Origin of the sequence: Microbacterium trichothecenolyticum, from assembly GCF_000956465.1 — a bacterium.
GTDB lineage: Bacteria > Actinomycetota > Actinomycetes > Actinomycetales > Microbacteriaceae > Microbacterium > Microbacterium trichothecenolyticum.
On the sequence record NZ_JYJA01000028.1, the window covers coordinates 1 to 57,671 of the forward strand.

A 57,671-nucleotide genomic window follows, 5' to 3' on the forward strand; every position below is an offset into this window, starting at 1 on the left:
CGAAGGGCTCGACCTCGACCTCCTCGCATACGTGGAGCGACGCGACGCCGGAGCCGGCGCCCTCGCCGACCCGTATCGCGAGCACATCGGGCGCCGGGGCCGCGGGGCGGTCGGCGGGCGCACCGTAGGCGGGTTGCGCGGGCGCACCATACGCCGGCTGCGCGGGCGCACCGTAGGCAGGCTGTGCCGGGGCACCGTACGCCGGCTGCGCCGGCGCTCCGTACGCAGGCTGGGCCGGCGCGCCGTACGCAGGCTGGGCCGGCGCTCCGTACGCAGGCTGGGCCGGCGCGCCGTACCCGGGCGGCACGCCGTAGCCCGGCTGGGCGGGTGCTCCGTACCCGGGCGGCACGCCGTAGCCCGGCTGCGGACCGTACCCCGCCGGCGGACCGTAGCCCGGCTGCGCCGGCGTCGTGGAGAACACCGCGCCGGCCGGCGTTGGGTACGCCGGGGTCGCATATCCGGCCGGGTACGGCGTGTAGCCGGGCACCGGGTATGCCCCGGGAACGCCCCGCGGCGCGATCTCGCGCCCGATGTGCTCGCGATACGGGTCGGCGAGGGCGCCGGCTCCGGCGTCGCGTCGCTCCACGTATGCGAGGAGGTCGAGGTCGAGCCCTTCGCGGCGCATGCGGCAGTCGATGTAGATGAGAGCGGTCGCGGTGGACTGCACGACGACGGCGACCGACTGCAGGAGCAGCGTGAGCACCTGCGTGAGGAGCGTCGCGGCGATGAAGCCGATGATGGCGGTCGGCTCGGGATCGCCCGTCGGCGCGATGATCGTCGTCAGCCCCATCGAGAGGAAGCTCATGGGCAGGCTCACGACCTGCGCGACGGCGGCGAAGATGACGCTGATCACCAGGATGATGCCGAGGGCCGGCCAGAAGCGCCGGCGCGTGAGGGTCCACGAACGCGACAGCGCCTGGAGGATCGTGGCGTGCTCGACGATGATGGCGGCCGGCACCAGCAGGAGCTTGATCATCAGCCACCACGTGAGGGGGATGGCCGCGAGGATGACGAGGATCGTGAGCAGGATCGCCGCCGGCGGGGCCGCGATCGCGATGCCGATGATCCCGAGCACGACCACAGCGACGACCGCGACGATCGCCAGGACGACGAGCAGCGAGTAGCCGATGAGGCGCCATGCGATCGGCTTGACCTGACGCCAGAGCGCGCCGAGGGTCTGCTTCTCGGCGACGGCGGCGTGCGTCACCTCGACGACGACGATGCCCTGCACGATGACGCTGAGCGCGCCCGCCGCGAGGGAGAGCACGATGCCGGCGACGGCGGTGAGCGCGATCGAGCCCGCCATGACGGTGTCGTACTCCTCGGTGCCGGGCCGCAGCGTGTCGAGGCGCGAGAACGACGCCCACCCGATGGCGAGCACGCCGCCGAGGACGACGATGTAGGCGAGCGTCTGCACGACGAGCGCGAAGCCCAGCAGCACGCGCGGGTTCTGCCGCAGCGCCGAGAACGAGCGGCCCAGGATCGTGCCGAACGACAGCGGGTGCAGCGGGATGATCCCGGGGCGTGACGCCGGCGTCCAGGCCGGGTATGCGGACACGATTCCCCTCTCGGTCGGCGGCGCGTCGCGGGGTGTGCGGCGCGTCGGCCGCGCCCTCAGGACGGCGCTTGCCCCTATCGTTCCATATCGAACGGATGCTGCAGCCGCCGTGTGGATGAGCCTCTCGGTGTCCGTTCGGGCGAGCTTCGGCCGGTCCACAGCCCCGGTCGACTACTCTGTGGGAAGCGCATGGGGACGCGCACGTCATCCTCTGCGCCTGGACAGAAGGAACGAACGCGCGCGATGACTTCACGCATCCTGGTGGTCGACGATGACACCGCCCTTGCCGAGATGATCGGGATCGTGCTGCGCACGGAGGGATTCGAGACGGTCTTCTGCGCGGACGGTGCCGAGGCCGTCGACGCGTGGCGCACCGAGCGTCCAGACCTCATCCTCCTCGACCTGATGCTGCCCGGCATGGACGGCATCGAGATCTGCACCCGGATCCGCGCCGAGTCCGGCATCCCGATCATCATGCTCACCGCCCGCACCGACACCGCCGACGTCGTGAAGGGCCTCGAGTCGGGCGCCGACGACTACATCGTCAAGCCGTTCAACCCGAAGGAGCTGGTCGCCCGCATCCGCACCCGGCTGCGCCCGGCGAGCCAGCCGGCGAACGACTCGCTGCGGATCGGCGATCTCACCGTCGACGTCGCCGCGCACGAGGTGCGCCGCGGCGACGGGCCGATCGCCCTGACCCCCCTCGAATTCGAGCTGCTCGTCGCCCTGGCATCCAAGCCCCAGCAGGTGTTCTCGCGCGAGATGCTGCTCGAGCAGGTGTGGGGCTACCACTACAAGGCCGACACGCGCCTGGTGAACGTGCACGTGCAGCGGTTGCGGGCCAAGGTCGAGAAGGACCCCGACAACCCCAAGATCGTGACGACCGTGCGCGGTGTCGGATACCGCGCCGGCGCCGTCGTCTAGACGGCCATGACGGCGCCCATCACGGCCGTGACGCCGGCGCGCGCCCGCGTCCGGTGGTGGCGCCTCTGGCGGGCTTGGCCGGGGGACATCGCGGGCCTCTGGCGGCGCTCCCTCCGGTTCCGCACGATCCTCGTCACGATCGGCCTCACGGCGCTGGCCGTCGTGGTCGCCTGCGTGTGGATGGCCCTCGCCATCCAGAACGACCTGTTCGCCTCTCGCAAGGATCAGGTGCTGATGGACGCCGAGCAGGCGCGCGCCGCGGCGCAGCGGACCCTCGACGCCTCGGTGCAGAACGACTCCATCCAGTTGCAGAACGTCATGACCCTGGCGTTCACGGCGCTGCGCGATCAGTCGTCCGCCGTGATCGTGGGCGCCTACCGCATCGGGCCCCTCGTGCCCAACGCGCCGCAGGACTTCAGCACCAACGAGGAGGTGATGAACGAGCTGCTCACGACGCCGATGCGGGCGCTCGTGCGCACCAACCCCGACCAGCAGATCTGGCAGCCGGTGGCCCTTCCCGACGGCGACGACACGACGGTCCCGGGAATCCTGGTCGGGCAGCAGCTCACCATCGATCGCGTCGCGTCGTACGAGCTGTACCTCGCGTACGACCTCGCGAACGCGCCCGAGACGCTCACCTTCGTTCAGCGGACGCTGTGGGTCGTCGGCATCGGCCTCGTGCTCCTGATCAGCGGCATCGCCTGGTTCGTCCTGCGATCCGTGACCACCCCGATCAGCGAGGCGGCCGACACGAGCGCGAAGCTCGCGGCAGGGCGTCTCGACGTGCGCCTGGAGGTGCGCGGCGAGGACGAGCTGGCGACCCTCGGCCGGTCGTTCAACGCGATGGCCGACAGCATGGAGTCGCAGATCAAAGAGCTCGCCGACCTTTCGCTGGTGCAGCAGCGCTTCGTCTCCGACGTGTCGCACGAGCTGCGCACCCCGATGACGACGATCCGCCTCGCCGCCGACATGATCAACGACCAGCGGGAGGACTTCGATCCGGCCACCGCGCGCGCGGCCGAGCTGCTGAACGCGCAGGTGCAGCGCTTCGAGACCCTGCTCACCGACCTGCTCGAGATCAGCCGGTACGACGCGGGCTCGGTGCAGCTCGAACTCGAGCCGACGAGCCTGGCCCACCTCGCCGAAGACGTGATCGGGTCGATGCAGCAGCTCGCCGAACAGCACGGCACGGACGTGCGCCTCGTGGCTCCCGGGGGATATTCCCCCGTGGACATGGACCCGCGCCGCGTGCGGCGCGTGGTGCGCAACCTGCTCGGCAACGCGATCGAGCACGGCGAGGGGCGTCCTATCGTCGTCAGCGTCGACAGCAACCAGCAGGCCGTCGCCATCGGCGTCCGCGACTACGGCATGGGGATGAAGCCCGAGGACGTCGAGCACGTCTTCGACCGTTTCTGGCGAGCGGACCCCTCGCGCAAGCGCACGATCGGCGGCACCGGCCTCGGCCTGTCGATCGCGCTGGGCGACGCGAAGCTCCACGGCGGCGAACTGGCGGTGTGGTCGGAGGTCGGCCGGGGCACGAACTTCGTCCTGACCCTCCCGCGGCAGGCGATGCCGCTCGGGGGGGAGTCGCCGATCCCGGTCGATCCGGGCGATGACGCGGTCGCCGCCCTCGACGACCTCGGCCTCACCGCGCCGATCGAGCTGCCCCGAGACGGCGCGAGCGACACGGATGCCGGCACCCGGGGAGGATCCGCATGACCCGGGTACGCGGCATCCTGGCCCTCATCCTCGCGCTGTGCGCGGTCGTCGTCACCGGCTGCGCCGGCTTTCCCACGAGCGGCCCGCCGGAGTACGGGCTCGAGAACGGCAACACCGGCAACGGCTCGCAGAACGTGGTGTTCATCCCGAACCGGCCGCAGCCGGGCGCCACGCCGCAGCAGATCGTCGAGGGTTTCATCGACGCCGGTTCGGGTCCCGGCGTGCGTGGCAACTGGGCCGTCGCCCGCGAGTTCCTGGCACCTTCGCTCGCCGAGACATGGAATCCGGATGCGGGGGTGATCGTCGACGAGCGAGCCGAGCGGGACTACGTCGAAACTGGCGAGGGCCTGGTCGATTTCGCCTCGGAGGTGGCAGGGACGGTCGACGACAGCGGCGCCTACCAGCGGGCGGACCTGTCTCCCGGGAACTGGACGTTCGAACTCGCACAGCAGGACGATGGCGAGTGGCGCATCACCGAGGCGCCTGACGGGGTCTGGCTCGACGAGGCCCAGTTCCCGCAGGTGTTCCACCGCTACCCGCTCATGTACTTCGACCCGTCCTGGCAGTATCTTGTGCCCGACGTGCGCTGGTTCCCGGTCACCAAGGCGGCGGGAAGCATCGCTCTGGCGCTGGTCAACAAGCCGAAGAGCGAGTGGCTGGCCGAATCGGTCGAGACAGCGTTCCCCGATGGAGTGTCAGCGGTCACAGTCGTGCCTACCGCCGACGAGGGCGTGTCCGACGTCGCGCTCACAGGCGAAGCGATGCTGGCCGCGAGCAGTGAAGCCCGCAACCGCATGCTGACGCAGCTCGAAGAGAGCCTGCGCGCCGCCGGCGTGGCCGAGGTCGTGATGACCGTGGACTCCGCCCCGATCGACGCGCAGCCCGTCGCGGTGCGCTCCACTCGCGTGCCGGCCACGCCCCTGGTGCTGACGGAGGCCGGGTTCGGATTCCTCACGGGCGATGAGATCGACAAGATCCCCGGCCTCTCGGCTGCGGTCGAAGCCGCGTCGCCGCTGAGCGTGCAGGTCGGGGCCGAGCGCGATCTCGCCGCGGCGCGCCTCGCCTCAGGGGCGGTGGTGAGGCTGAACTCGGCCGGGACCGAGCCCGAGGTGCTGGACACCCGGCCCGGATTGGTCGATCCCGTGATCGACCCGTACGGAGTCGTGTGGAGCGTCCCTCAGGACGACCCGGCCGCGCTGCGGGCCTATCTGCCCAACGGCGATGTGATCGAGGTCGCCGAGGCGTGGGGCGAAGGGACGGCCATCGCCGGCATGGCGCTGTCGCGCGACGGGACGCGCCTGGCCGCGCTCGTGAGCGCCGGCGGCCGCTCGGTGGTGTCGGTGGCCGGAGTCATCCGTGACGACATCGCGCCTGTGCGCCTCGGGCAGCCGATGCAGCTCGCCGTCGCGGGCGGTGCGGTGATCGGCGTCACGCGCATCGGAGTCACGTGGATCGACGACGTCTCGGTCGGCGTGCTGACCAGCGGCGCCGACGCCGACTCGACGGTCATCGAGCAGGTGGTCGGCGCGCCGACCTCCACCTCGACGGCGCCTTCGGGCATGGCCTCGATCGCGGGCGGAAGCGGCATCTCGAGTCTGCGGCTTCGGGCCGAGGACGGCACGCTCTACGTCAAGCGCGGCACCAGCTGGCAGCCCACCGCGACGGGCGTCGGGGTCCTCGCGACCCAGCAGGGCGCGCCGCAGTAGGAGGTTCCTCCCCAGGCCGCCCACCGCGATGGCCGTCCACCGATGCGGGATGCCGGCACCGAGACCACCGCGCGCGCCGGGATGCTGAGGCGGTGATACCGGAGATCCTCGTCGCTGTGCGCGAGGCGTGCGCCGATGCGCTGGCGCTGCTGCTTCCCGTCTCGTGCGCGGGGTGCGACGAGCCCGACGTCGCCCTGTGCGAGCGCTGCGCGCTCGCCCTGGCTCCCGACCCCCGAACGCGGTTCATCGAGGCTCCGGGCGGCGTCGTCGCGGTGTGGAGCGGCCTCGCCTTCGAGGGGGTCGCGGCGCGGGTCCTGCGCGCGATCAAGGAGGAAGGGCGCACGAGCCTCGCCGAAGCGCTCGCTCCCGCCCTCGCGGCGGCGCTGGCCCACGCGGGCGCCGGAGACGCCGTGCTGGTGCCCCTGCCGACCTCGCGACAGTCGTATCGCCGGCGCGGCTACCGAGTGCCCGATCTGCTCGTGCGCCGCATCGGCCGGCGGCCGAGCCGCCTGCTCCGGTACGCCCGGCGCACCGCGGACCAGCGCGGGCTCGACCGCGACGCCCGGGCGCGCAACGTCGCGCGGAGCCTCGTGGCCACGGGCGGCGCGGGGCGGCGGGTCGTGGTCGTCGACGACGTCGTGACGACCGGTGCGAGCCTCGCCGAAGCGGTCCGCGCACTGCGTGCGGAGGGTGCCGACGTGGCGGCCGCGATCACCGTCGCGGCCACTCCGCGAAGGCGTCCCACGGGTCGGTGAACGGCTTCCCGACGCAATCGAAACTCACAGGTGACAGAGTCCGAACGCCCGGCTAGCGTGGGGGAGACAAGGCGACTGATGGTCCGCCCTTGGCCGGGCGGACCGGAACAAGGAGGTCAAGGATGGAAACCAGCATCGTCGGCGTGGGAGTGGGGATCACAGATCGCTTCCGCGGTGTCGTCGAGGAGAAGGCCCTCCGCATCGAGAACCTCGCGCCCCGCGCTCAACGCGTGGAGGTCAAGGTCACGCACCGTGCGTATCACAACGGTCGCATGGAGGATGAGACCGTCGAACTCACCGTCAACGGCAAAGGCCCCGTCATCCGGGCCGAGGCGACGGACGGCGACAAGTTCACCGCTCTCGACCTCGCGGTCGACAAGCTGTGCGAACAGCTGCGCCGCGCGAAGGACAAGCGCGTCGACGCGCGCAACCACCCCCGCGGCGCCAAGTTCGAGAAGGGCAGCGGAGCGCTCCAGGGGATCGATCTGCAGCCCGCATCCGTCGACGTGCTCCGCGCCGTCGCCACCGGCGAGATCCCGATCATCACGGGCAATGAGGAGGAAGAGGGCTACACGCCCGTCGTCATCCGCACGAAGGAATTCCACCCCGAATGGATGTCGGTGGAGGAGGCCGTCGACCGCATGGAGCTGGTCGGCCATGACTTCTTCCTGTTCATCGACGCCCGCACCGACCACCCCAGCGTCGTGTACCGCCGCAAGGGCTGGGACTACGGAGTGATCTCGCTGACCACGCAGGCTCAGCCGGACGAACTGGCATCCTGACAGATACTCCGAGGGGTGCGGCTGCTCCGTCAGCCGCACCCCTCGTGCATCTGCGGACGAGAACGGATGCCGCGGCCCGGCCGAACGTCGATGGTATTCGGTATACCATCGACGGGTCGCGCCGGTCTGGCCGCGGCATCCGCTCATCCGTCGAGAGGCACCACCCGTGATCATCCGCAACGCGCGCCCGTGGGGCGCCGGGCCCGCCGACATCGTTATCGAGGGCGACCGCATCGCCGAGATCCGCGCCCACGACGCGTCCGCTCCGACGGGCCCGGACGACGTCGACGGCCGCGGCCGGCTTCTGCTGCCGTCGTTCAGCGACGTGCACGTGCACCTCGACTCCTCGCGCATCGGGCTGCCGTTCCGCCCTCACACGGGTGCCCCCGGCGTGTGGGGCATGATGCTCAACGATCGCGACAACTGGCGTGACACCGACGTGCCGCACGCCGCGATCGTGGCGGGCACCCTCGAGCAGATGATCGCGAAGGGCACGACGCGCGTGCGCACCTACGCGCAGGTCGACGTCGACTGCAAGCTCGAGAAGTTCGACTCCGTGCTCGCCGCGAAGGAGAGGTTCCGCGAGCACGCGGACGTGCAGATCATGACGTTCCCGCAGGCCGGCATCCTGCGCGAGGCGGGCACGGTCGAGTACCTCGAGGAATCGCTGAAGCAGGGCGCCGACGTGATGGGCGGGATCGACCCGAGCCAGCTCGACCGCGATCCGGTCAGGCACCTCGACATCGTGTTCGGCCTCGCCGAGAAGTACCAGGTCGAGATCGACATCCACCTGCACGAGCCCGGCGCCCTGGGCGTGTTCAGCACCGAGCTCGTGCTGGAGCGCACGCGCGCGCTGGGCATGCAGGGCAAGGTCACCTTGTCGCACGCGTACGATCTCGGCTCGGTGTCGGAGTCCGTGAGCCGCCGCCTCATCGACGAGTTCGCCGAGCTCGACATCGCGATGGCCACGGTCGCGCCGTCGACCAGCGGGCATCTGCGACTCGTCGATCTCGTCGACGCCGGCGTGCGCGTCGGGCTCGGTGAAGACGGACAGCGCGACTACTGGAGCCCGTACGGCAACTGCGACATGCTCGACCGCACGTGGCAGCTCGCGTTCGTCAACGGCTTCCGCCGCGACGACCACATCGAGCTTGCGCTCGCCGTCGCCACGGTGGGCGGAGCCTCGATCATGAGTCACGCGTCGCCGCGCATCGCGGGCGTCGGCGATCGGCCGGGCGTCGCCGCCGGAGACCGTGCCGACCTCGTGCTCGTGGACGGCGAGACGCCGACGAGCGCGGTCATGGACCGCGGTGTCGATCGCACGGTGATCCACGACGGCCGGGTTGTGGCCGACGCGCTCCAGGTTCTCACCGTCTGAGACCTCGATTCCTCTGCCGAAGCACGGGTCGGCGAAACGACACGCCGGGAACGGATGCTGCGCCCCGGCGTGTCGTCGTGACCAGCCCGTGTTTCGGCAATCAGGCCTGGGTCAGAACCCGAACCGGTGGCGCCGCGGTCAGTCGAAGATGCCGTCGAGGATGCTGCCGATCACGAGGCCGCCGAGGATGCCGCCCATGACGTCCGAGCCGCCGCCGCGGCGACCGCCGCCCCAGCCGGGCTGTCCGTACCCCTGCTGACCGTATCCGGGCCCGCCCCACTGGTCGGGCTGCGGGCGGGCGGCGTCGATGTCGCGCTGTGCCAGCTGCAGCGCCTCGCTCGCGAGGAACGCGGCACGGCGGGCCATCGCGAACGCCTGCTCGCGGTGGTCCTCGTCGATCGCGGTGACCGCGGCGGCCGACGAGCCGAGGTATCGGTCGAGGTCGAGGCGCACGCGCTCGGCCTCGGCGAATCGCGTGCGCGCGTCGGCGCCGATCCAGCCGCGGTGCCCGGCGATCACGTCGCGCGAGACGGCGAGCTGGCGGTCGGCGTCGTCGATGGCGTGGCACACGTGCTCGAGGGGCGGGATGGGTCGGGCCGCGCGATCGCGCGCGGCCGCGATCGCGGCATCCAGTCCCGCGTTCGCCTCGCGCAGTCGAGAGAGCTGCTCGAAGGGGTCGGTGTTCACGCCGGCCGCGGGAAGAGCCGCCAAGGCCGCCTGCAGCTCCTCGATCGCGGTCTGCACCGCGGGGGAGTGCGGCTCCTTGAGAGCGACGACGAGGTCGCCGCGGGAGTCCTCGACGATCGCGGCGAGCGTCGACTCGGCGCGCAGCGCCTCGACCTCGAACGTCTCGACGGCGTCGATCAGCGTCTCGGCGCGGCGCACGGACTCGGTCGAGGCCTCGAGCGCCATGTTCGCCTGCTCGCGCTGGCCCGCCTCGCGGCGGCGCTCGGCGACGCCGGCGCTGTGCTCAGCGAAGCCCAGGAGCTGCTCCGCCTCAGCCGGGTTCGCCTCGATCTGCGACAGCGCGTGCGACGAGTAACGGATGGCCAGCCGGTCGACGGTGGAGCGGGCGTCGGGCAGGCGCAGGCGTAGGCGCGCGGCATCCGCCCGCACCTTCGCGATGATCTCGGGAGCGCGCCGCGCGCGCTCGATCGGCGCCGCGAGGGCCTCGGTGCGGTCGTCGAGGAGGTCTTCGGCCCACTCGCACAGCTGCACGATGCGGGCGTTCCGGGTCCGCAGCTCCTCGGGGGTGTCGGGAATCTCGTCGTGGTTGAGCTGGTGGAGGTGGAAGGCCTCCTGCAGGTGCGTCCGCACCGACGCGAGCGCTTCGCGCAGCTCGTTGGTGGGGCCGGGGCCCAGCTCGGCGTCGGCGAACGCCAGCTCGTCGGTCGTGAGTCGGATGCGCTCGTCGGCCGCCACCAGCGCCTGCTGCGCGCGACGCGCCAGGTCGGCGTCCTGCGTGTTCAGTTCTTCCTGCTCGCGCTTGCGTCTGCCCCAGAATCCGGCCATGAATCGATCCTACGGGGGCCGCTGGGAGCAGGCTGAGGCGAGCGGGCGCCACCGTGGATTGTTCGCGCAGAGCGTGGCTCTCGCGCACGCGTGCCCCGGTGCCCCAGAATGAGCGCACACGTCGCGTGACCGGGTGCCTGGGGCCCTCGCGGCACCTCTCGCCGACGCGAAGGGGCCGGCGCGATCCTCGCCCAAGGGAGTCGACATGGCCCTGCCCACGTTCCTCGTTCCGGTCTCGCTGCGCGGCTACAAGATGTCGTGGCTCTCCCGCGACGTCATCGCGGGCGTGACGCTCGCCGCCGTCGCGATCCCTGAGGTCATGGGGTACACCTCCATCGCGCAGACCCCGATCGTCACCGGTCTGTACACGATCCTGCTGCCGCTGCTCGCGTTCGCCCTGCTGGGGTCGTCGAAGCTGCTCGTGGTCGGGGGCGATTCCGCGACGGCGGCGATCATGGCGGGAGGCCTGCTGACCGCCGGCATCGCCGGACTCGATCCGGGCTCACCCCAATGGGTGGCGCTATGCGGGTTGACGGCACTCGTCTGCGGCCTGCTGCTCATCCTCGCCCGGGTGCTGCGGCTGGGCTTCATCGGCGACTTCCTGTCGGCCTCGGTGCTCATCGGCTTCCTCACCGGCGTCGGCATCCAGGTCGCGACGAGCCAGATCCCCGACATCCTCGGCGTGCCGAAGGGATCGGGCGACTGGTTCCAGCAGCAGTGGGCGTGGATCAGCGAACTCGGCCGGCTGTCGTGGCCGACGCTCGCCTACGGGGCGGCGACCATCGGCATCATCTTCGCCTTCAAGATCTTCCTGCCGAAGGTGCCCGGCGCGATCATCGCGGTGGTGGGCCTCCTGATCCTCGCCACGTTCACGAACGCATCGAGCTACGGCGTCGAGGTCATCGGCGCGATCCAGGGTGGTTTCCCGCCGATCGGCTTCCCGTCCGGAGTGTCATGGGGCGATGTGCCCGCGGTGCTCTCGACCGCGTTCGCCTGCTTCATCATCATCATCGCCCAGAGCGCGGCGACCTCGCGCAGCTTCGCGGCCAAGCACGGGGACCGCGCGGATGTGAATCGCGACATCGTCGGGCTCGCCGCATCCAATCTCGCCGCGGGCTTCAGCGGCACGTTCGTCGTGAACGGGTCGCCCACCAAGACGCAGATCCTCGACGGGCAGAAGGGGCGCACGCAGGTCGCCAACCTCACGGTCGTGGCGGTGACGCTCATAGTGCTGCTGTTCCTCACGAACCTGCTCACCGACCTCCCGAAGGCGGTGCTCGGCGGCGTGGTCTTCGTGATCGGCCTCGAGCTCATCGACATCCGCGGCCTCAGGCGCGTGTCGCGCGTGCGCCGGGGCGAGTTCTTCATCGCGCTCGCGACGGCCCTCACCGTGTTCATCGTCGGCGTCGGTGCGGGTGTGATCCTCGCGCTCGCGCTGTCGCTGCTCGACGTCGTGCGCCGGCAGTACCGCCCGCGCGACTTCGTGCTCGGCGTGCGCGGCAAGCAAGGGTACGAGTACACGACCGCGGCCGCCGGCGAGCAGACGGCGCCGGGACTCGTGGTGTTCCGATATGACGCCGACCTCTTCTACGCGAACGCGTCGCGGTTCGTCGACGACGTGCAGCAGGTCGTGCAGAACGCGCCCGACCCGGTGAAGTGGCTGGTGCTCGACTGCGCCGGCATCTCCGACATCGACTATTCCGCCGGGGTGGCGTTCTCGGGCCTCGTGGATTGGCTCGATGCCCGCGGCGTCCGACTCGTGCTCGCGCGTCCCGAGACCGCGGTCCTGGACGAGTTCACGGCTTACGGCATGGCGAAGCGGATCCCCGCCGACCGCATCTACAACGACCTCGAGGATGCGGTGCGGGCCTTCCCCGCGCAGCAGGGCACGTCCGGCTCACCCTCCTGAACCGCGGGGACGGGCCCCCACGCCACCACCCGGGGCCGGCGCGCCGCGCGGAGCCTCCGGGCGCGTGGGCCCGGCTGCGACCCCGGCGGCGCGGCCGGGTCAGCCGTCGCTGCGCTTGTGCCGGGGCTTGCGCGCCGGACGGTCGTCGCCGTAGGAGCCGCGTGAACCCGAGTCGCGGTACGAGCCGCGGCTCTCCGAACGGTCGCCGTAGCCGCGGTTGTCGCGGTACGACCCGCCCGTGGCGTCCTTGCGTCGCTGCGGACGCCCGCTGTCGGGACGCAGCTCGATGAGCTGACCCGAGATGCGCGTGTCGGCGAGGCGGTCCAGCGCGCCGGCGGGGAGGTTCGCCGGCAGCTCGACGAGCGAGAAGTCAGGCATGATCTTGATCGCGCCGAAGTCGTCGCGACGGAGGCCCCCCTCGTTCGCGAGCGCACCGACGATCTGACGCGGCTCGACGCGCTGACGCTTGCCCACGTTGATGCGGTAGGTGGCGAAGCCCTCGCGGGGCGTGCGGCGCTCGCCGCGCTCGGGACGATCGCCGAAGGCGGGGCGATCGCCGCGGTCGGTCCGCTCCGTGCGCTCGCGCCGCGGAGCCGGCTCGGGGTCGGCCTCCAGGAGGAGAGGGGTGTCGCCCTGCGCGACGACGGCGAGGGCCGCCGCCACATCCGCCTCGGGCACGTCGTGGTTGCGCACGTAGTGGGCCACGATGTCGCGGAAGGCTTCGATGCGCTCGGCTTCGCCGAGGGCCGCGGTGATGCGGTCGTCGAAGCGCGACAGGCGGGTCACGTTGACCTCGTCGACGCTCGGCAGCGGGATCTCGGTGAGCTCCTGGCGGGTGGCGCGCTCGATCATCTTGACGAGACCGCGTTCGCGGGGCGTCACGAAGCTGATGGCGTCGCCCGAACGCCCCGCGCGACCGGTGCGGCCGATGCGGTGGACGTAGGACTCGGCATCCGTCGGGATGTCGTAGTTGACGACGTGCGAGACGCGCTCGACGTCGAGACCTCGCGCGGCGACGTCGGTCGCCACGAGGATGTCGAGCTTGCCCGACTTCAGCTGGTTGACCGTCTTCTCGCGCTGCGGCTGGGCGATGTCGCCGTTGATCGCGGCGGCGGAGTAGCCGCGGGCGCGGAGCTTCTCGGCGATCTCCTCGGTGATCGAGCGGGTGCGGCCGAACACGATCATGCCGTCGAAGTTCTCGACCTCGAGGATGCGGGTGAGCGCGTCCATCTTCTGCTGCCATGCGGTGATGAGATAGCGCTGCGAGATGTTGGCCGAGGTCTGCGTCTTCGACTTGACCGTGATCTCTTCGGGGTCGTGCAGGTACTGCTGGGACATCCGGCGGATCGTGGCCGGCATGGTGGCCGAGAACAGCGCGACCTGCTTGGTGTCGGGCGTCTCGGCGAGGATGGTCTCGACGTCTTCGGCGAAGCCCATCTTGAGCATCTCGTCGGCCTCGTCGAGCACGAGGTACTGCAGCCCCGAGAGATCGAGCGTGCCCTTCTCGAGGTGGTCGATGATGCGGCCGGGGGTTCCGACGACGATGTGCACGCCGCGTCGGAGGGCCGACAGCTGCACGCCGTAGCCCTGTCCGCCGTAGACGGGAAGGACGTGCACGTCCTTCAGGTGGCCCGCGTACTTCTCGAACGCCTCGCACACCTGCAGGGCGAGCTCGCGCGTCGGAGCCAGCACGAGGGCCTGCGGGGTCTTCTGCGAAAGGTCGAGCCGGTCGATGATCGGCAGCGCGAACGCGGCGGTCTTGCCGGTTCCGGTCTGCGCCATGCCCACGACGTCACGGCCGCCGAGCAGCGTCGGGATGGTGGCCGCCTGGATCGCCGACGGGGTCTCGTAGCCGATGTCCTTCAGCGCCTTGAGGACGGGCTGGCTGAGCCCGAGGTCGGAGAAAGTCATCGCTGCGGGCTCGGTCTGAGCCTCGGCTTCGATCTGGTCGGCGTTCGTGTGCACAGTTAAGCGTAGCGGGGTGCGCCTGTGAGGCGACAGGATGCCGCTTCTCTGCGCTCGTCCGGGTGCCGTCGCACGACGAGAGGCAGGTCAGGTGATCGCGGTGCGACGTGTGAGTTCGGGGCGCCGCGGCGGCGCCAGCCAGTTGGTCACCGCGATCGCAAGAGGAAGCGCCACGACCACCGCGGCGATCAGCCACCACGGGATGTCCGAGATCTGCAGCGCGCCCTCCGACTGGATCGAGAAGCCGATCGGCGCAAGCACGCCGACGGCCGCCCCGGCGAGGGCGCCGAGGCCGGCGATGATGAGCCCCTGCCAGAAGCCGATTCCGCGTCGGAGCGACCTCGTGCCGCCGACGGCGGCGATGGTCGCGTCGTCGGGGCGGCGCTCGAAGCGGGCAAGGCCCAGGGCGACCGCGCTCGCTCCGAGTACGAGAACGGCCACCGCGGCCAGGAGCGGCACCATCCATGCCGCATCGCTCGGGGGCCCTTCCTCGACGCCCGGAGCGAGCGTGAAAGCGGCCCCGCTCAGGAGCTCCGCCTGCGCCTGCATGCGGTCCCGCTCGGCCCATGCCAGCGGTGCCGGAGTCGTCGCAACCACCCGTTCCGGCACGAGCACCATGCCCAGACGCTCTGCGGTGCTCGGGGCGACGGCGATCGCCACCGGCTGCAGCGGGGCATCGACGACGATCGCGTCCATCCGCGCGACGCGCACCGGATCGGCCGGCGGGGGAGAGCTGGACCGACGCTCCCAGATGTTGTCGGGGGTGCGCCCCTCGTAGACGTCGGCGCCCGCGAACGTCGCGACGTCGATCGCTCCGCCCGAGACGAACCGACCGTCGGCGACGAGTGCGGCACCGTCGCGGTACGCGGCGAGGGCGGATGCCGGCAGCTCCAGACCCATCACGACCCTCACGTCCTCGGCGGCCACGACGGAGATCGGATTGCTCGGGTCCTGGCCGAACGACGAGGAGTAGTCCTGCGCCTCGGGGTCGAGCAGGTGCTGTTCGCCGAGAAGCGCGATCGTGAAGGTCACGTCATCGGGCACCTCCTCGGCGGACGGGTACTCCCACACGGTGTTCAGCTGGCGGGACACGACCGCCGCCCGGTCTGCGCCCGCGTCGTGCGCGATCTGGAGGGCGGCGGTGGTGCCGGCCTCGGCGTCTTCGGGATCGTGCACGCCGGGAGAAGACGAGCCGGGCCAGATCGGGACGGCGATGCTCCCGGGCGGTGCGTCGTAGTACCACAGCCGGGCGGTCTGGGCCGTCTGCATCGAGGACTGGGCGAGCGCGAAGACTCCGATGAACACCGTCGCGGCGATCGCGGCGAACGCCGGAACCGTCCGTGAGGCGTTGGCTGCGGCATCCCTCGAGGCGAGCCTCGCCGCCATGCCGGCGTGAGAGAGCCCGCGCGAGGCGGTCCAGAGGAGCCACCGTCCCGAGAGCAGGATGCCGAACTGCGCGACGATCGGCCCGACAACGATCCCGTAAGCGGGCACATAGCGCATGAGCGAGTCGTAGCCGAAGAAGTCGGTGGCGTTGATGGCGGCGACCGCGAACGCGCACAGCAGGGTGATCGCGACCCCGGTCACGATCAGCACCGACCCCCAGATGGGGCGCGCGACGACGGGTCTCTGCGGGCGGCGCGCGCCGCGCAGCGCGCGGAGCGCATCTGTGCGACCGACCGCGCGGGCCGGCATCCATGCCGACACGGTGCCGACGATCACCGCGAAGACGAGCACCGCGGCGATGAGCTCCCACGGCACGTGGAAGCCCCAGAACATCGTCGTGCCGGCGCCGGAACCCAGAGCGATCACGAGGGCCGCGATGCCGATCCCTCCGGCGATTCCGATGGCGCCGCCCACGAGGCCGAGTGCGGTCCCCTGCAGCAGCACCACCCGCGAGAGATCCCGGCGATTCGCCCCCACGCTCGCGGCGACCGCGAGCGCTCGCTGCTGACGGCGCGCCGCGACGGCGAAGGCGGCACCGGCGAGCATCACCACCACATAGCCGGCGAACAGCGCCGCAACCGACAGCATGAGCACGAGCGGCCACATCTTCGCCCACCGCTCGGTCGAGGCCGACGAGTAGTAGCGGTTCGAGAACTCCGGCGGGTCGAACGCCACGGTGCGCGAATAGGCGACGACACCGCCTTCGTCGTTGAGCCGCTGCACGTCGGCCCACGAGAGCTCGAGCTCCGGGAGATACCACTTCTGGGTGCCCCCGACGGCTCTGCGTGCGTGCTCGGGAAGGAACACCGCCGCGACGCCGTCGGCGATGGCTGCGGCGTCGAGAGTGCCGGTCACCGTGAAGGCCGGGCCGTCCGACAGCCGGAGCGTGTCGCCGAGCTCGAGCCCGAGCCGTTCCAGCGCGGCGGGCGTGACCATCGCATCGCGAGCCTTGGCCGGGCGATCGCCCGCCACCAGGACGAACGCCTCCGCGAAGCGCGGATCCCATGTCGTCCCGGCCCACGCCGGGAGCACGGCCGCGCCGTCATCGGTGGCGACCGAGACCATGCCTCTCGAGACGGGGAGGACCTCGGTGCCGGCGGCCAGCAGACCGGTCGGATCGTCCAGCGGCTCGCCGTCCGGCATCGTCATGACCCCGTCCGCGTCGATCGGGTACCCGTTCCACTCCGGTTCTGTCGGCACCTGCCAGAACCCCGCGCCGGGGACGCCGGACGGCGCGATCCACGCCTCCATGTCGCCGAGCTCCGCGGCCGTGCGCTCCTCAGGGCTCGCGATGGCGCTCGCGGTGAAGATGAGGAATCCGGTCATCCCCGCGATGGGAAGCGCCACCAGCGTCGTGACGAGCACGCTCGACACCCACGCGCGTCGCAGCTGCCGCTGCGCCATCCGGACGGCGACCCGCCAGCGGGCAGCCCGCGAGACCGGACCGGGGCCGTGCGGGGCCGGGGGAGCGGACGCGTCGACCGTCCGCTCGAGGGTGCTGGTCATCGCGCCGCCAGCAGCGAGTCCGCGCCCGCGCGCCGGGACTCGTCGACGATGCGGCCGTCGCGCAGGAACACGATGCGGTCGGCGAAGGCGGCGTGGCGGGCCTCGTGCGTGACGAGGATGCCGGCGGCTCCGGCATCCACCCGCGCGCGCAGCATCTTCAGCACCATCTCTCCCGTCACCGAGTCCAGCGCGCCGGTGGGCTCGTCGGCGAGGATCAGCCGGCGCCCGCCGACGACGGCGCGGGCGATCGCGACGCGCTGCTGCTGCCCGCCCGACAGGTCGTCGGGGTACGAGCCGGCCTTGTCTTCCAGGCCGACCGACGCGAGGGCATCGCGTCCGGCGCGTCGCGCCACTCGGGATCGGAAGCCGTCGAGTTCGAGCGGCAGGGTGACGTTCTCGAGCGCGGTGAGCGTCGGGATGAGGTTGAAGTCCTGGAACACGAAGCCGAGCGAGCGTCGGCGGAGCCGTGCGAGCTGCGCCGGCGTCTGCTCGCTGAGGTACTGCCCCTCGACGATCACCTCGCCGGAGGTCGGGATCGCGAGACCACCGGCGATCGACAGCAGCGTCGACTTGCCCGAGCCCGACGGACCCATCACCGCGACCAGCTCGCCCTGGCTCACCTCGAAGTCGACGCCCGACAGCGCCGAGACCGCCGTCGCTCCGGTGCCGTACTGCTGCGTCACACCGATGAGACGCAGCACCGTGTCGGTCATCGCGCCTTCTCGGAGGCGACGGATGCCTCGGCTCTGGCCGGACGCCCGCGCTTGGGCTTGTCGGTCGAGAGTTCGAGCGCCATGGCGTGATGCGGGTGCAGCGCCAGGCGCTGCTCGGAGTGGTCGAGCCAGCGCACCTCGGCTTCGGCCGAGAAGATCATGGAGTCGACGACGAGCGACCACGCGAGCTCCTCCGGGCCGTCGGGGCTCGCGCCGGCGTATTTCGCCCGATTGAGCTCCTGCAGCTGTGCGAGCGACGAGCGACGCTGCGTCTGGATGATGTCCGACACGTCCACGCCTGGCAGGGTCGCGGCGACCGCAAGCTTGATCGCGAGCTCGTCGCGGGTGCCCTGCGCACGCTGCACCGGCGAGGCCAGCCAGTCGCGCACCTCGGCGGCTCCGGCATCCGTGATCTCCCAGTAGACGTGACCGTGCTCGTCCACATCGCCCTTCTCGACGAGTCCGTCGCGTTCGAGGCGGTCGAGCGTGTTGTAGATCTGGCCCACGTTGAGCGGCCAGGTCGACCCTGTGCGCCGGTCGAACTCGGCGCGCAGCTGATAGCCGTAGCACGGGCCCTGATCGAGGATCGCGAGCAGACTCTGACGAACGGACATGGGATCTCCTTCGGGTGGAGGGTCAGAAGCGCAATGCGTCGATGACGTTGGAGCGCACCGCCATGAGCGCCGGGATGAAGCCGGCCAGCGCGCCGATCGCGACGGCTGCGACGAGCCCGGTGACGGCGGCGCGCACCGGGAAGGGCGGGATGTCCTGCATGCCGGAGAACATGTCCATGACGAACGGCGCCTTGAGCACCGCCACCGCGATCGCGATGCCGATCACGCCGGCGACCGCCGTCGCCACGACGCTCTCGAGCAGCACCGACGTGAAGATGCGGCCCTGCGTCGCGCCGAAGCTGCGGCGCACCCCGATCTCGCGGATGCGCTGGCGCATCGCCACGAGCTGGATGTTGACGAGCCCGAGACCGCCCAGCAGCAGCACCAGCCCGGCGATGCCTCCGGTGATCACCTCGAACGCGGCCATCGAGCTCTGCGCGTCCGGCCGCGAGGCCCAGTCCGTGCGGTTCACGCTGACCTGGATGTCGTCCTGTCCCGCGCGCAGATCCGCCGCGAGCGCGGGCCCGAGGTCGGCGACGCCGTCCTCCGGCACCCACGTCTCCCATGCGATCATGGCGTCGGCGGGGAGCGCGTCACGCCGCGCGGCGTACGAGTCGTACATGAGCGTCACGCGCTTCTCCTCGTCGCCGGCGTACTGGCGCGGCGTCACGCCGACGACCGTGTACCGGCCGGCGAGATCGCCCTGCAGACTCAGTGCGAAGCCCGGGCCGAGGGCGGGGCGGCCGTAGACGTCCCAGAGGGCCTCGGTGATCACCGCCGGGGGAGCGAGCAGCTCGGCGTCGGCGTCCTGGAACCAGCGGCCCTCGAGGACGGCGGACCGGTGGATCACGGCGTAGGCGGGGTCGACCAGACGCGCCATCACCGGTCGCACCTGCTCGGGCGTCTGCAGCTGCAGCTGCACCGGGTCGACGATGCGCGTGAGGTGCGAGAACGAGTAGCGCTCCGAGACACGGGCGAGGTGGGCGTCGAACGACTCCCAGTCCATCGGCGCGCCGTCGGTGCGCGACGCCGTGATCGACAGCGTCGCCGGCCGGCCGCCACTCTGGTCGGACTGCTCGGCCATCTGCTGACGCTGGTATTCGCTGAGGGCGACGACCGCCGTCAGCGCACCGACCGAGACCGCGATGCCGATGAGGCTCAGCAGCACCCGCAGCTTGTGATGGCGCAGCTCCGACCACGCCTCGCCCAGCGCTCCGACAAGACCGCTCACGACGCCACCTCCGCGCGCTCCGGTTCGTCTTCGCGCGAGGCGGCCTCGACGGCCCCCACGCCCCCTCCGCCCTCCGACGGCACGCCGGACGGAGCCTCCGGGCGCGTCGGCCCGGCCCCGGCCTCGACACCCGGCTCCTCCACGCTCGCGGCGAGTTCGGGTGCCGACGGGTTCGCCTCCGCCGGCGTCGGTGCGCCGCCGAGGTCGAACCGCGTGAGCACACCGGCGTCGAGGCGGTAATGCCGTCGGGCGCGGGCGGCGACGTGGAGGTCGTGCGTGATGGTCACGAGCGCGGCGTCGGCCTCCGAGGCGATGTCGTCGAGGAGCTCCATGACCGTCGCGCCGGTCTCGACGTCGAGGGCGCCCGTGGGCTCGTCGGCGAGGATCAGGGCAGGCCGGCGCACGAGCGCGCGGGCGATCGCCACGCGCTGCTGCTCGCCCCCCGACATCTGCTCGGGCGTCGACTCGAGGCGGTGACCGAGGCCGACGCGCTCGAGCATCTCGGTCGCCGTGCGCCGGCGGCGCCAGAACTCGCGGCCGCTCGCGTAGCCGAGCGGCATCTCCACGTTCTCCAGCGCCGTGCGCCCGGCGAGCAGGTTGAACTGCTGGAAGACGAATCCGACGTTGCGGCCGCGGAGGCGATCGAGCTTGCCGCGCCGCATCTTGCGCACCGGGTCGCCGCGGAACCACACCGCGCCCTCGGAGGGGCGGTCCAGCATGCCCATGAGGTTCAGGAGCGTCGACTTGCCCGACCCGCTGCGTCCGACGATCGCGACGTGGTCTCCGGCGGCGACGGCGAGGTCGATGCCGCGGAGGATGTCGAGGCGGCTGTCGTCGGGGAGCAGGACGTGCTTGGCGACGCCCTCGAGGCGGACGAGGCTCACCAGCTCCACCCCGCGGGCTCGCAGTACTCGCCGCCCATGCCGTCGTCATAGCAGACCGGGTCGTCTCCGGCGAGGACGCCGGGCACGTACTGGCGCACCTGCTCGCCCTCCTCGAGGCCCGCGGTCACCTCGACGAAGGCGCCGTCGCTCACGCCGAGCGAGACGTCCCGCTCCTCGAGCTCGCCGGTGCCGGCGTCCACCCAGACGACGCCCGTGCCCGACCCGCCCTTGACCGCCGTGGTCGGCACGACGAGCACGTCGGACACCGTGCCGAGGTCGATGTCGAGCTGCGCCTGCAGCCCTGCGAACACGACCTGATCGGCCGGCACCGCGCACGTGACCGTCGTGGTGCCGTCCTCGGCGACCGACACCTTCAGCCCGGTGCAGGTGAACGGCGCGGGGCCGCCCTGGATGGTGACGGATCCCTCGGACGGGGCTCCCTGCAGTCGGTACAGCTGCACCGGATCGACCGTGGCCTGCACGTGGAACCGAGCGGGCGTCAGCGACGCCAGCTCGCCGCCGATCGATGCGGGCTGCCCCTTCACCACCGCGATCTCGGTCACCTCGCCCGCCTCCGGGGCCAGGACGTCGATGCTCTTGACCGGGTCGGTCTGCTTGATGGTGAACAGCTTCTGCCCCGCCGTGACGGCCTGGCCCTCGCCCACGTGGACCGCGGTGACGGTGCCGTCGACCTCGGAGCGGACCGGGTAGGCGGCGTCCCGGGCGATGGTGCCCGGCAGGCTGAGCGCGTTGGTGACGGCGCTGCGCTCGACGGGGACGACCGGATCGGCGATCTGCGCCGACGGCTGCGCGGCGGCGGTGGGCGCCGTGTCGGGGAAGAAGGCGATCTTCACCAGAGCGGCCGCGGCGATTCCCATCACGAGCACCAGCAGGATCGGGAAGACCCATCGACGCCAGACAACCATGTGACACCTCTCCGTCGGGGGCATACCGAGTATGTAGTCACCGAGTATATGCATACCCGGCATGCATCCCAACGGATGCTCCGCCCGTGCGCGTGTCGCGCTCGTACGCCGCGCGGGCGGCGGTTCCACCCGCTCGTCGCGGAGTAGTCGGCGGTGCCGCAGTCCCCATGGACGAATGCACACCCAGCGCACACCAAGGTCACGGGTGGATAACATAGGCAGGTATGTCTGGGGTCATGCACCCCGGCGGCACTGGCGCCGTTGCGCCGCTCCCGAAAGCCTGAAGATGGAGACACTCCGTGGCCAACCCCCTCGAGAAACTGCTTCGCGCCGGTGAGGGTCGCATCCTCCGGCGGCTCCAGCAGGTGGTGAAGGCCGTCGGCGCGCTGGAAGAGGACTACGAGCACCTCACCGACGAAGAGCTTCGGGGTGAGACCGCGGAGCTCCGTGCCCGCTACCAGGCCGGCGAGACCCTCGACCACCTCATGCCCGAGGCGTTCGCGGCTGTCCGCGAAGCCGCGAAGCGCACCCTCGGGCAGCGCGCCTACGACGTCCAGATCATGGGCGGCGCGGCGCTGCACCTCGGCAACATCGCCGAGATGAAGACCGGTGAGGGCAAGACGCTCACCGGCGCCTTCCCCGTCTACCTCAACGCGATCGCCGGCGAGGGCGTGCACGTCGTCACGGTCAACGACTTCCTCGCGTCGTACCAGTCCGAGCTCATGGGCCGCATCTACCGCGCGCTCGGCATGACCACCGGCACGATCGTCGCGGGCCAGACGCCCGAGGTCCGTCGCGAGCAGTACAACGCCGACATCACGTACGGCACGAACAACGAGTTCGGTTTCGACTACCTGCGCGACAACATGGCGTGGCGCAAGGAGGATCTCGTCCAGCGCGGTCACTTCTACGCGATCGTCGACGAGGTCGACTCGATCCTCATCGACGAGGCGCGCACGCCGCTCATCATCTCGGGGCCGTCGTCGGGGGAGGCGAACCGCTGGTTCGTCGAGTTCGCGAAGATCGCGAAGACCCTCGAGCCCGGCGTCGACTACGAGGTCGACGAGAAGAAGCGCACCATCGGCGTGCTCGAGCCCGGCATCGAGAAGGTCGAGGACTACCTCGGCATCGACAACCTGTACGAGTCGGCGAACACGCCGCTCATCTCGTTCCTCAACAACTCGATCAAGGCGCTGGCGCTGTTCAAGCGCGACACCGACTACGTCGTGATGAACGACGAGGTCATGATCGTCGACGAGCACACCGGCCGCATCCTGGTCGGGCGCCGCTACAACGAGGGCATCCACCAGGCCATCGAGGCCAAGGAGGCCGTCCCGGTCAAGGCCGAGAACCAGACGCTGGCCACCGTCACGCTGCAGAACTACTTCCGCCTGTACGAGAAGCTCGCCGGCATGACCGGTACCGCCGAGACCGAGGCGGCGGAGTTCATGTCGACGTATCAGCTCGGCGTCGTCCCGATCCCGACGAACAAGCCCATGATCCGCAAGGACCAGGCCGACCTCGTCTACAAGAACGAGACGGCGAAGTTCGCTCAGGTCGTCGAAGACATCGCCAAGCGCCACGAGGTCGGCCAGCCGGTGCTCGTCGGCACCGTGAGCGTCGAGAAGAGCGAGTACCTGTCGCGCCTGCTCGCGAAGAAGGGCATCAAGCACGAGGTCCTCAACGCGAAGAACCACGCCCGCGAGGCCGAGATCGTCGCGCGGGCCGGTCGGCTGGGCGCCGTGACCGTCGCGACGAACATGGCAGGTCGAGGCACCGACATCATGCTCGGCGGCAACGCCGAGTTCCTCGCGGTGCAGGAGATGAAGACCAAGGGCCTCGACCCGGTCGAGACGCCCGACGAGTACGAGGCCGAATGGGACGCGGTCTACGAGTCGATGCGCGACCGCGTCGCGCAGGAGAGCACGAAGGTCGTCGAGGCCGGCGGCCTGTACGTGCTCGGCACCGAGCGCCACGAGTCGCGCCGCATCGACAACCAGCTGCGCGGTCGCTCCGGCCGTCAGGGCGACCCGGGCGAGAGCCGGTTCTACCTGTCGCTCACCGACGACCTCATGCGTCTCTTCCAGTCGGGCGCGGCCGAGGCCATCATCGCGCGGACGAACTTCCCCGACGACGTCGCGATCGAGTCGGGCATGGTCACGCGCGCGATCAAGTCGGCGCAGAGCCAGGTCGAGGCGCGCAACGCCGAGATCCGCAAGAACGTCCTCAAGTACGACGACGTCCTCAACCGCCAGCGCGAGGCGATCTACTCCGATCGCCGGCACATGCTGCAGGGCGACGACATCGCCGACCGCGTGCAGCACTTCATCGAAGACGCGATCAACGCCGTGATCGACGACCACACCGGCTCGGGCCACAGCGAGAACTGGGACTTCGACGCGCTGTGGACGGAGCTCAAGACCCTCTACCCGGTGGGTGTCACCATCGACGAGGTCGTGGCCGAGGCGGCGGGCCGCAAGGGCGGCATCACCGCCGAAGGACTCAAGCGCGAGATCCTCTCCGACGCCCGCATCGCCTACGACAAGCGCCAGGACACCCTCGGCGAGGCCGCGACGCGCGAGCTCGAGCGCCGCGTCGTGCTCCAGGTGCTCGACCGCCGCTGGCGCGACCACCTCTACGAGATGGACTACCTCAAGGACGGCATCGGCCTGCGTGCCATGGCCCAGCGCGACCCGCTCATCGAGTACCAGCGCGAGGGCTACCAGATGTTCCAGGCGATGATGGGGCAGATCAAGGAGGAGTCGGTCGGCTACCTCTACAACCTCGAGGTCGAGGTGCGCCGCCAGGGCGAGGCCGGCGCCGAGCAGGTCACCCAGGTCGAGGCCAAGGGCCTCGGCGCCCAGCCCGTCGAGGCCCAGCGCCTGCAGTACACCGCGGCGAACGACGCCGGGGAGGTCGAGGTGCGCAACGATCGCGGGCAGGTGCAGCAGGCGGCCACTCGTCTTCGCCAGGCGGCTGCCGCGGCCGCCGCGGCTCCCGCCCCGCAGCAGGCGCCCGTCGCCGAGCAGCAGCGCGGAGCCTTCGGCCAGCGGACGGATGCCGAGGCCCCGGCCGCGCCGGCGGCTCCGCTGAACCGCGCGCAGCGTCGCGCGGCCGAGCAGCGCAAGAAGTAGGACTCGCTCGCCAGGTGGCCCGCGCGCGAGCGCGGGCCACCTGGCGTCCATTGGCCCTCCTCGGCCGCCGATATCCTGAAGCGATGAGTCCCCTCCGCCCCCTCGATCAGTCGAGCAAGCTCCAGAACGTTCTCTACGAGATCCGCGGGCAGGCACTGGCAGAGGCCGACCGGCTGGAGGACGACGGGCACACGATCCTCAAGCTGAACACGGGCAACCCCGCCGTGTTCGGGTTCGAGGCGCCGTTCCAGATCGTGCGCGACATGATCGAGGCCGTCCCGCACGCCCACGGTTACAGCGACAGCAAGGGCATCATGTCGGCGCGGCGCGCGGTCGTGTCGCGCTACGAGCAGGTGCCCGGCTTCCCGCAGTTCGACCCCGACGACGTCTATCTCGGCAACGGCGTGTCCGAGCTCATCACGATGACGATGCAGGCCCTCCTCGACGAGGGCGACGAGGTGCTCATCCCCGCACCCGACTATCCGCTGTGGACCGCGATGACGAGCCTCGCCGGCGGCACACCCGTGCACTACCGCTGCGACCCCGATGCCGATTGGCAGCCCTCGCTGGAAGACATCCGTGAGAAGGTCACGCCGCGCACCAAGGCGATCGTCGTCATCAACCCCAACAACCCGACCGGCGCCGTCTACAGCCGGGAGGTTCTCCAGGGGATCGTCGAGATCGCGCGCGAGAATTCGCTGCTGCTGCTATCGGACGAGATCTACGACCGCATCCTGTTCGACGAGGCGCAGCACATCCCGCTCGCGACGCTCGCGCCCGACCTGCTGTGCCTCACGTTCAACGGCCTGTCGAAGACGTACCGCGTTGCGGGCTATCGCTCCGGCTGGCTCGTGATCACCGGTCCGAAGAAGCACGCGGCGGGCTTCCTGGAGGGCATCCAGCTCCTCGCGTCCACACGGCTGTGCCCCAACGTGCCGGCGCAGTACGCCGTCCAGGCCGCGCTGTCGGGCGTCCAGTCGATCGACGCGCTCATCGCGCCCGAGGGGCGCCTCCATGAGCAGCGGGATGCGGCGTGGGAGGGCCTCGAGCGCATCCCCGGCGTGACGTGCCTCAAGCCGAGGGGCGCGCTCTACGCGTTCCCGCGGCTCGACCCGAACGTGTACGAGATCCGCGACGACGCCAAGCTCGTCTACGACTTCCTCGTCGCCGAGCACGTGCTGCTGGTGCAGGGCACCGGCTTCAACTGGCCGACCCCCGACCACCTGCGCATCGTCACGCTGCCCGAGGCCCGCGTCCTCGCGGAGGCCGTCGAGCGGCTCGGCAACTTCCTCTCCTCGTACAAGCAGTAGCAGACGTCGGCTGCGAGTCGCGGCGTGCGTCAACCCCCTCGCGTGACGCGGCCGTGCGTCGTACTTTCGCGGCATGTCCATCGAACTGAACCAGCCGGCGCTGCGCCATGCGCGGGCGCTCATCCGGGACGGCAAGGTCGTGCGCGATGAACGCGACGATTGGTCGGAAGCCGCGCCGACAGCCGACGAGGAGAACTCGTACATCGAGCGAGAAGGATGGACGGAGTACTCCCACTGGCACATCGGCATCGACCATCGCGAGAACGAGGAGACGAAGCAGGCGTACTCGTTCCCCGTGGGCGACTTCAAGAAGGTCCACCGGTCCGGGGTGATCTCGGCTGAGAGCCGCGCCGGACAGCATGGCCACTACGAGATCCGCGACGCGCTGCGGTCGCTGCTCGAGCTCATCGACGACCACGACAAGAGCTGACGACGGGACCGGCCGCATCGTCGGGGCCGGCTCCGTCGCCGGATCGTGGACGCCGTCGCCTCCCACGGCACCGTCAGCCGGGCGCGGGTGACGGCGGCGCGTGCGTCAGAGCAGAGCGAGCGAGGTCGCGCGCCAGCGGCCGTCCATGCCCTCGAGGCGCACGGCGAGGGCGCGCGTGCGCGCAGGCCCCCGCACGACGATGACCGCCTCGATGATGCCGTCGGCGGGGGAGGACTCGTGCACCGACATGATCGTGTGCACGGGGCGCCTCGCCGCCACACCCCGCGCGCTGCGCGCCCGCGTCGCGAGGTTCGCGCGCGTGACGAGCTTGCGGTAGGCGTCCTCGGTGAGCCAGCGAGCGAGCTGGTCGACTTCGCGGACGCCCGCGAAGACCTCGAGCACGCCGACCGTGAGGTTGCGCAGGAACGGCTCCGGAGCGGGGAGCGCGGTGGACGGCGTCCGCTGCGGCGCGAAGAACTCTGCGACCTGCGCGCTGCTGCGGGACGCATAGGGTACGCGGGCGGTGCCCGCGGGCGTCGTTGCCATGGGTGCCAATCTCGACAGGGGGATGTCTTCCCGGACAGTAGATCACACAGCGAACTCTCAGGAAAATCATGCCCGGTCGGCTGTGGATAACTCGTCGGCCGATCGGCCGCGGTGCCCTACTCTCGCTGAGTGCGCTGGGACCGCTTCTTCGACGACCTCGAGGATCAGCTCGCCTCCGAATGGGAGGCGGAGCGTGCCGCGCTCGACACCGAGGCCGAGCGCCTGCGGCTCTCCCGGGTGCAGCTGTCCGAGCGCCTCATGCTGCTCGCGGCCCGCGAGGGGGCCTCGCCGATCGTCGCGTCGTTCGACCTCGGCGATGGCGCCACGGTGCGGGCATCGGTGACCGGCGTCGGCGCTGACTGGGTCGCCCTGGCCCTCGCCGACGGACCGGGCGGCGCGGTGCTCGTGCCGTTCGCCTCGATCGGGGTCATCGGCCTGCCGCACGCCGACCTCCTGCGCACGGCGCGCCCTGCGCCGCCGCGGTCGTCCCTGGCCGACCGGCTCACCTTCGGCTTCGTGCTGCGCGACCTCGTCCGCCGCCGGGCGGGGGTCGCGGTGCACCTGGTGTCGGGGCGGGTCCTCACCGGCACGATCGATCGCGCCGGTGCCGACCACCTCGACCTCGCCGTGCACGACCAAGGCTCGCCGCGGCGCGCCGATGCGGTGTCGGGATACCGGCTGGTGCCGTTCGGGGCCATCGCCTGGATCCGAGCGGACGAGGCGCCGGCGATCCCCTGACCGCCGGGCCGATGCATCCGCGTGAGGGATGCCGCGCTCAGTCCGGGTGGCGTACGATGCTGCCGCCCCACAGCTCGGGGAAGCTGGCGGTCTGGGACTGACGCCACAGCGCCATGCGCCGCGCCTCCTCGGCCTGGTCGTCGAGGTAGTCCCCGACGCTCGCGGCGTCGATCCGCCAGCGTGCGGGCGCGCCGACACGCAGTCCACGAAGCCGCCCTTCGTGGACCAGAGCCATGACCTCGTCGACCGACACGCCGAGCACTTCGCCCACCTGGGCGGGTGCGAGCAGACGCACGTCGGACGTCGGGTCATCTGACATGCCCCCATTATGGACCTGCCTCCCCAGTGCGGGCTGGGCCCCCTCACCCCTGTGGATAACGCCCGACGGCCTCGCGCCGAGTCGGCGACGATGGACGCATGACCGCCGCCCACGACCCCCTCCGAACCCCGCGCCGAGCCTTCTGGGCAGACGCCCGGTTCTTCCTCGGCGTGCTCCTCGTGGCGGCATCCGTCGTCGGCGTGTGGCTCGTCGTGTCGGCCGCGCGCCAGACTGTCCCGGTCTACGCCGCAGCCCACACGATCGTCCCCGGCGAGGCGATCGGGACCGGCGACCTGAAGGTCGTCGACGTCGCGCTCGGGACCCTCTCCGGCACGTACCTCACGGCGGACGACCTCGACCGACCCGTCGTCGCGACACGCACGATCGAGGCGGGCGAACTGGTGCCCGCGGCATCCGTCGGCGATCCCTCCTCCGCACGCACCACAAGTGTCGTCGTGCGCAGCGCCGTCGATGTGCCGGCATCGGTCGAGGCGGGCAGCGTCGTCGAGGTCTGGTCGGCCCCGCTGCGGGAGCAGGGCGCGTACGACGAGCCGCGCATCCTGGTCGCCGACGCCACCGTGGTCTCGGTGACGCGCGACGACTCCATGATCGGCGGCGGTGCGGCCGCCCTCGAACTCGTGATCCCGCGCGCGGACGTGCCGGCCACGCTCGCCGCGATGGCCGACGAGTCCGCGCTCTCGATCGTCCCGACGACGGGCTCCGGCTCGTGAGGGTCGTCGTCGCCGTCGACGAGGCCCGCCTCCTCGTCGAGGGACTGCGGCGCGAGGGGATCGACGTGATCGCCGAGGTCGCGGCATCCGCTCCCGCCCTCGCGGCGGCGGATGGGATGCTGGGCGCCGACGCCGAGACGATGCACCGGGCCCTCGCCGACGCCGACGCGCTGGTGGTCGCGGTGTCGCGCGCCACGATGTCGCCGACCGTCGTCGCACTCTGCGACCGTGCCGGCACGCGCGTCGTGCCGCTCGTCGAGGACGCGGCGGGGGAGCGGATCGCCGCATCCTGCGGACTCGAGACCCCGCTGAAGCTGCACACCGAGCCATGGCGCATCGCCGAAGCCCTCTCGGCGACGCCGCAGCCGCCGACCGCTGCCTCGCACGCGCGCCCGCAGCCGCGCGTGATCGCGGTGTGGGGTCCCGCCGGCGCTCCCGGACGCTCCACCGTCGCGGCAGAGCTCGCCGTCGAACTCGCGCGCGGCGGACGCCACGTCGCGCTGGTCGACGCCGACACGCACGCCCCGTCGCTCGCGCTGACGCTCGGGCTCGCCGACGAGGGCCCCGGATTCGCCGCCGCGTGCCGGCAGGCCGAGCTCGGCGGCCTCGACGCGCGCGAGCTCACCCGCATCGCGGTGCCGCTCGGCCGCACCGGCGTCGACGTGCTCACGGGCATCAACAGGCCCTCCCGCTGGCCCGAGCTGAGCGACCGGCGCGTGGGCGCCGCGCTCGCCGCCTGCCGCGAGTGGGCCGACTACACGGTGGTCGACGTCTCCTCGTCGCTCGAGCGCGACGAAGAGATCATGAGCGACCTCGACGGGCCACGCCGCAATGCCGCCACCCTCGCCGCGCTGCGCGCCGCGGACCTCGTGGTCGCGGTGGTGGCGGCCGATCCGGTGGGCGTCGCACGGTTCCTGCGCGGGCACGCCGACCTGCGCGCCACCGTCGGCGCGACCCCGGTGGCCGTCGTCGCGAACCGGCTCCGCCCTGGAACCCTCGGCATCGACGCCCGTGGGCAGGTGCGTCGCACGCTCGACCGCTTCGGCGGCATCGAGGACGTCTGGTTCGTGCCCCAGGACCCGAGATCGGCGGATGCCGCGATCCTCGCGTCGCAGCCGATCGCCGACGTGGCGCCCCGATCGCCCGTCACACTCGCGCTGCGCCGGTTCGTGGGCGAGGCGATCGTGCCCGCTCCCGCGCCGCAGCGCGCCGTGAAGCAGCGGCGGCGGGGCGTCCACCGCTCCGGTTCCGGGCGACCCGCGCACGCCGACGCCGACGACATGCCACGTCTCGGCGAACGAGTCGTGTGATCAGCGCGCTCTAGGCTAGGTCCGTGTCGACCCTCAGCGATCTCGTTTACGCCCAGGGCCGCTCCAGTGAAGAAGACGTGGAGTGGCTGCACCGTCTCGCAGGAGACGGCCAGCTCCTCGCCGATCTGGCGTTCGCCGACATCGTGCTCTGGGTGCCGACCTCCGACGACTCCTTCGTCGCCGTCGCCCACACTCGTCCCGGCGGCGCGGCGACGCTCTTCTACCGCGACATCGTGGGCGACCGCGTGCGGCCGCAGTGGCGCACGCAGGTGCGCGAGGCGTTCCAGACGGGCCGCATCGTCGACTCGGCGTCGCCCGACTGGTTCGAAGAGACCCCCACCCGCGTGAGGGCGGTGCCGGTGGCCCGCAAGAGCGGGAAGGAGGCGACGGTGATCGGCGTGATCAGCCGCCACACGAACCTCGGCGAGGCCCGCACGCCCTCGCGGCAGCAGATCACGTTCAACGACTGCGCCGACGACCTCTTCGGCATGATCGCGTCCGGCGACTTCCCCGACCTGTCCGCGCCGACGTCGCCGCGCCGCGGCGCGCCGCGTGCGTCCGACGGCCTGGTCCGGCTCGACGTCGACGGCATCACGACCTTCGCGAGCCCCAATGCGCTGTCGGCGTTCAACCGCCTCGGCTTCGACGACGAGCTCGAGGGCGAGTCGCTCGTCGAGGTGGTGACCGGCATCCTGCCGACGAAGCGCCAGTTCGACGAGTCGCTCCCGGTCGTGGTCACCGGCCGTGCCCCATGGCGCGCCGATCTCGAGGCGCGCGGGGTGACGGTGTCGCTGCGCACCATTCCGCTGCGCGATCACGGCACGCGGATCGGCGCGATCGTGCTCTGCCGCGACGTGACCGAGATCCGCCACCAGGAGCAGGAGCTCATCACCAAGGACGCGACGATCCGCGAGATCCACCACCGCGTCAAGAACAACCTGCAGACGGTCGCGTCGCTGCTGCGGATCCAGGCACGTCGTTCCCACACCGAAGAGGCCCGCGAGGCCCTCACCCAGGCAATGCGCCGGGTGTCGGCGATCGCCGTGGTGCACGACACCCTCTCGGAGGGGCTCGCGCAGAACGTCGACTTCGACGAGGTGTTCGCGCGTGTGCTCAAGCTCGTCGCCGAGGTCGCCGCCGCACCCAACACCCGCGCGAAGACGCACTCCACGGGTCGCTTCGGCACCCTGCCCAGCGAATACGCGACGCCCCTCGCGCTCGCCCTCACCGAACTCGTCACGAACGCCGTCGAGCACGGGCTCGCCGGTCAGGAGGGCGACGTCGAGATCATCGCCGAGCGCAGTGACGACCGACTCGAGGTGCGCGTGCGCGACACCGGCTCCGGCCTCCCCGAGGGTCAGGTCGGTCGCGGGCTCGGCACGCAGATCGTGCGCACCCTCATCCAGGGCGAGCTCGGCGGCACCATCGACTGGCACACCATCATGGGCAGCGGCACGGAGGTCACGATCGACATCCCGCTGCGCTACATCGAGCGCACCAAGAACTGACAGCGATGAGCGGTCCCCGCTCCTGCTCCGCGCGGCGCCGGCGCGCTGCGCGGAGCCTCTCGGGGCGGGGGTCCAGCCGCGGGTCGCGGCATCCGCTCATCGAATGCTGTGTGGCGTCCTGAGGATCAGGAGGCGCGGCGCGCGCGGGCGGCGCGGCGCTTGAGCGCGCGGCGCTCGTCCTCGGAGAGACCGCCCCACACGCCCGAGTCCTGACCGGTCTCGAGGGCGTACTGCAGGCAGATCTCGGTGACGGTGCAGCGTGCGCACACCGACTTGGCCTTCTCGATCTGATCGACGGCCGGGCCCGTGTTCCCGACGGGGAAGAACAGTTCGGGGTCGACGGTCAGGCAGGCGGCCTTGTCGCGCCAGTCCATGGTGGTGCTCCTTGTGACAGAGGGGTGGGGAGTAAGGGCCCGGTTCGGGTCCGGTACCCTGTGGGATGTGCGAGAAGAATCTCGCCCCACGTCGCTGTGGGAGCACACGGCTTCACCAATCGTCCCATAGCGGTTTACCTGAATCAAGGGTTCATCGGCGGGTTTGTGTAGGACTTGCTGAGTGTTCCCCAGCGGGTATGGAGAGTTCGCACAAACCGCTGTCGGTGGAAGAAGGAGTCGACGGAGAATGCGGACAAACCTGTCCGGAAGGATCGCCGCCGTGCTGGTGGGGCTCGAGGGACTCGGGCTCGCGGCGCTCACGGTGCGCGAGATCGTCGCGATCGCCTCGGGCGACACCGGCTCGATCGAGAGCGCGATCGCGCTGGCGGTGCTGACCCTCGTCGGTGCGGCCGCGGTCATCGCCTTCGCGTTCGCGATCTGGCGCGGCCAGTCGTGGGGGCGTTCGGGCGGCATCGTCACGCAGCTGCTGATCCTCGCGGTGGCCCTCGGAGCGGCGACGGGCGCGTTCGCCGATCCCGCGGCCGCGCTTGCGCTCGCCGCCCCGGCCGTGGTCGTCCTGGTGCTCCTGGTGCTCGCCGTGCGCGACGCCGGCAGGGCCGGGCGCGGGGAGCGCGACGAAGAGGCCGGCGGGCGGGCGGGCTCCTAGACGCCGAGGAGCGCGCGCACGCGCGCGACGTGGCCCGTCGCACGCACGTTGTACAGCGCGTGCGTGATGCGGCCCTTCTCGTCGAGGACGAACGTCGAACGGATGACGCCCATGAAGGTCTTGCCGTAGTTCACCTTCTCGCCCCATGCGGCGTACTTCTCGAGCACCTTGTGGCCGGGGTCGCTCAGCAGGTCGTACGTGAGGCCGTCGCGCTCCCGGAACCGGCGGAGCTTCTCAGGCTCGTCGGGGGAGATGCCGAGCACCGTGTAGCCGGCGGCCTGGAGCGGGGCGAGGCTGTCGCGGAAGTCGCACGCCTCTTTGGTGCACCCGGGAGTCATCGCCGCGGGATAGAAGAAGAGGATCACGCGTCCGCCCCGCAGATCTTTCAGCGTCACGGCCTGCTCGTCCTGGTCGACGAGCGTGAAGGCGGGGGCGAGGGAACCGGGTTCGAGGCGCGTCGTGGTCACCGTCCCACTCTAGGCGCCGGGCTCCTGGCCCTTCTTGGCGAACGTCTCGAGCAGTCGCTGCAGCGAGTCGAGGCGGGCGGCGCCGCCCGGGCCCAGGCGGCCCTCCTCGACGGCCTCGACGATGGCGCAGTCCGGCGCATCGGCGAGGTGCGTGCATCCGCGGGGGCACTCCTGGGCGATCGCGTCGAGGTCGGTGAAGGCCCGCAGGATGTTCGCGGGGTCGACGTGGCCGAGGCCGAACGAGCGCACGCCGGGGGTGTCGATGACCCAGCCGTTGCCTCCTTCGCCGCGGTAGCGCAGCGACACGGTCGAGCTGGAAGTGTGCCGCCCGCGACCGGTCACGACGTTGACGTGCCCGGTCGCGCGCTTGGCATCGGGAACGAGCGCGTTGACGAGCGTCGACTTGCCGACGCCCGAGTGGCCGACGAACACCGTCGAGTGGCCGACGAGCGCCGCCCCGATGCGCTCGAGCGGCATCTCCTCCCGCCCGCTCGTGAACACCTCGAGGTCGAGGCCGTCGAAGTGCGCGAGGAACTCCGCCGGGTCGGCGAGGTCGGTCTTGGTCACGACGAGGAGAGGACGGATGCCGGCGTCCAGCGCCGCGACGAGGTAGCGGTCGACGAGCCGCGGGCGCGGCTCGGGGTCCGCGGCGGCGACCACGACGAGCATCTGATCGGCGTTGGCGACGACGACGCGCTCGACCTGGTCGGTGTCATCGGCGCTGCGTCTGAGCAGCGAGGTGCGCTCCTCGATGCCGACGATGCGCCCGAGTGTGCCGTCGTCGCCGGACGCATCACCGACGACGCGGGCGCGGTCGCCGGTCACGATCGGCGTCTTGCGCAGCTCGCGCGCCCGGACCGCGAGCGCCGTGCGCTCTGTCGGCAAGTCCTCGTCGACGAGCACGGTGTACCGGCCGCGGTCGACGCCGAGCACGCGCGCGATCTCGGCGTCGCTGTGCGCCGGACGGCGTTTGGTCCGGGGGCGGTTGGCCTTCGGATTCGGCCGCACGCGCACGTCGGCCTCATCGAACTCCGGTTCGTCGTCGTCGAGGTCGTCGAGCCAGCTCACGGTGTCGTCCCGCTCATCGAGTCATCCCGGATCGGTTCACGCTGGTCATCCCGATCGCTCCGCGAACGTGTCCACGCGCCGCCTCACGAGGCGCGCATCGTCTCCTCGGGGAGCCCGCCATCGGCGTGCTCGCCGTCGAGCATCCGCTGCCAGATCTGCGGGAACTCCGGCATCGTCTTGGCGGTCGTGCCGATGTCGTCGACCTCGACTCCGGGCACCGCCAAGCCGATCAGGGCGCCCGTGGTCGCCATGCGGTGATCGTGGTACGCATGCCAGGTTCCGCCGTGGAGCGGGCGGGGGACGATGCGGATGCCGTCGGGCAGCTCTTCGGCCTCGCCTCCGAGGCCGCGCAGCTCCGCGACGAGTGCCGCGATGCGGTCGGTCTCGTGGCCGCGGATATGACCGATGCCGTGCAGGGTCGACGGGGAGTCGGCGAAGGCGGCCAACGCGAAGATCGTGGGGGTCAGCTCGCCGGCGGCCGACAGGTCGAGATCGACGCCCTGGATGCCCGCCCCTGCGGTGACGGTGAGCGCTCCTCCGCGGCGCACCACGCGGGCGCCCATGAGCGACAGGATCTCGGTGAGCATCGCACCGGGCTGGGTGGAGTGCGCGGGCCAGCCGGTGACCGACACCGAGCCGCCGGCCACCATGGCCGCCGCCAGGAACGGCGCCGCGTTCGACAGGTCGGGCTCGATCGCGACGTCCTTGCCGCGGATGGGGCCGGCAGGCACGATCCACTCGCCGATGCCCGGACGCTCGACGTGAACGCCGCGGTGCCCGAGGGCTTCGACGGTCATGTCGATGTGGGGAATGCTCGGCAGTCGCGCCCCGGAGTGACGCAGCTGCAGCCCGACGTCGAACCGCGGCGCCGCGAGCAGGAGCCCCGAGACGAACTGGCTCGACGCGCTGGCGTCGATCGTCACCTCCCCGCCGCGAACGTGGCCATGGCCGCGGATGATGAAGGGGAGCGCCCAGTGGCCGCCGTCGTCGATGTCGACGCCGACGTCGCGCAGCGCCGTGATCATCGCGCCCATCGGGCGGTGAAGCGCGCTCTCGTGCGCCGTGAGGGTGACGTCGCCGCGTGCGAAGCCGCCGAGACCGGCCACGAACCGCATGACGGTGCCCGCCTGCCCGCAGTCCACGACGGTGTCGCCGCGCAGCGGCCACACCGGTGTCACCTCGATGTCGTCGCCGTACGACCCGGTGCCCTCGACGCGCTCGATGCCGACGCCGAGGGAGCGCAGCGCGTCGATCATGCGGGCGGAGTCGTCGGAGTGCAACGGCGCGATCAGGCGGCTGGGGGCGTCGGCGAGGGCAGCCAGGATCAGCTCACGGTTCGTCAGCGATTTCGAGCCGGGAACGGTCACCGTGGCGTGCAGCGCGCCGTCCGCGACGGGCGCGGGCCAGTGGCCGCGCTCGATCGGCGCGGAGGGCGGGGAATACGCGTCGGCTGTCATCGGGTTCTACCCTACTGAACCCGGTGGGCACGAGCCGGGAGCAACCTACCGAGCGGAGCCGGATGTTCGCCACCCTCGAGCGCCTCGATCACGACGCGCCCCTCCTCGCCGAGCGCGACCCGGGCGTCCCAGGCAGCCTGCAACCTGCCGCCGTAGACTGGCGCGTGATGAGCGAGTCGACCGACCAGGCTGCCGAGGCGGACCTCGAACAGGATCCCCGTGCGCAGTTCGAAGAGCAGGCGCTGCCTTTCATGGACCAGCTGTACGCCGCGGCCATGCGCATGACCCGCAACCCCGCCGATGCGGCGGATCTCGTGCAGGAGACATTCGTCAAGGCGTTCGCCTCGTGGAAGACCTTCACGCAGGGCACGAACCTCAAGGCGTGGCTGTACCGCATCCTGACGAACACCTATATCAACACGTATCGCAAGAAGCAGCGCGAGCCGTACCAGGGCACGATCGACGACCTCGAGGACTGGCAGCTCGGCGGTGCCGAGTCGACCACGGCGACGAGCACCCGCTCGGCCGAGGCCGAGGCGATCGACCACATGCCCGCGTCGGTCGTGAAGGACGCGCTGCAGTCCATCCCGGAGGACTTCCGGCTGGCGGTGTACCTCGCCGACGTCGAGGGCTTCGCCTATCAGGAGATCGCCGACATCATGAAGACCCCCATCGGCACGGTCATGAGCCGTCTGCATCGTGGCAGGCGCATGCTGCGTGAACTGCTGGCCGACTACGCAAAAGAGCGCGGCATCACCCCCGCCGCCACAAGGAGCACGAAATGACCGACTGCGGCTGTGAGAAGGCGCGGCGCGACCTGGAGGAGTACCTGCGCCACGAGGTCTGCAAGACCGAGCAGAGCGACATCGCCGAGCACCTGGCCAACTGTGAGGGCTGCCGAGACGAAGCACTCGTCGCCACCACGCTGACCGAGGTGCTTGCGCGGGCGTGCAAGGAGAGCGCGCCCGAAGAGCTGCGCGATCAGGTGCTCGCCAAGCTCCGGGCGGTCCAGGCGGCGCACTGACGCCTGCGCCGGATCAGCCGGCGGGCGTGAAGATCGTGAGCGCGCCGGGCACCACGTCGACTCTCAGCGGGAGCGCGCCGATCGGGTCGCCGTCCGCGTAGGCGGTGACCCCCGGTGAGGACAGGCGCACCGAGCGCACACGTCGCATCGCGACCTCGGGCACGCCCGCGTGCGTGCCCCGGTACACCCGGGGGAGCAGGCGGAGCAGGCGGAGCCTGCCGGCGGGACGCACGAGCACGAGGTCGAGCAGGCCGTCGGCCGGGTCGGCATCGGGACAGATCGGGATGCCGCCGCCGTACGTGCGCCCGTTGCCGACCGTCGCCATCACGAGGTCGCCGACCACGTGTTCGCGCGTGCCGTCGGCGAGCTCCAGCTCCACCTCGTACGGGATGCCGGCGAGCGTCAGGAACTCGACCAGGATCGCGATGTTGTATCGCGATCCGCCGCGCGGCCACCGCATCGCGTTGGCGCGGTCGTTGACCTTCGAGTCGAACCCGCTCGCGAGCACCGATCCGAAGTACCTCGTCGATCCGTCCGCGCGGGTGACGCGGGCCAGGTCGATCGCCCGGGTGACGCCCCCCGCGATCGCGTCGGCCGCCGCCGTGACGTCGAGCTCGCGCAGGCCGAGCGTCGCCGCGAAGTCGTTGCCGGTGCCTGACGGCACGATGCCGAGCGGGACGCCGGTGCCCGCGACCTCCTGGATCGCGAGGTTGACGGTGCCGTCGCCGCCGGCGACGACGACCGCGTCCACGCCGACCTCGATCGCGGTGCGCAGCAGCGCGGAGGACTCGGCCGCACTGCCGCCGCTCAGGATCGACGTCTGCACCCCGTGTGCGCGCAGGCGCTCGGCTGCATGGGTCGCGGCACCGGTGTGGGCGCCGGCACGCGCCGCGGGGTTGACGAGCAGGGCGACCCTCATGTCCGCTCCGACGTGTCGCCGACCTGCTCGACCAGAGCGCCCGGGTTCATGATCCCGCGCGGGTCCAGCACGTTCTTCACCGCGCGCAGGACCTGCACGCCGAGCGGTCCGATCTCCTCCTCGAGATAGGGCCGATGATCGCGCCCCACGGCGTGGTGATGGGTGATCGTGCCGTGGGCGTCGCCGATCGCGCGGGACGCCGCATCCTTCGCCCTCATCCACTGGGTCTGCGGATCGTCGGTGAGCGCGGCGACCACCGTGAAGTAGAGCGACGCGCCCGCCGGGTACACGTGCGAGATGTGGCACAGCACGATGGGCTTCGTGCCTGCGGCGGCGAGGCTCTCGGTGAGCGCCGCGGTGACGGCGGCTTTGAGGGCGGACAGGTTCGCCCACGTCGTCGCGGTCTCGAGGGTCTCGGCGAGGACGCCGATGTCCATGAGGGTGTCGCGCAGCGCGGGCGAGGCGAAGCGGCTGCGCTCCCAGGAGCGTGCCGGATCCTCACCGCGCGACGATGCGCCGTGCGCGCGGAAGACCGTGTCGAGCGCATCTCGTGTCGCCTCGGCATCGGCGGACGTCGCGCCCTCGAAGGTGGCGACGGCGAGGCATCCGCGCAGCCGCGTCAGGTGTCCGCCCATCGCCGCGTTCACCCGCGTCTCCGTCTCGTCGCTCAGCCGCAGGACGGTGGGACGGATGCCGCGCTGCGTGGCTTCGCGCAACGCCGACGCCCCCGCGGCGAAATCGGGGAACGACCACGCGCGGTACGCGGTCGCCGCTGGGACGGGGCGGATGCGCACGGTCACCTCGGTGAGGACGCCGAAGGCGCCCTCCGAGCCGAGGAACAGCTGGCGCAGGTCGGGGCCGGCCGCGCTCGCGGGGGAGCGCCCGAGGTCGAGATCTCCCGCCGGAGTGGACACGCGCAGCGCATGGACGAGATGGTCGAAGCGGCCGTAGCCGCGCGAGGCCTGGCCGCTCGACCGCGTCGCCGCGTATCCGCCGAGGGAGGCGTACGGGAAGCTCTGCGGGAAGTGGCCGAGCGTGTAGCCGCGTGCGCCGAGCAGCTCTTCGGCCTGGGGCCCGGTCGTGCCGGCGCCGAAGGTCGCGAGGAGCGATACCTCGTCGAGCGCGAGCAGTGCCGCGGCCCGGCTGAGATCGAGGGTGATCACGGCGCGCTGGGCGCCGCGCACGGGGTCGACGCCGCCCACGACCGAGGTGCCCCCGCCGAAGGGCACCACGGCGATCCCGCGGTCGGCGCACACGCGCAGCACGGCGGCGACCTCGGCGTGGTCGGCGGGGGAGACCACCGCGTCGGGCGCGGCCTGCAGGTCGTCGAGCCGCCGCCGCAGCAGGTCGGGAGTGCTCTTGCCGCCGAGGTGCAGCATGCGCACCGCATCGTCACGCGTCGCCGCGTCGGCCCCGACCACGGCCGCGAGCGCCGATAGGTCGTCGTCGGGGAGGAGCGACGGCGTCAGGACGGGCGCGGGTCGGTGCGGCACGGGGTGCGCCTTGCCTGGCAGCAGCGTCGCGACGATCGTCTTCGCGGCGGCCGGAAGGCGCGCGGGTTCGGACCCCCAGGCGTCCCAGTCGCCGCGCGGTCGGGGCGTCGGGACGGCGAGCGGACGCCCGGGGTCGGTCGGGGGATCGATGGGCACCGTCGCAGCCATGGCGACAGTATGACACATTCTGTATTGTTGTCACATGGCCGATGGAGTGCCCGACACCGAGACCGCGATCCTCGACGCCGCGCTCGCCGAGGTGCTGGCGCACGGCATCCGCCGGACGACGGCGTCCGACATCGCCCGGCGCTGTGGGATCGCCCGCCAGACGCTCTATCGCTACTGGCCCGACGCGCAGGCGGTCTTCGCCGCGCTCGTGACGCGCGAGCTCGTCGCGGCGCTTCCCGCCGAGGCGGGGGAGTCGGCCGACCTCGACGGGCTCGTCGCACTGCTCGTCGAGACCGCAGACCGCGTGCGGCGTCTGCCCCTGGTCGATCGGCTCCGCGACACCGACCCCGAGCTGTTCGCCCGGTACATCCTCGATCGGCTCGGGACGAGCCAGCGGGCGATCCACGCCGAGACCGCCCGGCGCATCGCCGCCGGCCAGCGCGCCGGCTTCGTGCGCACGGGCGGTCCGCTGCAGCTCGCGGCCATGGTGCTGCTCATCGTGCAGTCGGCGGTGCAGTCGGCGCCGCTCGTCGCCGAGTGGCTCCCCGAAGACGCGTGGCGCACCGAGCTCGCGCACGCGCTGCGCGGCTACCTCGCACCGGCCGCCGAGGAGCAGCGATGACGACGCGCGTCGTGGGGCGCACGCCCGGGCCGTCGGCGCTCTCTGCGGCCCGGCGCGCCCGCGAGCTCGACGCGCTCGCCGGAGGGGACGAGATCGACGTGCTCGTCATCGGCGGCGGCATCACCGGAGCCGGGATCGCGTTGGATGCTGCGAGCCGGGGCCTGCGCACCGTCCTGGTCGAACGGCACGACCTCGCGCACGGCACGAGTCGCTTCAGCTCCAAGCTCGTGCACGGCGGCCTGCGATACCTCGCGTCGGGTCAGATCGGGATCGCGCACGAGAGCGCGACGGAGCGGCACATCCTCCTCACCCGGACTGCGCCGCACCTCACGCGCGCGCTGGCGCAGGTCGTGCCGCTGCACGAGCCCGGCCACGTCGCACGCGGCGCGTACATCGGCATGGGGTACGAGCTCGGCGACGGCCTGCGTCGCGCGGTCGGAACGCCCGGATCGCTGCTGCGGTCACCAGGCCCGATCGGACGCGATGCCACCCTCGCCCTCGCTCCCGCCGTACGCGCCGAGGGTCTTCGCGGCGGCGTCCGCGGCTGGGATGGACAGCTCTTCGACGACGCCCGGCTCGTCGTCGCCGTCGCGCGGACGGCCGCCGGGTACGGGGCATCCGTCCTCACCCGTGTCGAGGCCGTCTCGGTCACCGGACGCGAGGCGACCCTCCGCGACCTCGTGACAGGCCGGACGATCCACGTGCACGCGCGCGCGGTCGTGAGCGCGACGGGCGTGTGGGCGGGGGAGCTCGACCATGACGTCCGGCTGCGGCCGAGCCGCGGCACGCACCTCGTCGTGTCGACGGCCCGCCTCGCCGGTTCGGACGTGTCGCTCACCGTGCCGATCCCCGGCTCGTCGAGCCGCTTCGTCTTCACACTGCCGGCGCAGCACGGTCGCACCTACATCGGCCTCACGGATGTGCCCGACGACGGGCCGATCCCCGACGTCGCGCACGCGACCGAGGCCGAGATCGACATGCTCCTCAGCACGGTCAACACCGTGCTGGAGGAGCCCCTCGTCCGCACCGACGTGCTCTCGACCTTCGCCGGCCTGCGGCCGCTCCTCGCGGGCGCCGACGACCACGACACCAGCGACCTGTCGCGCCGTCACGCGATCATCGAGTCCTCCAGCGGCGTGCTCAGCATCGTCGGCGGAAAGCTCACCACCTACCGGCGGATGGCGGAGGACGCCGTCGACGCCGTGATCCGGCGCGACCCCGGGTTCGCGTCCCGCCCGTCGGGAACGCGCTCCATCCCCCTCGTCGGCGCGTGGCCCCGGCACCGCCTCGGCGAGATCGCCGCGGCGCCGCGCCTGGTGCGCCGGTTCGGCGCAGAGGCGCCCTACGCGGCCGCCCTCCCGACAGGGCCGGCCGCCGCATGCGGCGTGACGGCCCAGGAGTTCCAGTGGGGGGTCGCGGTCGAGGGCGCCCTGAGCATCGCCGACCTCCTCGACCGGCGCACCCGCCTCGGTCTCGTCGAGACCGACCGCGAGCAGTCGACGGATGCCGCCGCCGCCGCCTTCGCCCGTGTCGGCGTCGACCCGATCGAGGGGTGAGCGGCCGTCGCGGCGAGGCTCCTGATCCGAGGATCTGAGCCGGGATGAGGGGCGAGACGCCGGATGCGCTCCGCATCTCGGCTCGCATCCTCGGATGAGGGGGAAACGGAGAGCGGGTTGGCAGGAATCCGCTCCAGGACGGCGGCGCAGACGGGTCGGGGTGTCGCACGTCCCCGTCACACTGGAACGGTGACTCGCAGCGCAACCCACGGCGGACTCGGCGTCGTGCAGGGCACGGCGCTGTACATCGCGTCGGTGCTCGGAACCGGGCTCCTCGTGCTCCCCGGCCTCGCGGCCGACGTGGCGGGTCCGGCGTCCATCGTCTCGGTGCTGGCCGTCATCGTGCTCGCCGTGCCGCTCGCAGGCACCTTCGCCGCCCTGGCCGCGCGCTACCCCGATCCGGGCGGCGTCGCCAGCTACGTGCGCCGCGCGCTCGGTCGCACGGCCGCCCGCGCGACCGGCTACTGGTTCTACTTCGGGGTGGCCGCCGGCTTCCCGGTGCTCGCGGTCCTCGGCGCCGAGTACCTGACCGCGATCCTCCATATCGACCGCGTCGCCGTGCCCATCCTCGTCTTCGCCATACTCATCCCGCCGTTCGCCGTCAACATGCTCGGCGTGCGCGTCGCCGGGTGGGTGCAGTTCGTCCTCACCGGCCTCCTCGTCGGGATCGTCGTCTTCGTCGTGGCCGCGGCCTTCCCCGCGGTCGAGGCGTCGAGCTTCACGCCGTTCCTGCCCCACGGCTGGGCGGGCGTCGGCACGGCGATCAGCCTCTTCGTGTGGGCGTTCGCGGGCTGGGAGGTCGGCACGCACATCTCGGGGGAGTTCCGCGACCCGCGCCGCAGCATCCCGATCGCCACCGCCATCGCGCTGGTCGTGACCGGCCTCGCGTACCTGCTGCTGCAGGTCGTGACCGTGGGCGTGCTCGGCGAGGACGCCGGCGCCGGCGCCGTGCCGTTGCTCTCGCTCGCTGAGGCGGTGGCGCCCGGGTTCGGTCCGACCGCGATCGGCGCCATCGCGGCCATCGTGGTGCTGGGCGTCATGAACGCCTATCTCGCCGCGTTCGGCAAGCTCGGGGCATCGCTCGCGTCGTCGGGCGATCTGCCCCGCGTGCTCGCGCCCGGTGCCGAGCCGGGCGGAATGCCTCGCCGCGCCCTGCTGCTGACGTTCGTGATCGCGATGGTCTACTGCACGATCGCGCTCGCGACCGGAGGCGACCTGCAGACGTTCATCCTGATCCACACCAGCAACATGGTGTCGATCTACGCCGCCGGCATGATCGCGGCGACGCTCATCCTGCCCCGCTTCACGGCCGGCTGGTTCATGGCAGTTGTCGCGGCCGTGCTGTCGGTCGGCCTGCTGCTCCTGGCCGGAGCGAATCTGCTTCCCGCCGCTGCACTCGCGCTCGCCGCGATCCTCGTGACGGTCTGGAAGCGGCTGCGGCGCCCGTCGCGGCGCGCGGACGCGCCTGACGGAGGAATCGTGGCCGCGGAGGCCGGGTCCAACGTCGAGGTGAAGACGACGGCGGTTCCGGCTGAACGCAGTTCGGCCCTGGACTCAGCGCGAAGCTGAGTTCTCCAGGGCCGAACCTGCGGAAAGCTCCGCCTACAGCGTGAGCGCCTGCTGCATGATCGCGGCCTGCTCGGCCGCGTGCACCTTCGGCGAACCGGTCGCGGTCGAAGCCGCCGACGCGCGCGAGACGCGACTGATGGTGCGACCATTGAGGTTCTTCACGACCTCGAGGGCGATGAAGGGCCACGCACCCTGGTTCTCGGGCTCGTCCTGCACCCACACCAGCTCGGCGTTCGGGTACGAGTCGATGACCGCATTGAGCTCGTCGATCGGGGCCGGGTAGTACTGCTCCAGGCGCACCAGCGCGATCTCGGGGTTCGGGTTCTTGTCGAGCTCGGCGCGCAGATCCCAGTGGATCTTGCCGGCGTGCAGCAGCACGCGCTTGACGGCCGACTTGTCGAGGCCGCGGTTCTCGTCGATCACCGGCTCGAACCGGCCGGTGAGGAAGTCCTCGACCGGGCTCGTCGCGCCGCGCAGGCGCAGCATCGCCTTCGGGGTGAAGACGATAAGCGGGCGGCGCGGACGCGCGTACGCCTGGCGGCGCAGCAGGTGGAAGTACGACGCCGGGGTCGACGGGCGCGCGACGGTCATGTTGTCCTGCGCGCACATCTGCAGGTACCGCTCGATGCGTGCCGACGAGTGGTCGGGTCCCTGGCCCTCGTAGCCGTGGGGGAGCAGCAGCACGACGCTCGACTGCTGGCCCCACTTCTGGTCGGCCGCCGAGATGTACTCGTCGATGACCGACTGGGCGCCGTTGGCGAAGTCGCCGAACTGGGCCTCCCACAGCACGAGCGAGTCGGCGCGCTCGACCGAGTAGCCGTACTCGAACGCCATGGCCGCGTACTCGCTCAGCAGCGAGTCGTAGACGTAGAAGCGGCCCTGGTCCTCGCTGAGGTTCGTGAGCGGGATCCACTCCTGGCCGTTCGCGCGATCGTGCAGGACGGCGTGGCGCTGCACGAAGGTGCCGCGACGCGAGTCCTGGCCCGCGAGGCGCACATCGGTCTTCTCGAGCAGCAGCGAGCCGAAGGCCAGCAGTTCGCCGAAGCCCCAGTCGATCGAGCCGTTGCGGCTCATGTCGAGCCGCTTGTCGAGCAGCTGCTGCAGCTTGGCGTGGACCGTGAAGCCGTTGGGCTTGTTCACGAACGTGTCGCCGATCAGGCTCACCATCTCGCGCGAGACGCCCGTGGTCGCCGGCTCGCCGGCGGCCGGCTGGATGTCTGCGTCGGGCACGAGGATGGGCGAGGAGCCGGTCTCGGCCGCGTGCGTCTCGGCGAACGCGATCTCGAGACGGTTCTGGAAGTCCTGCTTCGCCTTCTCGTACTCTTGCTCGGTGATGTCGCCGCGACCGACGAGAGCCTCGGTGTAGAGGCGGCGCACGGAGCGCTTCGCCTCGATGAGGTTCGTCATGAGGGGCTGTGTCATCGACGGGTCGTCGCCCTCGTTGTGACCGCGACGGCGGTAGCAGACGATGTCGACCACGACATCGCGGTGGAAGCGCTCGCGGTAGGCGAAGGCCAGCTGCGCCACGCGCGTGACGGCTTCGGGGTCGTCGCCGTTCACGTGGAAGATCGGCGCCTGGATCGTCTTGGCGACGTCGGTCGCGTACACCGAGGTGCGCGCATCGGTCGGCGTCGTGGTGAAACCCACCTGGTTGTTGACGACCACATGGACCGTGCCGCCGGTGCGGTAGCCGCGCAGCTGCGACATCTGCAGGGTCTCGACCACGACGCCCTGGCCGGAGAAGGCCGCGTCGCCGTGGACGAGGATCGGCAGCCACGTGAACGTGCCGATGGGCTTGCGGTCCTGCTTCGCGCGGACGATGCCCTCGAGCACGCCGTCGACGGTCTCGAGGTGCGACGGGTTCGCGGCGAGGTAGACGGGCAGCTCGGACTCGTTGTCGGCGACGAACGTGCCTTCGGTGCCCAGGTGGTACTTGACGTCGCCCGACCCGCTCTTCGAGCCGATCGCGACGGACCCCTCGAACTCGCGGAACACCTGGCCGTACGTCTTGCCGGCGATGTTCGTCAGCACGTTGAGGCGCCCGCGGTGCGCCATGCCGATCGCGGCGCCGTCGAGGCCCGCCTGGGCCGCACCCTGCAGGATCTCGTCGAGGAGGGGGATCAGCGACTCGCCGCCCTCGAGGCTGAAGCGCTTCTGACCGACGTACTTGGTCTGCAGGAACGTCTCGAAGGCCTCGGCCTGGTTCAGCTTGTCGAGGATGCGCAGCTGCTCGTCGTGGCCGGGCTTCTGGTACTTGACCTCGACGTTCTCCTGGAACCACGCGCGCTGCGTCGGGTCCTGGATGTGCATGTACTCGATGCCGATCGTGCGGCAGTACGAGTCGCGCAGCACGCCGAGGATGTCGCGGAGCTTCATCTGGCGCTTGCCGCCGAAACCACCGGTGACGAACTCGCGGTCGAGGTCCCAGAACGTCAGTCCGTGCTGTTCGATCTCGAGGTCGGGGTGCGTGCGCTGCACGTACTGGAGCGGGTCGATGTCGGCCATCAGGTGACCGCGGACGCGGAACGAGTTGATGAGCTCCTGCACGCGAGCGGTCTTGTCGACGCGCTCGGCGAGGTCGACGTTGATGTCGGCCGCCCAGTGGATGGGCGCGTACGGGATGCGCAGCGCCGCGAAGATGTCGTCGTAGAAGCTGCGCTGGCCGATGAGCAGCTCGTGCACCTTCTTGAGGAACTCGCCCGACCCGGCACCCTGGATGACGCGGTGGTCGTACGTGCTCGTGAGCGTGATCGTCTTGCCGATCGCGAGCTCGTTGAGCGTCTTCTCGCTCGCGCCCTGGAACTCGGCGGGGTACTCGAGGGCACCGGCGCCGACGATGCAGCCTTGGCCCTTCATGAGGCGCGGCACCGAGTGGACGGTGCCGATGCCGCCGGGGTTGGTCAGCGAGATCGTCGTGCCCTGGAAGTCGGCCGCGGTGAGCTTGTTGTTGCGCGCGCGGGTGACGAGGTCTTCGTACGTCGTGAGGTACTCGTTGAACGTGAGCTGCTCGGCGCGCTTGATGCTCGGCACGAGCAGGGCCCGGGTGCCGTCGGGCTTCGGCAGGTCGATCGCGATGCCGAGGTTGATGTGCGCCGGCGCCACGAGCGACGGCTTGCCGTCGATCTCGGCGTAGAACACGTTCTGGCTCGGGAACTCCTTGAGCGCCTGGATGATCGCCCACCCGATGAGGTGCGTGAAGCTCACCTTGCCGCCGCGGGTGCGCGCCATGTGGTTGTTGATGACGATGCGGTTGTCGATCATCAGCTTCGCCGGCACCGTGCGCACGCTGGTCGCCGTGGGGACGGTCAGCGACTCGTCCATGTTGGCGGCGAGGGTCTTCGGCATGCCGCGCAGCGTCGTGACGACGTCGGCGTCGGCCTCGCCGTCGGCGGCCGACGGCTGTGCCTTCGGCGCCTGCGCCGGGATCGGCTGCGGGGCGGCGGGGCGCGCGGTGGTGCGCGCCACCGGCTGCGAGCCGATCACCGGGATCGGCGCCGTCACCGGACGGGGCTCGGAGGCCGCCGGCTGGGTCGCCGCCGGGGCAGCGGCCGCCGGGGCAGCGGCCGCCGGGGCCGCTGCCGCCGCGGGGGCGGCCTGGGTGGGTGCTGCTCCGTCTGCGGGGTGGTAGGCCTCGAGAACGGGCCACCACGCCTTGTCGACGGAGTTCCGGTCGATCTTGAACTGTTCGTACAGCTCCTCGACGAGCCACTCGTTGGCTCCGAACTCTCCCTCGTTCGAAACCCCGACGCCCGTCACCTGGCTCGACACGCTGAATCGCCTGCTTTCATCGGTGAAGTTCTGGGATGCGCGCGGGGCTCGATCGCCCGCACACGCGACGGTTAAGCCTAGCCCAGTCTGCGCAGGCAGTTCCGGCCTCAGGCGGCTGCGAACCTGAAAGAACCCGCATGATTATCCGCACAGGAACTGTCACTAACCTTGGCGGTCATGGAGTTCTACGGCGAAACACCCGACGTCGACCTGACCTACTCTGACGTCTTCCTCGTTCCGCGGCGCTCGGCGATCACGAGCCGCCTCGATGTCGACCTCGCGCCCGGAGACGGCACGACGGCCACCCTCCCGCTCGTCTCGGCGAACATGAACTCCGTCACGGGTGCGCGCCTCGCGGCCACCCTGGCCCGTCGCGGCGGGCTCGGCGTCCTCCCTCAGGACATGCCGCTGCAGGAGCTCGACGCCGCGATCCGCTGGGTCAAGGCGCAGCCCACCGCGTGGGACACCCCGCTCGTGCTGCCACCGGATGCGACGGTCGCCGACGCGGCGCGACTGCTCCCCGCCACCGAGGGGCACGGCATCGTGGTCGCGGACGCCTCGTCCGGTCACGTCGACGCGGACGACATCCTCGGCATCGTCCCGGCGACCCGGCTGGGCACGGCCCTTCCCGACGCGCGCCTGGGCGACCTCGCGCGCGGGCGCGCCGCATCCGTCGATGCCGATGACATCGAAAGCGCGCGCCACGCGTTCGACGTGCTCGTCGCCGCCGAAGCCGAGACCGTGTGCGTGCTGCACCACGGGCACCTCGTCGGCACCCTCTCGCGCCGCAGCGCGCTGCGCTCGACGCTGTACCGCCCCGCCGTCGACGCGTCGGGCCGGCTCATCGTCGCCGCGGCCGTCGGCATCAACGGCGACGTCGCCTCGAAGGCGAAGGCGCTCGCGGGGGCGGGCGTGGACGTGCTCGTCGTCGACACCGCCCACGGCCACCAGGAGGGCATGCTCCGGGCCCTCCGGGCCGTCGCCGACCTCGACCTCGGGATCCCGATCGCCGCGGGCAACATCGTGAGCGCAGAGGGGGTGCACGATCTCGTCACCGCCGGTGCCACGATCCTCAAGGTCGGCGTCGGCCCCGGCGCCATGTGCACGACGCGCATGATGACCGCCGTCGGCCGTCCGCAGTTCTCCGCCGTCCTCGAGACCGCCGAGGCCGCCCGCATCATGGGTGCGCACGTGTGGGCCGACGGCGGAGTGCGCTATCCGCGCGACGTCGCGCTCGCGCTGGCGGCGGGTGCGGCATCCGTCATGATCGGCTCGTGGTTCGCGGGGACCATCGAGGCGCCCGGCGAGCTGCAGGTCGACGACGCCGGCCGGGCCTACAAGGAGTCGTGGGGCATGGCCTCGACGAAGGCCGTGCACGAGCGGTTCGGGCGTCTCGATCCGTACGAGCTCGCCCGCAAGGAGCTCTTCGCCGAGGGCATCTCGTCGTCGAAGATCTACCTCGACCCGCTCCGCCCCGGCCTCGAGGACCTGCTCGACATGATCACGTCGGGCGTGCGGTCCTCCTTCACCTACGCGGGCGCCTCGACGGTCGCCGAGTTCCACGACCGCGCGCGGGTCGGGCTGCAGTCGGCGGCCGGGTACGAAGAGGGCAAGGCGCTGCCGGTCAGCTGGTGAGGATGTTGCGGATGCTGCGGCCCGCGGCATCCGTGATGCCGAAGGCTCCGTCAGCGCAGGCGGGCGAGCGCGCGCTCGTGCACGGCCGGGTCGGAGTCCATTCCCGCCGGTGACTCCGGCGCGTACACGACGAGCTCGGTGAACCCGAGTGCCGCGGCGCGCTCGGCGGCGGTGAGGTACTCGTGGACGCTCGTCGTGGGGCGCACGCGGCCGAACCCCAGCAGCAGCGAGCGGCGCACCGCCGCCGGGTCGCGGTCAGCGGCCCGGGACGCCTCGTCGAATCCCCGCGCCTGCTGGGCCAGCAGCGCCCAGTACTCCTCGGCCTCGAGCTGCGTCGATCCGGGGCCGCCGTACGAGTTCCAGGTGTCCGCGTACGCGGCGGCGAGCGCGAGCGCGCGGGGTCCGTGGGCGGCGAGCAGGAGCTCCGGGCGGGCGACGCCCCCGGGTGCCGGCAGGGTCTCCAGACCGCGGAACGACGTCGTGCGACCCTCCCACTCGGTCGTCCCGCCGAGCACCGCCCGGTAGCCTCGCACCACGTCTGCGAAGCGAGCCGACATCTCGGCAGGGCTCTCGCGGGTGCCGTGGTCGGCCAGCGCGCACGTCGGCGCACCCATGCCGAGCCCGAGGACGAGCCGGCCGCCAGAGACGTCCTGCACGGTCATCGCGACGCGCGCGAGGGTGACCGGCGTACGGAAGACGGCCGATGCCACGAGCGTGCCGAGGCGGATGCGCTCGGTGACGGCCGCCGCCGCCGTGAGCGTGGTGAACGCCTCGCTCAGCCACAGCCCCGGCGCCGTCGCGTGCGTGAGGTGGTCGTAGGTGTAGACGACGTCGTAGCCGACCTGCTCGGCCCACCGGTACCACCGCTGCTGGTCGCGCCACGGTCCGACCGGGGGGATCACGAGGCTGATCCTGTCCAGTGTCATAGCGCCATGCTGGCACCTGAGCCCAGGATCGTGCGGGGATGCCTGCCGTAGACTTGTCGGCACGATGGACGACCCTCCTAGTTGCAGACAATCGCCCCACCGACCCGCCACCCCGATGAATGGGGGTGATGCGTGATGGATTACGTCATGTTGGGCGTGGGGCTTCTTCTCACAATCGGCACCGGCCTGTTCGTCGCCAGCGAGTTCGCGCTCGTGAACCTCGACCGAGCGGACCTCGAGGCCCGCGAGGCTGCCGGTGAAACCCGGCTCTCGCTGACGATCAGCGCGCTGCGCATCACCTCGACCCACCTCTCGAGCGCGCAGCTCGGCATCACCCTGACCACCCTGCTCACCGGTTACACGATGGAGCCGGCGATCTCGAACCTGCTCGCGCCGGTCTTCGACGCGTGGGGCATCCCGAGCGGGGTGTCCCGACCCCTCGCCGCCATCATCGGCGTCTCGATCGCGACCGTCTTCTCGATGATCATCGGCGAGCTCGTGCCCAAGAACTTCGCACTCGCGGTCCCACGTCAGACCGCCAAGCTCGTCATGCCGTTCCAGGTGGCGTTCACGACGGTGTTCCGTCCCGCGATCGTCGTGCTCAACGGCAGCGCCAACGGCGTGCTGCGCTCGGTCGGCATCGAGCCGAAGGAGGAGCTCTCCGGTGCCCGGACTGCGGAGGAGCTCTCGAGCCTCGTCCGCCGCTCGGCGAGCGCCGGTGTGCTCGAGGAGGACACCGCGTCGCTGCTGGACCGCAGCCTCACCTTCGCGCGGCTCTCGGCGGCCGACGTCATGACGCCGCGCCCGAGCATCCACGCCCTCGCGGCCGACGACTCCGCGGAGGACGTCATCCAGCTCGCCCGGCGCACCGGCCACAGCCGGTTCCCCGTCTACGGCGAGGACATGGACGACATCACCGGCATCGTTCACCTGAAGGCCGCGGTCGGCGTTCCCCGTGAGCGCCGGGCCGACGTGCCCGCCGCCGCGCTCGCGACCGAACCGCTGCGCTTCCCCGAGGCGGTCCACCTCGACGTGCTGGTCGCAGAGCTGCGTGCACGCGGGTATCAGATGGCCGTCGTCGTCGACGAGTACGGCGGCACGGCCGGCGTCGTCACCCTCGAGGACCTCGTCGAGGAGATCGTCGGCGAGGTGCTCGACGAGCACGACCGCCGCCGCGCGGGCATCGTCCGAGTGCAGGACACGGTCATCTTCCCCGGCGAGCTGCGGCCCGACGAGGTGCGCGACCGCACCGGCATCCGCATCCCCGAGGGCGATGTCTACGACACCGTCGGCGGGTACATCATGAGCGTGCTCGAGCGCATCCCCGTCGTCGGCGACAGCGTCGAGATCGAGGACGGCGCCATCGAGGTGCAGCGCATGGAGGGCCGCCGCGTCGACCGCGTGAGGTTCACACCCACGCCGATGCCCCACGAAGACGCGAACGAGGGAGGTGATCGCCGATGAGCGACTGGGCAGGAATCGCCTGGCTGGTGGTGCTCCTCATCGCCAACGCCTTCTTCGTCGGCGCCGAGTTCGCCGTCATCTCCGCACGCCGCTCCCAGATCGAGCCTCTGGCCGAGAAGGGCTCACGCGCGGCCAAGACCGCGCTGTACGCGATGGAGCACGCGACGCTCATGCTGGCGACGAGCCAGCTCGGAATCACGATCTGCTCGCTGCTGATCCTGAACGTCTCCGAGCCCGCCATCCACCACCTGCTGGCCGAGCCGCTGGGGCTCACCGGCTGGTCGGAGGCCGTCGTCGACGGCGTCGCCTTCGCCGTCGCGCTGATCGTCGTGTCGTACCTGCACGTGGTGTTCGGCGAGATGGTGCCGAAGAACCTCGCGTTCTCGGTGCCCGACCGTGCGGTGCTGATGCTGGCGACGCCCCTGGTGTGGGTGTCGAAGATCTTCCACCCGGTGATCGTGAGCCTCAACTGGACCGCGAACCACATCGTGCGACTCTTCCGCGTGGAGCCGAAGGACGAGGCCGCCTCGACCTTCACCCTCGAAGAGGTGGCGACGATCGTCAACCAGTCCCGCATCGAGGGCGTGCTCGACGACGCATCGGGCACGGTCGCCGCGGCCGTCGAGTTCACCGACAAGAAGGCGGCCGACGTCGCGGTGCCGCTCTCGCAGCTGGTGACGCTCCCGGTGGTCACGACGCCCGACGAGATCGAACGCGCCGTCGCAAAGCACGGCTTCTCGCGCTACGTGATCGTCGATCAGGCGGGCGTGCCGGTCGGCTATGTGCACCTGAAGGACATCCTCCGGGCGGCCGAGGGGCCGGATGCCGCGACCGACGTGGCCCTCCCGATCGCGACGAAGCGCATCCACCACATGGTGCCGGTGCTCGAGTCGACCGACCTGGAGGACGCGCTGGCCGTGATGCGGCGTGCCGGCCGCCACCTCGCACAGGTGCGCGACGAGTCCGGTCAGATCACCGCGGTGCTGTTCCTCGAGGACATCATCGAGGAGCTCATCGGCGAGGTGCAGGACGCCACGCGCCGTCGCGGCTTCTGACGAACGAGATGAGCGGATGCCGCGGCCCGGGGCCGCGGCATCCGCTCATCGCTTCTCGTGTCAGAGGCGGGCGCGGAGGTACTGCGCCGGCCAGTAGTCGATGTCGACGCCCAGCTCGGTTGCGGCGCGCAGGCCGTAGTGAGGGTCGCGCAGCCACTCGCGGCCGGCCATGACCGCGTCGGCGAGGTCTTCGGCGAGCACGCGCTCGGCGTGGGCGGCGTCGTCGATCATGCCGACCGCGTTCACAGGAACGCCCGCCTCGCGCCGCACGCGCGCCGCGAGCTCCACCTGGTACCCCGGCCCCGTCGTGAGCTTCTGGTGGGCGACGAGTCCGCCGCTGGAGATGTCGAAGAAGTCCGCTCCGCGCTCCGCCGCCCAGCGAGCGACAGTCGCGGTCTCGTCGGGGTTCCAGCCGCCGTCGGCCCAGTCGGTGGCGGAGAACCGCACGATGACCCCAACGCCGGGGGCGGCATTCGTCACCGCGTCCAGCACGCGCAGCAGCAGGCGCGCCCGATTCTCGAGCGAACCGCCGTACTCGTCGTCGCGCAGGTTCGACAGCGGCGACAGGAACTGGTGCAGCAGGTACCCGTGGGCGCCGTGCAGCTCGAGCACCTGGAAGCCGGCCCCGACGGCGCGGCGCGCGGCCGCCGCGAAGTCGGCCACGATGCGGTCGATGCCCGCGCGGTCGAGGGCGACGGGCTCGGCGTAGCCGTCGAATGCGATCGCCGACGGGGCGACGGTGGCCCATCCGCCATCCGCTGCGGCCACCGAGCCGCGGCGGCCGGAGAACGGCGACCAGGTGGAGGCCTTGCGGCCCGCGTGGGCGAGCTGCACGCCCGCGACGGCTCCGCGGCTGCGGATCGCCGCGACGATCGGCGCCCACGCGCCCTGCTGCACGTCGTTCCACAGCCCGGTGTCCTCGGGCGAGATCCGGCCCTCGGGCGACACGGCCGTCGCCTCCGCCATGACCAGCCCCGCGCCGCCCGACGCGAACTGCGCGAGATGCGTGTGGTGCCACTCCTGCGGCACCCCGTCGACCGCGCTGTACTGGCACATCGGCGAGACCCAGAGGCGGTTGCGCACGGTGACGTCGCGCAGGGTGAGAGGGGTGAAGAGGCGGCTCATCGGGTCTCCGGATCGGATCGGGTGCGCGGTACTGTGGCCGCATGGTGAGGACGTGGACGCGCGCCGATGCCGCTCGCGCCCTGCGGAGGCCAACCGCCGACGACGACAAGTATTCCCGAGGCGTGCTCGGCATGCGGACGGGCTCCGACGCCTATCCGGGGGCGGCGGTCCTCGGTGTGGAGGCGGCGTGGCGCACCGGCCTCGGCATGGTGCGCTACCTCGGACCCGAGCGTCCCGCCGACCTGGTGCTCGCACGCCGGCCCGAGACGGTGACCGCCGACGGGCGCGTGCAGGCGTGGGTGATCGGGTCGGGAACGGATGCCTCGGCCCGCACGCCGTCCGACACCGCCGCGCTGCGCGCGCTGCTGTCCGACACCGACCCGGTCGTGGTCGACGCCGGGGCGCTGGACCTCGCCGCCGAGGCCACGGCCCCCCGCATCCTCACACCGCACGACCGCGAGCACGCGCGCCTGCGTGCGGCGCTCGGCCTCGGGCACACGCCGGCCGACCGCGTCGCCGCCGCCCGCGAGACCGCCGAGGCCACCGGCGCCGTCGTCCTGCTCAAAGGCGGCGTCACCGTGGTGGTGGCGCCCGACGGATGGGTCGCGACGGTCGAGTCCGGCACGCCCTGGCTCGCCACCGCGGGGACGGGTGATGTGCTCGCCGGTGTCATCGGAGCCCTCGTCGCCGGGGCGATGGCGCAAGAAGGACGCGCGGATGCCGCGAACCTCGCCTCCCTCGCCGCCTCCGGCGCGTGGCTGCACGGGCGGGCGGGCGCGATCGCCGCGCAGAGCGCGAGCATCGCGCGAGCGCCGAGCTCCCCGCCGTTCGGCGACGGGCCGATCACAGCTCTGGATGTCGCGGACGCCCTGCCTCGCGCCGTCGCCGAGGCACTGAGCCGCTGACGGAAGGCCGTACTTCTCATCCCTAGGATGAAGGGGTGTTGCGGCGGATGTGGGTGTGGATCGCGTTCGTCCTCGTCCACGCGGTCGTCATCTGGCTCGGCTTCGCCGGCGACCACGCCGCCTCGTGGGACGTCGATCAGCTGTACCGCTGGTGGGCCGGGCTCACGCTCGGCGGCGATGTCGTGCCGGGCATCACCGAGGACTGGATCTATCCGCCGCTGGCGCACCTGCCGATCCTTCTCGTCGGGGCGCTGCGCGGTGTCGTGGACTACACCCTGGGCTGGGGATTGCTCGTGACGGCGCTCGATGCCGCGGCCTTCGCAGTGCTCGTCGGCAACGGGCGCTCGCGCGGCCGCATGATCGCGGCGTGGTTCTGGCTGGCGGCGATCCTCGCGCTCGGCGGCGTGGGCATGTTCCGGCTCGACGGCGTGACGGTGCCGATCGCGGTCGCCGGTTCGCTGTTTCTCGTCGGCCGACCGTGGCTGGGCTCCGTGCTCCTCGCCGTGGCCACGTGGATCAAGGTGTGGCCGGCGGCACTGCTCGCCGCGGCGGTGATCGCGGTGCGTCGCCGGCTCGCGGTCGTCGGCGGCGCTGCCGCCGTCTCAGCGGTGGTCGTGGCGGTCGTCCTGCTCGCCGGCGGCGGCGCGCACCTGCTCGGCTTCGTGGGCGATCAGACCTCGCGGGGCCTGCAGATCGAAGCGCCGGTGAGCAGCGTGTATCTGCTGCTCGCTCTGGCGGATGTCCCCGGTGCGCGGATCTTCTACGACCCCGACCTGATCACGTTCCAGATCACCGGCCCGTCGGTCGACACCGTCATCATGCTGATGACCCCGGTCCTCATGCTCGGGATGCTCGCCATCGCGGTGATCGGCGCCGTCAAGGCCTGGCGGGGTGCGTCCTTCGTCGCGCTCTTCCCGCCACTGGCATTCGCGCTGGTGCTCGGCTTCATCGTCCTCAACAAGGTGGGGTCGCCGCAGTACATGACGTGGCTGATCGCACCGATGGTCGTGGGTCTCGCGATCGATCGGCGCCGGTGGCTGCGCCCCGCAGCGCTCACGGTGGTGATCCTCGCTCTCACCCAGTGGCTCTTCCCGTTCGCCTACGACTGGCTTCTCGTGCTGTGGCCCGCGGCCGTCTGGCTCGTCGTCCTGCGCAACGCCATGCTCGTCGCGCTGTTCGCGTGGGTCGTGGTGCGCCTGGTGCGGCTCCCGGTGCGCCAGCCGGTGCGGCTGCGCGTGCCAGAGTAGTGCTGGCCCTGCTCGTCCCCCTCGAGAACCGGAGGTTCCCATGCTCGTCGCCTTCTCTGTCGCCCCCAGCGGGACCGGCCGCGCCGACGGCTCGGTGCACGACGCCGTGGCCGCCGCCGTGCGGGTCGTGCGCGACAGCGGCCTGCCGCACCGGACGACCTCGATGTTCACCGAGATCGAGGGGGAGTGGGACGAGGTCTTCGACGTCGTCAAGCGCGCGACCGACGCCGTCGCACCATACGGCTCCCGTGTCTCGCTCGTACTCAAGGCCGACATCCGCCCCGGCCACTCGGGCGAGCTCGACGGCAAGATCGAGCGCCTCGAGGCCGCGATCGACCGCCAGGACGGCGACGCCGCCGCCGAGTGAGGCTCCGGGTCCCGGTGCGTTCATGACGCGCCGCGTCGACGCCCCCGAATCGATTCGACAGGATGCTGCGACCGCCGCTAGCATGACCGCGTGACCTCCTCGAATCTGACGAGGGGGGCGGCGACGTGGGCGCTCCTTTCCCTCGCCGTCGGCAGCTTCGGCATCGGCATGACCGAGTTCGTCGTCATGGGCCTGCTGCCGAACATCGGCTCCGACCTCCTTCCGTCGCTCTGGCAGCTCCGCCAGGAGGATGCGATCTATCAGGCCGGCTGGCTCATCTCGCTGTATGCCCTCGGTGTGGTCGTCGGTGCTCCGACGATCGCCGGCGCGGTCGCGAAGTATCCGCGCCACCGCGTGATGATCGGGCTCGCGCTCGCCCTCACGGTCTTCAACGCGCTCACGTTCCTGGCGCCGACGTTCGAGTGGGTCGCCGCATCCCGGTTCCTTGCGGGGCTTCCGCACGGCGCCTATTTCGGCATCGGTGCGCTCGTCGCCGCCGACGTCCTCGGGCCGGGCAAGCGGGCGAAGGGCGTCGCGTTCGTGCTGACCGGCCTCACTGTCGCGAACGTCGTCGGTGTGCCGCTGGGCACCTACCTCGGCCAGCAGCTGGGCTGGCGGGCGGCGTTCATGGTCGTCGCAGCCATCTTCGCGACCGCCACGGTGCTCATCGCGTTCTTCGTGCCGGAGCATCCGGGGGATCCCTCGCGCACGCTGCGGGCGGAGCTCAAGGTGTTCCGCATCGGTCAGGTCTGGCTGGCGCTCGGCGTCGGCGCGATCGGCTTCGGCGGGTTCTTCGCGGTGTACAGCTACGTCGCGCCACTCGTGACCGAAGTCGCGGGCTCGCCGGAGTGGGTCGTACCGATCGTCCTCGTGCTCATCGGGCTCGGCATGACCGTCGGCAACCTCGTCGGCGGCCACCTCGCCGACGTCGACCTCAAGCGGACGCTCATCGGGGGTCTCGTGGGGCTCGCCGCGGTGCTCGCTCTGCTCGCGCTGACTGCGACCTGGATCTGGGCGCTCGCGTTCTTCGTGTTCGCGGTGGGGTTCGTGGCGTCCGCGCTCAGCCCCACCATCCAGACGCGGCTGATGGATGTCGCCGAGGACAACCAGTCGATCGCCGCGGCGCTGAACCACTCGGCCCTCAACATCGGCAACAGCCTGGGCGCGTTCCTCGGCGGCGTCGTCATCGCTGCCGGATGGGGCTTCGGCGCACCCGCGTGGGTGGGTGTGGGCCTGGCCCTCGCCGGGCTCGTGCTCGCGTCGGCGAGCCTCGTGCTCGAGCGGCGCCGGGCGCCCGTCGCGGTCTGAGCCCCGCGCCGCGGGCCGCCGCGATGGATAGAGTGTGCGGATGCCGGAACCGACGCCGTCCGCCGACCGTGCCCTACGGGCGCTGAGCGACTCGATCGGCGGCGCCCGTACGCGCCGCCCCGAGGACGCCACCGACCCGGCGATCCCCGTCGCCGCGACGGTCGTGCTGCTGCGCGACGCCGGCGACGGGCTCGAGGTGCTGATGATCGAACGGCCGGACCGCGGGTCGTTCGCCGGTGCGTGGGTGTTTCCCGGCGGCAAGCTCGAAGACGCCGACCGCTCCGCCGACGGCGAACCCGAGGAGGTCGTCGCCCGCCGCGCCGGCGTGCGCGAGACGCACGAGGAGACCGGACTCGCGCTGGACGCCGACGCTCTCGTGACGCTGTCGTGCTGGGACCCGCCGCCCGGTCTCGCGCTGCGCATCCGCACGTGGTTCTTCGTGGCGCCGGCCGCAGCAGGCGCACTCGCCCTGTCGGCCGACGAGGCCGTCGCCGCCGAGTGGCTGCGCCCCGCCGACGCGCTCGCGCGGCACGGGCGCGGCGGGTTCACGCTTTATCCGCCGACGTGGGTGACCCTGCACGGCCTGGCCGAGCACGCGGATCTGGATTCCGCGGTCGGAGCCGCGCGCCTCGGCGGCGTCGAGCGCTTCGAGACGGTCGCCCGCCGCGGCGGCGATGGCCCCGTCCTCATGTGGCAGGGAGACGATGAGTGGGAGGCCGACGCCGAGGGCGCAGCATCCGGGTCCCGTCATCGTCTCGAGATCGGCGCCCTCCCGTGGCGCTACGAGCGCACGGACTGAGACCTCCGGGGGTTCAGGCCTCGAGCAGCCGCCGCAGGTGCGAGCCGACGGCGTTCGTCTCGATGAGGAACCCGTCGTGGCCGAAGTCGCTCGACAGCACGACGGCGCGATCGCCGTCGAGCGTGTTGCGGATC

The 57,671-nt window shown here is 71.4% G+C and carries 49 protein-coding genes (1 of these 49 running past the window's edge); 28 read left to right on the forward strand and 21 right to left on the reverse strand.

The genetic code is table 11. The features are described 5' to 3' along the window. The coding region (locus RS82_RS04990) for a DUF7847 domain-containing protein (RefSeq protein WP_169748672.1) at nt 1-1,558 on the reverse strand (1,558 nt) is incomplete at its 3' end. Nucleotides 1,559-1,801: 243 nt separating this feature from the next. Here RS82_RS04990 and mtrA point away from each other — a divergent pair. From mtrA to RS82_RS05020, 6 genes are all read left to right on the forward strand, one after another. After that, nucleotides 1,802-2,482, forward strand: coding sequence for an MtrAB system response regulator MtrA (gene mtrA / locus RS82_RS04995; RefSeq protein ID WP_045297395.1), 681 nt, complete (start codon nt 1,802-1,804; stop codon nt 2,480-2,482). Between the two features lie 6 nt (nt 2,483-2,488). Continuing rightward, entirely contained in the window at nt 2,489-4,201 is a 1,713-nt protein-coding gene (gene mtrB / locus RS82_RS05000; protein ID WP_045297396.1) for an MtrAB system histidine kinase MtrB, read from the forward strand. Beyond that, a complete protein-coding gene (locus RS82_RS05005; RefSeq protein ID WP_045297398.1) occupies nt 4,198-5,907 on the forward strand; it encodes an LpqB family beta-propeller domain-containing protein in 1,710 nt (569 codons plus the stop codon). The genes mtrB and RS82_RS05005 overlap by 4 nt, the downstream gene beginning before the upstream one ends. Before the next feature lie 92 nt (nt 5,908-5,999). After that, nucleotides 6,000-6,662, forward strand: coding sequence for a phosphoribosyltransferase family protein (locus tag RS82_RS05010; protein WP_045297399.1), 663 nt, complete (start codon nt 6,000-6,002; stop codon nt 6,660-6,662). Between the two features lie 122 nt (nt 6,663-6,784). Beyond that, the gene (gene hpf, locus RS82_RS05015; RefSeq protein WP_045297400.1) at nt 6,785-7,444 is read left to right on the forward strand and encodes a ribosome hibernation-promoting factor, HPF/YfiA family; all 660 of its coding nucleotides are present in this window, start codon (nt 6,785-6,787) and stop codon (nt 7,442-7,444) included. A 166-nt stretch (nt 7,445-7,610) separates the two neighbouring features. Next, a complete protein-coding gene (locus tag RS82_RS05020; protein ID WP_045297402.1) occupies nt 7,611-8,822 on the forward strand; it encodes an amidohydrolase family protein in 1,212 nt (403 codons plus the stop codon). A gap of 138 nt (nt 8,823-8,960) precedes the next feature. Here RS82_RS05020 and RS82_RS05025 read toward each other — a convergent pair whose 3' ends face one another. Then, the gene (locus RS82_RS05025; protein WP_045297403.1) at nt 8,961-10,334 is read right to left on the reverse strand and encodes a hypothetical protein; all 1,374 of its coding nucleotides are present in this window, start codon (nt 10,332-10,334) and stop codon (nt 8,961-8,963) included. 205 nt (nt 10,335-10,539) lie between these two features. Here RS82_RS05025 and RS82_RS05030 point away from each other — a divergent pair, with 205 nt between their 5' ends. Next, the gene (locus RS82_RS05030; RefSeq protein WP_045297405.1) at nt 10,540-12,243 is read left to right on the forward strand and encodes a SulP family inorganic anion transporter; all 1,704 of its coding nucleotides are present in this window, start codon (nt 10,540-10,542) and stop codon (nt 12,241-12,243) included. Between the two features lie 99 nt (nt 12,244-12,342). Here RS82_RS05030 and RS82_RS05035 read toward each other — a convergent pair whose 3' ends face one another. The 7 genes from RS82_RS05035 to RS82_RS05065 all read right to left on the reverse strand — a co-directional run bounded on the left by RS82_RS05035 (nt 12,343) and on the right by RS82_RS05065 (nt 21,528). After that, nucleotides 12,343-14,154 carry a DEAD/DEAH box helicase gene (locus RS82_RS05035; RefSeq protein ID WP_045297547.1) on the reverse strand — a complete coding sequence of 604 codons (1,812 nt, stop codon included), beginning with the start codon at nt 14,152-14,154 and terminating at the stop codon, nt 12,343-12,345. A 141-nt stretch (nt 14,155-14,295) separates the two neighbouring features. Then, nucleotides 14,296-17,160, reverse strand: coding sequence for an FtsX-like permease family protein (locus RS82_RS05040; RefSeq protein ID WP_045297407.1), 2,865 nt, complete (start codon nt 17,158-17,160; stop codon nt 14,296-14,298). Further along, on the reverse strand, nt 17,157-17,873 hold the full coding sequence (locus RS82_RS05045; RefSeq protein WP_045297408.1) for an ABC transporter ATP-binding protein: 717 nt from the start codon (nt 17,871-17,873) through the stop codon (nt 17,157-17,159). The genes RS82_RS05040 and RS82_RS05045 overlap by 4 nt, the downstream gene beginning before the upstream one ends. Further along, a complete protein-coding gene (locus RS82_RS05050) occupies nt 17,870-18,487 on the reverse strand; it encodes a PadR family transcriptional regulator (protein ID WP_045297409.1) in 618 nt (205 codons plus the stop codon). The genes RS82_RS05045 and RS82_RS05050 overlap by 4 nt, the downstream gene beginning before the upstream one ends. A gap of 22 nt (nt 18,488-18,509) precedes the next feature. Beyond that, nucleotides 18,510-19,718: an ABC transporter permease gene (locus tag RS82_RS05055; protein WP_045297410.1), complete on the reverse strand. Its 1,209-nt coding sequence runs from the start codon at nt 19,716-19,718 to the stop codon at nt 18,510-18,512. After that, nucleotides 19,715-20,602, reverse strand: a complete 888-nt coding sequence (locus tag RS82_RS05060) for an ABC transporter ATP-binding protein (RefSeq protein ID WP_084695471.1) — start codon at nt 20,600-20,602, stop codon at nt 19,715-19,717. The genes RS82_RS05055 and RS82_RS05060 overlap by 4 nt, the downstream gene beginning before the upstream one ends. After that, nucleotides 20,599-21,528, reverse strand: coding sequence for an efflux RND transporter periplasmic adaptor subunit (locus tag RS82_RS05065; RefSeq protein ID WP_045297411.1), 930 nt, complete (start codon nt 21,526-21,528; stop codon nt 20,599-20,601). Before RS82_RS05065 ends, RS82_RS05060 begins: the two co-directional genes overlap by 4 nt. 299 nt (nt 21,529-21,827) lie before the next feature. Between RS82_RS05065 and secA the strand changes: the two genes are divergently transcribed. From secA to RS82_RS05080, 3 genes are all read left to right on the forward strand, one after another. Continuing rightward, nucleotides 21,828-24,662, forward strand: a complete 2,835-nt coding sequence (secA, locus tag RS82_RS05070) for a preprotein translocase subunit SecA (RefSeq protein ID WP_045297412.1) — start codon at nt 21,828-21,830, stop codon at nt 24,660-24,662. An 83-nt stretch (nt 24,663-24,745) separates the two neighbouring features. Beyond that, complete coding sequence (locus RS82_RS05075) at nt 24,746-25,972, forward strand: pyridoxal phosphate-dependent aminotransferase (RefSeq protein ID WP_045297413.1); 1,227 nt, start codon at nt 24,746-24,748, stop codon at nt 25,970-25,972. Between the two features lie 73 nt (nt 25,973-26,045). After that, the gene (locus tag RS82_RS05080) at nt 26,046-26,402 is read left to right on the forward strand and encodes a hypothetical protein (RefSeq protein ID WP_045297414.1); all 357 of its coding nucleotides are present in this window, start codon (nt 26,046-26,048) and stop codon (nt 26,400-26,402) included. A 105-nt stretch (nt 26,403-26,507) separates the two neighbouring features. Here RS82_RS05080 and RS82_RS05085 read toward each other — a convergent pair whose 3' ends face one another. Next, complete coding sequence (locus RS82_RS05085) at nt 26,508-26,948, reverse strand: Rv3235 family protein (RefSeq protein WP_045297416.1); 441 nt, start codon at nt 26,946-26,948, stop codon at nt 26,508-26,510. A gap of 129 nt (nt 26,949-27,077) precedes the next feature. Between RS82_RS05085 and RS82_RS05090 the strand changes: the two genes are divergently transcribed. Beyond that, nucleotides 27,078-27,686: a hypothetical protein gene (locus RS82_RS05090; RefSeq protein WP_045297418.1), complete on the forward strand. Its 609-nt coding sequence runs from the start codon at nt 27,078-27,080 to the stop codon at nt 27,684-27,686. A 37-nt stretch (nt 27,687-27,723) separates the two neighbouring features. On the opposite strand, the gene RS82_RS05095 is transcribed toward RS82_RS05090, so the two are convergent. Beyond that, nucleotides 27,724-28,005, reverse strand: coding sequence for an excisionase family DNA-binding protein (locus RS82_RS05095; protein WP_045297419.1), 282 nt, complete (start codon nt 28,003-28,005; stop codon nt 27,724-27,726). 98 nt (nt 28,006-28,103) lie between these two features. On the opposite strand from RS82_RS05095, the gene RS82_RS05100 reads away from it, so the two are divergent. The 3 genes from RS82_RS05100 to RS82_RS05110 are packed head-to-tail and all read left to right on the forward strand — an operon-like array spanning nt 28,104 to nt 31,554. After that, nucleotides 28,104-28,736, forward strand: coding sequence for an SAF domain-containing protein (locus tag RS82_RS05100; protein WP_045297421.1), 633 nt, complete (start codon nt 28,104-28,106; stop codon nt 28,734-28,736). Next, nucleotides 28,733-30,046 (forward strand): CpaE/TadZ family protein, encoded by a 1,314-nt coding sequence (locus RS82_RS05105; protein ID WP_045297423.1) that lies wholly within the window; start codon nt 28,733-28,735, stop codon nt 30,044-30,046. The genes RS82_RS05100 and RS82_RS05105 overlap by 4 nt, the downstream gene beginning before the upstream one ends. Nucleotides 30,047-30,069: 23 nt before the next feature. Further along, nucleotides 30,070-31,554 (forward strand): sensor histidine kinase, encoded by a 1,485-nt coding sequence (locus tag RS82_RS05110; RefSeq protein WP_045297424.1) that lies wholly within the window; start codon nt 30,070-30,072, stop codon nt 31,552-31,554. A gap of 125 nt (nt 31,555-31,679) precedes the next feature. On the opposite strand, the gene RS82_RS05115 is transcribed toward RS82_RS05110, so the two are convergent. Next, nucleotides 31,680-31,928 (reverse strand): WhiB family transcriptional regulator, encoded by a 249-nt coding sequence (locus RS82_RS05115; RefSeq protein ID WP_018171995.1) that lies wholly within the window; start codon nt 31,926-31,928, stop codon nt 31,680-31,682. Nucleotides 31,929-32,175: 247 nt separating this feature from the next. On the opposite strand from RS82_RS05115, the gene RS82_RS05120 reads away from it, so the two are divergent. Next, complete coding sequence (locus tag RS82_RS05120) at nt 32,176-32,595, forward strand: hypothetical protein (RefSeq protein WP_045297428.1); 420 nt, start codon at nt 32,176-32,178, stop codon at nt 32,593-32,595. Here RS82_RS05120 and bcp read toward each other — a convergent pair. From bcp to aroA, 3 genes are all read right to left on the reverse strand, one after another. Beyond that, nucleotides 32,592-33,062: a thioredoxin-dependent thiol peroxidase gene (gene bcp, locus RS82_RS05125; protein WP_045297429.1), complete on the reverse strand. Its 471-nt coding sequence runs from the start codon at nt 33,060-33,062 to the stop codon at nt 32,592-32,594. The two genes, RS82_RS05120 and bcp, sit on opposite strands and share 4 nt — an antisense overlap. A 9-nt stretch (nt 33,063-33,071) precedes the next feature. Next, a complete protein-coding gene (gene rsgA / locus RS82_RS05130) occupies nt 33,072-34,130 on the reverse strand; it encodes a ribosome small subunit-dependent GTPase A (protein WP_045297430.1) in 1,059 nt (352 codons plus the stop codon). Between the two features lie 83 nt (nt 34,131-34,213). Next, nucleotides 34,214-35,587 carry a 3-phosphoshikimate 1-carboxyvinyltransferase gene (aroA, locus tag RS82_RS05135; protein ID WP_045297432.1) on the reverse strand — a complete coding sequence of 458 codons (1,374 nt, stop codon included), beginning with the start codon at nt 35,585-35,587 and terminating at the stop codon, nt 34,214-34,216. Nucleotides 35,588-35,649: 62 nt separating this feature from the next. Here aroA and RS82_RS05140 point away from each other — a divergent pair, with 62 nt between their 5' ends. Next, the gene (locus RS82_RS05140; protein WP_211255863.1) at nt 35,650-36,372 is read left to right on the forward strand and encodes a sigma-70 family RNA polymerase sigma factor; all 723 of its coding nucleotides are present in this window, start codon (nt 35,650-35,652) and stop codon (nt 36,370-36,372) included. Continuing rightward, complete coding sequence (locus RS82_RS05145; RefSeq protein ID WP_045297433.1) at nt 36,369-36,611, forward strand: zf-HC2 domain-containing protein; 243 nt, start codon at nt 36,369-36,371, stop codon at nt 36,609-36,611. Before RS82_RS05140 ends, RS82_RS05145 begins: the two co-directional genes overlap by 4 nt. A gap of 13 nt (nt 36,612-36,624) precedes the next feature. Here the strand turns inward: RS82_RS05145 and RS82_RS05150 are convergent, their stop codons facing one another. Together RS82_RS05150 and RS82_RS05155 are read right to left on the reverse strand one after the other, a co-directional pair. Beyond that, entirely contained in the window at nt 36,625-37,530 is a 906-nt protein-coding gene (locus RS82_RS05150; protein ID WP_045297434.1) for a diacylglycerol kinase, read from the reverse strand. Further along, nucleotides 37,527-39,191 (reverse strand): FAD-binding oxidoreductase, encoded by a 1,665-nt coding sequence (locus RS82_RS05155; RefSeq protein WP_045297435.1) that lies wholly within the window; start codon nt 39,189-39,191, stop codon nt 37,527-37,529. Before RS82_RS05155 ends, RS82_RS05150 begins: the two co-directional genes overlap by 4 nt. Before the next feature lie 34 nt (nt 39,192-39,225). On the opposite strand from RS82_RS05155, the gene RS82_RS05160 reads away from it, so the two are divergent. From RS82_RS05160 to RS82_RS05170, 3 genes are all read left to right on the forward strand, one after another. Further along, nucleotides 39,226-39,813, forward strand: coding sequence for a TetR/AcrR family transcriptional regulator (locus RS82_RS05160; protein ID WP_045297436.1), 588 nt, complete (start codon nt 39,226-39,228; stop codon nt 39,811-39,813). After that, entirely contained in the window at nt 39,810-41,369 is a 1,560-nt protein-coding gene (locus RS82_RS05165; RefSeq protein ID WP_045297438.1) for a glycerol-3-phosphate dehydrogenase/oxidase, read from the forward strand. The genes RS82_RS05160 and RS82_RS05165 overlap by 4 nt, the downstream gene beginning before the upstream one ends. A gap of 189 nt (nt 41,370-41,558) precedes the next feature. Beyond that, nucleotides 41,559-42,938: an APC family permease gene (locus RS82_RS05170; protein WP_045297439.1), complete on the forward strand. Its 1,380-nt coding sequence runs from the start codon at nt 41,559-41,561 to the stop codon at nt 42,936-42,938. Nucleotides 42,939-42,971: 33 nt separating this feature from the next. Here RS82_RS05170 and RS82_RS05175 read toward each other — a convergent pair whose 3' ends face one another. Continuing rightward, nucleotides 42,972-46,706 carry a multifunctional oxoglutarate decarboxylase/oxoglutarate dehydrogenase thiamine pyrophosphate-binding subunit/dihydrolipoyllysine-residue succinyltransferase subunit gene (locus tag RS82_RS05175; RefSeq protein WP_084695463.1) on the reverse strand — a complete coding sequence of 1,245 codons (3,735 nt, stop codon included), beginning with the start codon at nt 46,704-46,706 and terminating at the stop codon, nt 42,972-42,974. 177 nt (nt 46,707-46,883) lie between these two features. Between RS82_RS05175 and guaB1 the strand changes: the two genes are divergently transcribed. Continuing rightward, nucleotides 46,884-48,341: a GMP reductase gene (guaB1, locus tag RS82_RS05180; RefSeq protein ID WP_045297440.1), complete on the forward strand. Its 1,458-nt coding sequence runs from the start codon at nt 46,884-46,886 to the stop codon at nt 48,339-48,341. Nucleotides 48,342-48,391: 50 nt separating this feature from the next. Here guaB1 and RS82_RS05185 read toward each other — a convergent pair whose 3' ends face one another. After that, nucleotides 48,392-49,267, reverse strand: a complete 876-nt coding sequence (locus tag RS82_RS05185) for an LLM class flavin-dependent oxidoreductase (protein WP_045297441.1) — start codon at nt 49,265-49,267, stop codon at nt 48,392-48,394. A gap of 135 nt (nt 49,268-49,402) precedes the next feature. On the opposite strand from RS82_RS05185, the gene RS82_RS05190 reads away from it, so the two are divergent. Beyond that, nucleotides 49,403-50,731: a hemolysin family protein gene (locus RS82_RS05190; RefSeq protein ID WP_045297443.1), complete on the forward strand. Its 1,329-nt coding sequence runs from the start codon at nt 49,403-49,405 to the stop codon at nt 50,729-50,731. Then, nucleotides 50,728-51,786: a hemolysin family protein gene (locus RS82_RS05195; RefSeq protein ID WP_045297445.1), complete on the forward strand. Its 1,059-nt coding sequence runs from the start codon at nt 50,728-50,730 to the stop codon at nt 51,784-51,786. Before RS82_RS05190 ends, RS82_RS05195 begins: the two co-directional genes overlap by 4 nt. A 60-nt stretch (nt 51,787-51,846) precedes the next feature. Here RS82_RS05195 and RS82_RS05200 read toward each other — a convergent pair whose 3' ends face one another. Then, nucleotides 51,847-52,911: an NADH:flavin oxidoreductase/NADH oxidase gene (locus RS82_RS05200; RefSeq protein ID WP_045297446.1), complete on the reverse strand. Its 1,065-nt coding sequence runs from the start codon at nt 52,909-52,911 to the stop codon at nt 51,847-51,849. 41 nt (nt 52,912-52,952) lie between these two features. Between RS82_RS05200 and RS82_RS05205 the strand changes: the two genes are divergently transcribed. From RS82_RS05205 to RS82_RS05225, 5 genes are all read left to right on the forward strand, one after another. After that, on the forward strand, nt 52,953-53,816 hold the full coding sequence (locus RS82_RS05205) for an ADP-dependent NAD(P)H-hydrate dehydratase (protein WP_045297447.1): 864 nt from the start codon (nt 52,953-52,955) through the stop codon (nt 53,814-53,816). 35 nt (nt 53,817-53,851) lie between these two features. Continuing rightward, nucleotides 53,852-55,063, forward strand: coding sequence for a glycosyltransferase 87 family protein (locus RS82_RS05210; RefSeq protein ID WP_157005406.1), 1,212 nt, complete (start codon nt 53,852-53,854; stop codon nt 55,061-55,063). 40 nt (nt 55,064-55,103) lie between these two features. Further along, on the forward strand, nt 55,104-55,430 hold the full coding sequence (locus RS82_RS05215) for a thiamine-binding protein (RefSeq protein WP_045297450.1): 327 nt from the start codon (nt 55,104-55,106) through the stop codon (nt 55,428-55,430). 90 nt (nt 55,431-55,520) lie between these two features. After that, nucleotides 55,521-56,738: an MFS transporter gene (locus tag RS82_RS05220; protein ID WP_045297451.1), complete on the forward strand. Its 1,218-nt coding sequence runs from the start codon at nt 55,521-55,523 to the stop codon at nt 56,736-56,738. Nucleotides 56,739-56,778: 40 nt separating this feature from the next. After that, the gene (locus RS82_RS05225) at nt 56,779-57,537 is read left to right on the forward strand and encodes an NUDIX domain-containing protein (RefSeq protein WP_052676696.1); all 759 of its coding nucleotides are present in this window, start codon (nt 56,779-56,781) and stop codon (nt 57,535-57,537) included. 13 nt (nt 57,538-57,550) lie between these two features. Here RS82_RS05225 and metX read toward each other — a convergent pair whose 3' ends face one another. After that, a protein-coding gene (metX, locus tag RS82_RS05230; protein ID WP_045297452.1) for a homoserine O-acetyltransferase MetX crosses the window boundary here: on the reverse strand, nt 57,551-57,671 show its end. Its footprint extends 1,085 nt past the window's final position; the window shows 121 of its 1,206 coding nt (coding positions 1,086-1,206); its start codon lies off the right edge, out of view; it ends in the stop codon at nt 57,551-57,553.

Excerpts from the sequence above, each read along its gene's own strand:
- RS82_RS05005 (WP_045297398.1), top strand. The coding sequence starts at position 4,198 with ATGACCCGGGTACGCGGCATCCTGGCCCTCATCCTCGCGCTGTGCGCG.
- RS82_RS05065 (WP_045297411.1), bottom strand. The coding sequence starts at position 21,528 with ATGGTTGTCTGGCGTCGATGGGTCTTCCCGATCCTGCTGGTGCTCGTG.
- mtrA (WP_045297395.1), top strand. The coding sequence starts at position 1,802 with ATGACTTCACGCATCCTGGTGGTCGACGATGACACCGCCCTTGCCGAG.
- RS82_RS05100 (WP_045297421.1), top strand. The coding sequence starts at position 28,104 with ATGACCGCCGCCCACGACCCCCTCCGAACCCCGCGCCGAGCCTTCTGG.
- RS82_RS05160 (WP_045297436.1), top strand. The coding sequence starts at position 39,226 with ATGGCCGATGGAGTGCCCGACACCGAGACCGCGATCCTCGACGCCGCG.
- RS82_RS05150 (WP_045297434.1), bottom strand. The coding sequence starts at position 37,530 with ATGAGGGTCGCCCTGCTCGTCAACCCCGCGGCGCGTGCCGGCGCCCAC.
- mtrB (WP_045297396.1), top strand. The coding sequence starts at position 2,489 with ATGACGGCGCCCATCACGGCCGTGACGCCGGCGCGCGCCCGCGTCCGG.
- RS82_RS05050 (WP_045297409.1), bottom strand. The coding sequence starts at position 18,487 with ATGTCCGTTCGTCAGAGTCTGCTCGCGATCCTCGATCAGGGCCCGTGC.
- RS82_RS05095 (WP_045297419.1), bottom strand. The coding sequence starts at position 28,005 with ATGTCAGATGACCCGACGTCCGACGTGCGTCTGCTCGCACCCGCCCAG.
- RS82_RS05145 (WP_045297433.1), top strand. The coding sequence starts at position 36,369 with ATGACCGACTGCGGCTGTGAGAAGGCGCGGCGCGACCTGGAGGAGTAC.
- RS82_RS05040 (WP_045297407.1), bottom strand. The coding sequence starts at position 17,160 with ATGACCAGCACCCTCGAGCGGACGGTCGACGCGTCCGCTCCCCCGGCC.
- RS82_RS05085 (WP_045297416.1), bottom strand. The coding sequence starts at position 26,948 with ATGGCAACGACGCCCGCGGGCACCGCCCGCGTACCCTATGCGTCCCGC.
- RS82_RS05025 (WP_045297403.1), bottom strand. The coding sequence starts at position 10,334 with ATGGCCGGATTCTGGGGCAGACGCAAGCGCGAGCAGGAAGAACTGAAC.
- RS82_RS05045 (WP_045297408.1), bottom strand. The coding sequence starts at position 17,873 with ATGACCGACACGGTGCTGCGTCTCATCGGTGTGACGCAGCAGTACGGC.
- guaB1 (WP_045297440.1), top strand. The coding sequence starts at position 46,884 with ATGGAGTTCTACGGCGAAACACCCGACGTCGACCTGACCTACTCTGAC.
- RS82_RS05030 (WP_045297405.1), top strand. The coding sequence starts at position 10,540 with ATGGCCCTGCCCACGTTCCTCGTTCCGGTCTCGCTGCGCGGCTACAAG.
- hpf (WP_045297400.1), top strand. The coding sequence starts at position 6,785 with ATGGAAACCAGCATCGTCGGCGTGGGAGTGGGGATCACAGATCGCTTC.
- RS82_RS05115 (WP_018171995.1), bottom strand. The coding sequence starts at position 31,928 with ATGGACTGGCGCGACAAGGCCGCCTGCCTGACCGTCGACCCCGAACTG.
- RS82_RS05185 (WP_045297441.1), bottom strand. The coding sequence starts at position 49,267 with ATGACACTGGACAGGATCAGCCTCGTGATCCCCCCGGTCGGACCGTGG.
- RS82_RS05155 (WP_045297435.1), bottom strand. The coding sequence starts at position 39,191 with ATGGCTGCGACGGTGCCCATCGATCCCCCGACCGACCCCGGGCGTCCG.
- RS82_RS05075 (WP_045297413.1), top strand. The coding sequence starts at position 24,746 with ATGAGTCCCCTCCGCCCCCTCGATCAGTCGAGCAAGCTCCAGAACGTT.
- RS82_RS05225 (WP_052676696.1), top strand. The coding sequence starts at position 56,779 with ATGCCGGAACCGACGCCGTCCGCCGACCGTGCCCTACGGGCGCTGAGC.
- RS82_RS05205 (WP_045297447.1), top strand. The coding sequence starts at position 52,953 with ATGGTGAGGACGTGGACGCGCGCCGATGCCGCTCGCGCCCTGCGGAGG.
- RS82_RS05165 (WP_045297438.1), top strand. The coding sequence starts at position 39,810 with ATGACGACGCGCGTCGTGGGGCGCACGCCCGGGCCGTCGGCGCTCTCT.
- RS82_RS05195 (WP_045297445.1), top strand. The coding sequence starts at position 50,728 with ATGAGCGACTGGGCAGGAATCGCCTGGCTGGTGGTGCTCCTCATCGCC.
- RS82_RS05215 (WP_045297450.1), top strand. The coding sequence starts at position 55,104 with ATGCTCGTCGCCTTCTCTGTCGCCCCCAGCGGGACCGGCCGCGCCGAC.
- RS82_RS05120 (WP_045297428.1), top strand. The coding sequence starts at position 32,176 with ATGCGGACAAACCTGTCCGGAAGGATCGCCGCCGTGCTGGTGGGGCTC.
- RS82_RS05035 (WP_045297547.1), bottom strand. The coding sequence starts at position 14,154 with ATGACTTTCTCCGACCTCGGGCTCAGCCAGCCCGTCCTCAAGGCGCTG.
- aroA (WP_045297432.1), bottom strand. The coding sequence starts at position 35,587 with ATGACAGCCGACGCGTATTCCCCGCCCTCCGCGCCGATCGAGCGCGGC.
- RS82_RS05200 (WP_045297446.1), bottom strand. The coding sequence starts at position 52,911 with ATGAGCCGCCTCTTCACCCCTCTCACCCTGCGCGACGTCACCGTGCGC.
- RS82_RS05190 (WP_045297443.1), top strand. The coding sequence starts at position 49,403 with ATGGATTACGTCATGTTGGGCGTGGGGCTTCTTCTCACAATCGGCACC.
- RS82_RS05080 (WP_045297414.1), top strand. The coding sequence starts at position 26,046 with ATGTCCATCGAACTGAACCAGCCGGCGCTGCGCCATGCGCGGGCGCTC.
- RS82_RS05140 (WP_211255863.1), top strand. The coding sequence starts at position 35,650 with ATGTTCGCCACCCTCGAGCGCCTCGATCACGACGCGCCCCTCCTCGCC.